Origin of the sequence: Pseudogracilibacillus sp. ICA-222130 (assembly GCF_037892545.1) — a bacterium.
Lineage (GTDB): Bacteria > Bacillota > Bacilli > Bacillales > Amphibacillaceae > Pseudogracilibacillus.
In genome coordinates, this window is the sequence record NZ_JBBKBG010000011.1 from 1 (window position 1) to 57,671 (window position 57,671).

At 35.7% G+C, this 57,671-nt stretch carries 57 protein-coding genes and 2 other annotated features (1 of these 59 running past the window's edge); of the genes, 10 read left to right on the forward strand and 47 right to left on the reverse strand.

Annotation, left to right across the window (positions count from 1 at the left end; all coding sequences use genetic code 11):
- The coding region (locus tag WKT09_RS06475; protein ID WP_340415258.1) for a TrmH family RNA methyltransferase at positions 1 to 731 on the reverse strand (731 nt) is incomplete at its 3' end.
- Positions 732 to 1,024: 293 nt separating this feature from the next.
- Here WKT09_RS06475 and sspI point away from each other — a divergent pair.
- Both sspI and WKT09_RS06485 read left to right on the forward strand, forming a co-directional pair.
- Positions 1,025 to 1,240 carry a small acid-soluble spore protein SspI gene (sspI, locus tag WKT09_RS06480; RefSeq protein WP_340415259.1) on the forward strand — a complete coding sequence of 72 codons (216 nt, stop codon included), beginning with the start codon at positions 1,025 to 1,027 and terminating at the stop codon, positions 1,238 to 1,240.
- Positions 1,241 to 1,334: 94 nt separating this feature from the next.
- Positions 1,335 to 2,057: a lytic transglycosylase domain-containing protein gene (locus WKT09_RS06485; RefSeq protein ID WP_340415260.1), complete on the forward strand. Its 723-nt coding sequence runs from the start codon at positions 1,335 to 1,337 to the stop codon at positions 2,055 to 2,057.
- Between the two features lie 101 nt (positions 2,058 to 2,158).
- Here WKT09_RS06485 and WKT09_RS06490 read toward each other — a convergent pair whose 3' ends face one another.
- The 6 genes from WKT09_RS06490 to WKT09_RS06515 all read right to left on the reverse strand — a co-directional run bounded on the left by WKT09_RS06490 (position 2,159) and on the right by WKT09_RS06515 (position 8,872).
- Entirely contained in the window at positions 2,159 to 2,698 is a 540-nt protein-coding gene (locus tag WKT09_RS06490) for a glycerol-3-phosphate responsive antiterminator (protein WP_340415261.1), read from the reverse strand.
- Positions 2,699 to 2,815: 117 nt separating this feature from the next.
- Positions 2,816 to 4,315: a glycerol kinase GlpK gene (gene glpK / locus WKT09_RS06495; RefSeq protein ID WP_340415262.1), complete on the reverse strand. Its 1,500-nt coding sequence runs from the start codon at positions 4,313 to 4,315 to the stop codon at positions 2,816 to 2,818.
- A 13-nt stretch (positions 4,316 to 4,328) separates the two neighbouring features.
- A complete protein-coding gene (locus WKT09_RS06500; protein WP_340415263.1) occupies positions 4,329 to 5,180 on the reverse strand; it encodes an MIP/aquaporin family protein in 852 nt (283 codons plus the stop codon).
- Positions 5,181 to 5,401: 221 nt separating this feature from the next.
- A complete protein-coding gene (locus WKT09_RS06505; RefSeq protein WP_340415264.1) occupies positions 5,402 to 7,096 on the reverse strand; it encodes a methyl-accepting chemotaxis protein in 1,695 nt (564 codons plus the stop codon).
- A gap of 174 nt (positions 7,097 to 7,270) precedes the next feature.
- Complete coding sequence (locus WKT09_RS06510; RefSeq protein ID WP_340415265.1) at positions 7,271 to 8,356, reverse strand: M42 family metallopeptidase; 1,086 nt, start codon at positions 8,354 to 8,356, stop codon at positions 7,271 to 7,273.
- A 24-nt stretch (positions 8,357 to 8,380) separates the two neighbouring features.
- On the reverse strand, positions 8,381 to 8,872 hold the full coding sequence (locus WKT09_RS06515) for a dUTP diphosphatase (protein ID WP_340415266.1): 492 nt from the start codon (positions 8,870 to 8,872) through the stop codon (positions 8,381 to 8,383).
- Positions 8,873 to 8,987: 115 nt separating this feature from the next.
- Here WKT09_RS06515 and WKT09_RS06520 point away from each other — a divergent pair, with 115 nt between their 5' ends.
- Positions 8,988 to 10,415: an aldehyde dehydrogenase family protein gene (locus tag WKT09_RS06520; RefSeq protein ID WP_340415267.1), complete on the forward strand. Its 1,428-nt coding sequence runs from the start codon at positions 8,988 to 8,990 to the stop codon at positions 10,413 to 10,415.
- Between the two features lie 73 nt (positions 10,416 to 10,488).
- Here WKT09_RS06520 and WKT09_RS06525 read toward each other — a convergent pair whose 3' ends face one another.
- The 20 genes from WKT09_RS06525 to citZ form a co-directional block, all read right to left on the reverse strand.
- Positions 10,489 to 10,638: a hypothetical protein gene (locus tag WKT09_RS06525; protein ID WP_340415268.1), complete on the reverse strand. Its 150-nt coding sequence runs from the start codon at positions 10,636 to 10,638 to the stop codon at positions 10,489 to 10,491.
- Between the two features lie 145 nt (positions 10,639 to 10,783).
- Positions 10,784 to 11,215 carry a PH domain-containing protein gene (locus tag WKT09_RS06530; RefSeq protein ID WP_340415269.1) on the reverse strand — a complete coding sequence of 144 codons (432 nt, stop codon included), beginning with the start codon at positions 11,213 to 11,215 and terminating at the stop codon, positions 10,784 to 10,786.
- Entirely contained in the window at positions 11,212 to 11,853 is a 642-nt protein-coding gene (locus WKT09_RS06535; RefSeq protein WP_340415270.1) for an HD domain-containing protein, read from the reverse strand. Before WKT09_RS06535 ends, WKT09_RS06530 begins: the two co-directional genes overlap by 4 nt.
- Positions 11,854 to 11,889: 36 nt before the next feature.
- Positions 11,890 to 12,309, reverse strand: a complete 420-nt coding sequence (locus WKT09_RS06540; protein ID WP_340415271.1) for a hypothetical protein — start codon at positions 12,307 to 12,309, stop codon at positions 11,890 to 11,892.
- Between the two features lie 163 nt (positions 12,310 to 12,472).
- Complete coding sequence (gene rplT / locus WKT09_RS06545) at positions 12,473 to 12,829, reverse strand: 50S ribosomal protein L20 (protein ID WP_340415272.1); 357 nt, start codon at positions 12,827 to 12,829, stop codon at positions 12,473 to 12,475.
- A 50-nt stretch (positions 12,830 to 12,879) separates the two neighbouring features.
- Entirely contained in the window at positions 12,880 to 13,074 is a 195-nt protein-coding gene (gene rpmI, locus WKT09_RS06550; protein WP_340415273.1) for a 50S ribosomal protein L35, read from the reverse strand.
- Positions 13,075 to 13,107: 33 nt separating this feature from the next.
- Positions 13,108 to 13,611, reverse strand: a complete 504-nt coding sequence (gene infC / locus WKT09_RS06555; protein WP_340415315.1) for a translation initiation factor IF-3 — start codon at positions 13,609 to 13,611, stop codon at positions 13,108 to 13,110.
- Between the two features lie 64 nt (positions 13,612 to 13,675).
- Positions 13,676 to 13,799, reverse strand: a sequence feature (ribosomal protein L20 leader region).
- Positions 13,800 to 13,870: 71 nt separating this feature from the next.
- Positions 13,871 to 15,808 carry a threonine--tRNA ligase gene (gene thrS, locus WKT09_RS06560; RefSeq protein ID WP_340415274.1) on the reverse strand — a complete coding sequence of 646 codons (1,938 nt, stop codon included), beginning with the start codon at positions 15,806 to 15,808 and terminating at the stop codon, positions 13,871 to 13,873.
- A gap of 68 nt (positions 15,809 to 15,876) precedes the next feature.
- Positions 15,877 to 16,114: a binding site (T-box leader), on the reverse strand.
- Between the two features lie 50 nt (positions 16,115 to 16,164).
- Positions 16,165 to 16,998, reverse strand: coding sequence for a sporulation protein YtxC (ytxC, locus tag WKT09_RS06565; protein ID WP_340415275.1), 834 nt, complete (start codon positions 16,996 to 16,998; stop codon positions 16,165 to 16,167).
- A gap of 110 nt (positions 16,999 to 17,108) precedes the next feature.
- Entirely contained in the window at positions 17,109 to 18,038 is a 930-nt protein-coding gene (dnaI, locus tag WKT09_RS06570; RefSeq protein WP_340415276.1) for a primosomal protein DnaI, read from the reverse strand.
- Positions 18,039 to 18,059: 21 nt separating this feature from the next.
- The gene (locus WKT09_RS06575) at positions 18,060 to 19,403 is read right to left on the reverse strand and encodes a replication initiation and membrane attachment family protein (RefSeq protein ID WP_340415316.1); all 1,344 of its coding nucleotides are present in this window, start codon (positions 19,401 to 19,403) and stop codon (positions 18,060 to 18,062) included.
- Positions 19,404 to 19,415: 12 nt separating this feature from the next.
- Positions 19,416 to 19,886, reverse strand: a complete 471-nt coding sequence (nrdR, locus tag WKT09_RS06580; RefSeq protein ID WP_340415277.1) for a transcriptional regulator NrdR — start codon at positions 19,884 to 19,886, stop codon at positions 19,416 to 19,418.
- Positions 19,887 to 20,008: 122 nt separating this feature from the next.
- Positions 20,009 to 21,034 (reverse strand): glyceraldehyde-3-phosphate dehydrogenase, encoded by a 1,026-nt coding sequence (locus WKT09_RS06585; protein ID WP_340415278.1) that lies wholly within the window; start codon positions 21,032 to 21,034, stop codon positions 20,009 to 20,011.
- A 107-nt stretch (positions 21,035 to 21,141) separates the two neighbouring features.
- Positions 21,142 to 21,747, reverse strand: a complete 606-nt coding sequence (gene coaE, locus WKT09_RS06590; protein ID WP_340415279.1) for a dephospho-CoA kinase — start codon at positions 21,745 to 21,747, stop codon at positions 21,142 to 21,144.
- A 21-nt stretch (positions 21,748 to 21,768) separates the two neighbouring features.
- Entirely contained in the window at positions 21,769 to 22,608 is an 840-nt protein-coding gene (gene mutM, locus WKT09_RS06595; protein ID WP_340415280.1) for a DNA-formamidopyrimidine glycosylase, read from the reverse strand.
- A 19-nt stretch (positions 22,609 to 22,627) separates the two neighbouring features.
- Positions 22,628 to 25,258: a DNA polymerase I gene (polA, locus tag WKT09_RS06600; protein WP_340415281.1), complete on the reverse strand. Its 2,631-nt coding sequence runs from the start codon at positions 25,256 to 25,258 to the stop codon at positions 22,628 to 22,630.
- Positions 25,259 to 25,398: 140 nt separating this feature from the next.
- Positions 25,399 to 26,772 (reverse strand): two-component system histidine kinase PnpS, encoded by a 1,374-nt coding sequence (gene pnpS / locus WKT09_RS06605; protein WP_340415282.1) that lies wholly within the window; start codon positions 26,770 to 26,772, stop codon positions 25,399 to 25,401.
- Positions 26,769 to 27,461, reverse strand: a complete 693-nt coding sequence (locus WKT09_RS06610; protein WP_340415283.1) for a response regulator transcription factor — start codon at positions 27,459 to 27,461, stop codon at positions 26,769 to 26,771. The genes pnpS and WKT09_RS06610 overlap by 4 nt, the downstream gene beginning before the upstream one ends.
- Positions 27,462 to 27,916: 455 nt before the next feature.
- Positions 27,917 to 29,179, reverse strand: a complete 1,263-nt coding sequence (gene icd, locus WKT09_RS06615) for an NADP-dependent isocitrate dehydrogenase (RefSeq protein ID WP_340415284.1) — start codon at positions 29,177 to 29,179, stop codon at positions 27,917 to 27,919.
- A gap of 187 nt (positions 29,180 to 29,366) precedes the next feature.
- Positions 29,367 to 30,482: a citrate synthase gene (gene citZ / locus WKT09_RS06620; protein WP_340415285.1), complete on the reverse strand. Its 1,116-nt coding sequence runs from the start codon at positions 30,480 to 30,482 to the stop codon at positions 29,367 to 29,369.
- A 318-nt stretch (positions 30,483 to 30,800) separates the two neighbouring features.
- Here citZ and WKT09_RS06625 point away from each other — a divergent pair, with 318 nt between their 5' ends.
- Complete coding sequence (locus tag WKT09_RS06625) at positions 30,801 to 31,880, forward strand: AI-2E family transporter (protein WP_340415286.1); 1,080 nt, start codon at positions 30,801 to 30,803, stop codon at positions 31,878 to 31,880.
- Positions 31,881 to 31,986: 106 nt separating this feature from the next.
- On the opposite strand, the gene WKT09_RS06630 is transcribed toward WKT09_RS06625, so the two are convergent.
- The 7 genes from WKT09_RS06630 to dnaE form a co-directional block, all read right to left on the reverse strand.
- Positions 31,987 to 32,376: an FxsA family protein gene (locus WKT09_RS06630; protein ID WP_340415287.1), complete on the reverse strand. Its 390-nt coding sequence runs from the start codon at positions 32,374 to 32,376 to the stop codon at positions 31,987 to 31,989.
- A 31-nt stretch (positions 32,377 to 32,407) separates the two neighbouring features.
- Positions 32,408 to 34,168, reverse strand: coding sequence for a pyruvate kinase (gene pyk / locus WKT09_RS06635; protein WP_340415317.1), 1,761 nt, complete (start codon positions 34,166 to 34,168; stop codon positions 32,408 to 32,410).
- A 35-nt stretch (positions 34,169 to 34,203) separates the two neighbouring features.
- The gene (gene pfkA / locus WKT09_RS06640) at positions 34,204 to 35,163 is read right to left on the reverse strand and encodes a 6-phosphofructokinase (protein WP_340415288.1); all 960 of its coding nucleotides are present in this window, start codon (positions 35,161 to 35,163) and stop codon (positions 34,204 to 34,206) included.
- A 221-nt stretch (positions 35,164 to 35,384) separates the two neighbouring features.
- On the reverse strand, positions 35,385 to 36,341 hold the full coding sequence (accA, locus tag WKT09_RS06645; RefSeq protein ID WP_340415289.1) for an acetyl-CoA carboxylase carboxyl transferase subunit alpha: 957 nt from the start codon (positions 36,339 to 36,341) through the stop codon (positions 35,385 to 35,387).
- Positions 36,338 to 37,249 carry an acetyl-CoA carboxylase, carboxyltransferase subunit beta gene (gene accD / locus WKT09_RS06650; protein ID WP_340415290.1) on the reverse strand — a complete coding sequence of 304 codons (912 nt, stop codon included), beginning with the start codon at positions 37,247 to 37,249 and terminating at the stop codon, positions 36,338 to 36,340. The genes accA and accD overlap by 4 nt, the downstream gene beginning before the upstream one ends.
- A 191-nt stretch (positions 37,250 to 37,440) precedes the next feature.
- Positions 37,441 to 38,679 (reverse strand): NAD(P)-dependent malic enzyme, encoded by a 1,239-nt coding sequence (locus WKT09_RS06655; protein WP_340415291.1) that lies wholly within the window; start codon positions 38,677 to 38,679, stop codon positions 37,441 to 37,443.
- A 135-nt stretch (positions 38,680 to 38,814) separates the two neighbouring features.
- The gene (gene dnaE, locus WKT09_RS06660) at positions 38,815 to 42,111 is read right to left on the reverse strand and encodes a DNA polymerase III subunit alpha (RefSeq protein WP_340415292.1); all 3,297 of its coding nucleotides are present in this window, start codon (positions 42,109 to 42,111) and stop codon (positions 38,815 to 38,817) included.
- Positions 42,112 to 42,211: 100 nt separating this feature from the next.
- Between dnaE and WKT09_RS06665 the strand changes: the two genes are divergently transcribed.
- The 3 genes from WKT09_RS06665 (at position 42,212) to WKT09_RS06675 (ending at position 43,353) form a co-directional block, all read left to right on the forward strand.
- A complete protein-coding gene (locus WKT09_RS06665; protein ID WP_336266830.1) occupies positions 42,212 to 42,544 on the forward strand; it encodes a YtrH family sporulation protein in 333 nt (110 codons plus the stop codon).
- Complete coding sequence (gene ytrI, locus WKT09_RS06670) at positions 42,544 to 43,041, forward strand: sporulation membrane protein YtrI (RefSeq protein WP_340415293.1); 498 nt, start codon at positions 42,544 to 42,546, stop codon at positions 43,039 to 43,041. The genes WKT09_RS06665 and ytrI overlap by 1 nt, the downstream gene beginning before the upstream one ends.
- Before the next feature lie 114 nt (positions 43,042 to 43,155).
- Positions 43,156 to 43,353 (forward strand): hypothetical protein, encoded by a 198-nt coding sequence (locus WKT09_RS06675; protein WP_340415294.1) that lies wholly within the window; start codon positions 43,156 to 43,158, stop codon positions 43,351 to 43,353.
- Positions 43,354 to 43,472: 119 nt separating this feature from the next.
- Here the strand turns inward: WKT09_RS06675 and WKT09_RS06680 are convergent, their stop codons facing one another.
- A complete protein-coding gene (locus tag WKT09_RS06680) occupies positions 43,473 to 44,417 on the reverse strand; it encodes a DHH family phosphoesterase (protein ID WP_340415295.1) in 945 nt (314 codons plus the stop codon).
- A gap of 106 nt (positions 44,418 to 44,523) precedes the next feature.
- On the opposite strand from WKT09_RS06680, the gene WKT09_RS06685 reads away from it, so the two are divergent.
- Positions 44,524 to 44,820 (forward strand): YtpI family protein, encoded by a 297-nt coding sequence (locus WKT09_RS06685; RefSeq protein WP_340415296.1) that lies wholly within the window; start codon positions 44,524 to 44,526, stop codon positions 44,818 to 44,820.
- An 89-nt stretch (positions 44,821 to 44,909) separates the two neighbouring features.
- Here the strand turns inward: WKT09_RS06685 and WKT09_RS06690 are convergent, their stop codons facing one another.
- The 7 genes from WKT09_RS06690 to ald all read right to left on the reverse strand — a co-directional run bounded on the left by WKT09_RS06690 (position 44,910) and on the right by ald (position 51,025).
- Entirely contained in the window at positions 44,910 to 46,217 is a 1,308-nt protein-coding gene (locus WKT09_RS06690) for a DRTGG domain-containing protein (protein ID WP_340415297.1), read from the reverse strand.
- Positions 46,218 to 46,315: 98 nt separating this feature from the next.
- A complete protein-coding gene (locus WKT09_RS06695) occupies positions 46,316 to 46,561 on the reverse strand; it encodes a hypothetical protein (RefSeq protein ID WP_340415298.1) in 246 nt (81 codons plus the stop codon).
- Between the two features lie 74 nt (positions 46,562 to 46,635).
- Positions 46,636 to 47,373, reverse strand: coding sequence for a prepilin peptidase (locus tag WKT09_RS06700; RefSeq protein ID WP_340415299.1), 738 nt, complete (start codon positions 47,371 to 47,373; stop codon positions 46,636 to 46,638).
- Between the two features lie 508 nt (positions 47,374 to 47,881).
- On the reverse strand, positions 47,882 to 48,562 hold the full coding sequence (locus WKT09_RS06705; RefSeq protein WP_340415300.1) for a metal-dependent hydrolase: 681 nt from the start codon (positions 48,560 to 48,562) through the stop codon (positions 47,882 to 47,884).
- 194 nt (positions 48,563 to 48,756) lie between these two features.
- Entirely contained in the window at positions 48,757 to 49,239 is a 483-nt protein-coding gene (locus tag WKT09_RS06710; protein ID WP_340415301.1) for a cupin domain-containing protein, read from the reverse strand.
- A 247-nt stretch (positions 49,240 to 49,486) separates the two neighbouring features.
- Positions 49,487 to 49,753: a hypothetical protein gene (locus tag WKT09_RS06715; RefSeq protein ID WP_340415302.1), complete on the reverse strand. Its 267-nt coding sequence runs from the start codon at positions 49,751 to 49,753 to the stop codon at positions 49,487 to 49,489.
- Between the two features lie 156 nt (positions 49,754 to 49,909).
- On the reverse strand, positions 49,910 to 51,025 hold the full coding sequence (ald, locus tag WKT09_RS06720; RefSeq protein WP_340415303.1) for an alanine dehydrogenase: 1,116 nt from the start codon (positions 51,023 to 51,025) through the stop codon (positions 49,910 to 49,912).
- A gap of 221 nt (positions 51,026 to 51,246) precedes the next feature.
- Here ald and WKT09_RS06725 point away from each other — a divergent pair, with 221 nt between their 5' ends.
- Positions 51,247 to 51,681: a universal stress protein gene (locus WKT09_RS06725; RefSeq protein WP_340415304.1), complete on the forward strand. Its 435-nt coding sequence runs from the start codon at positions 51,247 to 51,249 to the stop codon at positions 51,679 to 51,681.
- Positions 51,682 to 51,735: 54 nt separating this feature from the next.
- Here WKT09_RS06725 and WKT09_RS06730 read toward each other — a convergent pair whose 3' ends face one another.
- From WKT09_RS06730 to tpx, 5 genes are all read right to left on the reverse strand, one after another.
- Positions 51,736 to 52,233 carry a MogA/MoaB family molybdenum cofactor biosynthesis protein gene (locus WKT09_RS06730; RefSeq protein WP_340415318.1) on the reverse strand — a complete coding sequence of 166 codons (498 nt, stop codon included), beginning with the start codon at positions 52,231 to 52,233 and terminating at the stop codon, positions 51,736 to 51,738.
- Positions 52,234 to 52,244: 11 nt separating this feature from the next.
- The gene (locus tag WKT09_RS06735; protein WP_340415305.1) at positions 52,245 to 52,844 is read right to left on the reverse strand and encodes a TQO small subunit DoxD; all 600 of its coding nucleotides are present in this window, start codon (positions 52,842 to 52,844) and stop codon (positions 52,245 to 52,247) included.
- A gap of 245 nt (positions 52,845 to 53,089) precedes the next feature.
- The gene (locus tag WKT09_RS06740; protein WP_340415306.1) at positions 53,090 to 54,289 is read right to left on the reverse strand and encodes an acetate kinase; all 1,200 of its coding nucleotides are present in this window, start codon (positions 54,287 to 54,289) and stop codon (positions 53,090 to 53,092) included.
- Between the two features lie 56 nt (positions 54,290 to 54,345).
- Complete coding sequence (locus WKT09_RS06745) at positions 54,346 to 55,326, reverse strand: class I SAM-dependent methyltransferase (RefSeq protein WP_340415307.1); 981 nt, start codon at positions 55,324 to 55,326, stop codon at positions 54,346 to 54,348.
- A 269-nt stretch (positions 55,327 to 55,595) separates the two neighbouring features.
- Positions 55,596 to 56,093 (reverse strand): thiol peroxidase, encoded by a 498-nt coding sequence (gene tpx, locus WKT09_RS06750; protein WP_340415308.1) that lies wholly within the window; start codon positions 56,091 to 56,093, stop codon positions 55,596 to 55,598.
- 194 nt (positions 56,094 to 56,287) lie between these two features.
- On the opposite strand from tpx, the gene WKT09_RS06755 reads away from it, so the two are divergent.
- Positions 56,288 to 57,671: the 5' portion of a catalase gene (locus WKT09_RS06755; protein WP_445323995.1), read on the forward strand. The gene runs 620 nt beyond the window's last position; only the first 1,384 of its 2,004 coding nucleotides appear in the window; the start codon lies at positions 56,288 to 56,290; its stop codon lies beyond the right edge, outside the window.

Here is a 57,671-nt window from a genome sequence, read left to right on the forward strand (position 1 = left end):
CTAATATGATACATTAATATACCTGCTGCTATCCCAACATTTAATGATTCAGCCTTTCCATACATCGGAATCTTCACCAGTTCATCTGCCATATCGAGCCATTTTTGTTGTACGCCACGGCCCTCATTCCCTAAAATAATCGCCGTTTTATTTGTCGGCTCTACTTCTGCATAATTTTGTGCACGTCGCAATGTGGTCGCCCATACCGAAAAACCATCTGCTTGAAGGCTTGTAATTGCTTCGTTCAAGTCACGCTGTTCAATGGCAAGGTGAAAAATGGATCCTTGTGTTGCACGAATAACTTTATCATTGTACACATCAACTGTCCCTTCCCCTAATACTACTTTAGAAAAGCCAGCCGCATCTGCTGTTCGAATGATCGTTCCTAAATTACCAGGATCTTGGATCGCATCGATTAAAAGGACATAGTTATTATGTTCTTGTTCCATCCTTCCCATATGCACAATTGCCGCAATCCCTTGTGGTGCTTCCGTTTGGGATATTTCCTTAAATACATTTTCCGTGACGATATATACATGTTCTTCGTCCATCCATGCAGGAACTTCTTTTCCTTCTTGGACAATTAATGTGGTAATTAATTGGTCTGTCTCATATGCTTCTTCTATCAAATGTTCTCCTTCAATTAAAAATGTGCCTGTTTCTTGGCGATATTTTTTCTTATGTAGTTTTTTCCATTCTTTGACGAATTTATTTTGTGTCGATGTAATCATCTTATTCATCCTTTTCTTTATGCACCGTTCCTATCATGCTATCATTATACGCTTATTTTTAGTCGTTGCCAATTTTCGTATTAAGAGGCCTTCATGCCCGATTGCCTCATTATAATTTGGATACTGATGAATTAAGCTAAGATAGCACGTTCAAAAGTCTCTCCCCGATACTTTATTTATATTTTACTTTTATCAGGATGCGAATGATTTTTCATTACGTGTGGAAATGACATACATACTTTTTACAACGTACGGTCATAATAGAGAAAACGAATCATAAAGGAGTTTTATATATGGACATTAATATTCGCGAAGCAATATATCAAAACGTGAAAGATAATTCATTGGATCAATTTGAAGAAACCATTGTTGATGCATTAGAAGATGGAGAGGAAAAAATATTGCCAGGCCTCGGCGTGCTGTTTGAGTATATTTGGAACGGTTCTACAAACGAAGAAAAATCATCGATGTTATTCGCTTTAGAAAGAGGACTACAAAAACACGGTTAGATGTAAAAACATAGTCTTTTATACTCATTTCTCTTGCTATTTCCCCCGTTGAATCATATGATATGGATAGTGATAAAAAAGGACGGATGAATAGATGAACGAAATGATTCAAAGTTATATGCTCCCAACGAACGACCCATACCAACGACAAATAACTAATACGATCCAACGAACAAACGGACTTGATTTCCAACAATTACTTTTGGAAAAAATTGCGCTCGCTCAATCATTTAATTTACACGGAGGATTGACAGATCATGTTTCTTCCTTACAGCCTTTTTCTATCATGAATCCTATCGGAATGGACAGGCAATTACCTACGATGACACAGCCACAAACGACTAGTGTCATGCAACAGCCAGTACAAATGAATGATGCTATTGCGTCTTATACAGCTACACAATCCAATCATACAGGGGCTGCTTTAGCGAAAGCCCCAACGACAAAATATAATGAGCTAATTGCGAGTGCGGCGAAAAAATACGGAGTGGATGAAAAACTAATCCATGCAATCATTAAAATGGAATCTAACTATGATCCAACTGTCCGTAGTCATACAGGGGCTGTTGGGTTAATGCAATTAATGCCAGCTACAGCAAAAGAAGTTGGTGTCACAGATCGGACAAATGTCGCCCAAAATATTGATGGAGGGACACATTATTTTAGTAAGATGCTAAAGCGTCATAATGGGGATGTACGTTTGGCGTTAGCTGCTTATAATGCCGGTCCGGGTAACGTACAAAAATATGGTGGAATCCCACCGTTTAAGGAAACACAAAACTATGTACAAAAAGTAATGAATCAATACTTATCGTAAAAGAAGTACCCCCTAAAGTTGATTTTATATACAACTTTAGGGGGTATTTCATGTCTCATTCCGTACAATAATGATGAACAAGAAATAATAAAAGGTACATCTTACCATAATGATGTACTTGATGTGGTGACGGCGATAGAACCTGCCTCAAACGCTTCATTAATATCCTCTTGCGTCGTTAACAATCCACCTGCAATAATAGGTATATCTGTGACTTTTTGTATCTTCTTAATTAATTCTGGCATGGTCCCTGGTAAAACTTCAATATAATCTGCTTTTGTTCGACCAGATATTCGTACATTGCTATCAATGGATAAACTATCTAACAAAAATAACCGTTGGATTGCGATTAAATCATATTTTTTCACACTATCTATTACACTTCCCCGAGTAGAAATAATCCCTTCTGGTTTTATTTCCCGTGCAATAAATTCAACCCCATACTCATCAGCTTTTAATCCTTGAATAAGATCAATATGGATCAACACTTTTTTGTTTTCCTTTTTAGCATAGGTTACTAATTGTTTCAGTTGGGATAATCGTGTTTCTAACAGCACAATCCAAGTATGCTCAGAGGACAATGCTTTTTCAAAATCTTTTAATTGTCGAACTGCTGGCATAATACCTTTAGGCATAGTCATGTTATCCCTCTCTTCCTTTCCGTTTATTTCTTTAGTATAACAAAGGATGGAACAAAAAATAAGTAGGGATTCCATTTTTAAAACAGAACCCCTACTCCAATATCGTTTTTACTATGTTTAAGGTCGTTTAAATACGCGTGTTGCTTCCACCGCTTTATGCCATCCCTCATATAATTCATCTCGTACATCTTTATCTAAGTTAGGAGAAAATGTTCGTTCATTTTTCCACTGTGTTGCAATTTCTTCTTTACTTTCCCAATAACCAACAGCTAAACCAGCTAAATATGCTGCACCTAATGCAGTCGTTTCCTGAATGACAGGACGTTCTACTGGTACTTGTAACATATCACTTTGGAATTGCATTAAAAATGTATTTTCGACTGCTCCTCCATCTACTCGTAAAGAGGTTAAATCAATACCCGCATCTTGAATCATCGCATCTAACACATCTTTCGTTTGGTATGCTAATGACTCTAATGTCGCACGTATAAAATGTTCTTTACTCGTACCTCTCGTTAAACCGAACACAGCACCTCTCGCATTACTATCCCAATAAGGTGTTCCTAGTCCAACAAATGCTGGAACGACATATACTCCTTCTGTTGAATCGACTCTTTCTGCATATATTTCACTGTCTGGTGCTTGTTGAATCATACGCATTCCATCACGTAACCATTGGATGGCAGAACCAGCAATGAAAATACTTCCTTCTAGTGCATATTCCACTTTTCCGTCTATGCCCCATGCTAATGTAGTTAATAATCCATTGTCAGATTGGACCCCTTTTTCTCCTGTGTTCATTAACATGAAACATCCAGTACCATACGTGTTTTTTGCCATACCTGTTTCAAAACAAGCTTGCCCAAAAAGTGCTGCCTGTTGATCCCCAGCCATTCCTGCAATCGGTACTTCTTGGCCAAAAAAGTGATAATCTACTGTATTCGCATACACTTCTGAAGATGGACGTACTTCCGGTAACATGGATGATGGAATCGTTAAAAGATTTAACAGTTCTTCATCCCACTCTAAATCATAAATATTAAACATTAACGTACGAGAAGCATTTGAGTAATCTGTGACATGTGCTTTTCCGCCAGATAATTTATACACAAGCCACGAATCAATCGTTCCAAATAATAAATCACCATTTTCTGCTTTCTCTCGTGCACCTTCCACATTATCTAAAATCCATTTCACTTTTGTTCCAGAAAAATATGGGTCTAATAATAAACCTGTTTTCTTACGGAATGTTTCTTCATGTCCCGCTTCTTTTAATGCAGCACAAATATTTTCTGTCTGTCTTGACTGCCATACAATTGCTTTATAAATCGGTTTACCTGTATGACGATCCCATACAACCGTCGTTTCTCTTTGGTTGGTAATTCCGATTCCTTTTACTTGTTCTGGACGAACTTCTGCTTTACGAAATGTTTCCGCAACACAAGCTAAAACAGATGTCCAAATTTCATTTGCATCATGTTCTACCCATCCTGGATGTAGAAAAAATTGTTCAAATTCTTGTTGAGCAATAGATACTATTTCCCCATCATGGTTAAATAAAATTGCTCGCGAACTGGTTGTTCCTTGATCAATGGATAAAATATAAGTTTCTGTCATTCTTTATTCCCCTTTACATTACATTTTCAGAATCACTTACAGTTTTGTTTACGCTTTCTTTATCGTTCAACTCATTTCTAAGTGCACCTATTAAAACGATAGCGACAATAACGGTCATAATCCAAAAGAGAGGAGTCGTGACGCCTTCAAAAACGGATTGATAAAATAAAGCACCGTACACTCCGCCAATAATTGGGCCAACAACAGGTACCCAAGCATATCCCCAATCAGAATGTCCTTTTCCAGGGATAGGTAGTATCGCATGTGCGATACGAGGTCCCAAATCACGTGCAGGGTTAATCGCATATCCTGTAGCCCCTCCAAGAGACATTCCGATAGCAACAATTAACAAACCAACAACGAGGGGAGATAAGCCTTCTGCAAGTTCATTTGGTCCAACAATAAATAATAATGCAAAAAGTAAAACAAACGTACCAATTATTTCACTTGCTAAGTTTTGTAAGGGTTTTCTTACACGGTCAGAAGAACCCGGCGCTGTACAAAATATACCTAATTTTGCTGAGGCATCCTTTGTTTCTCGCCAATGTGGTAAGTAATTAATAAACACGATTACTGCACCTAATATCGCTCCTATAAATTGTCCTAAAATATAGGTAGGTACCTTTTCCCATGGGAAATCTCCAATCGCGGCAAATCCTAATGTAACTGCTGGGTTTAAATGTGCATCAGATGCGATACCAGATACGAAAATTCCCATCGTCACTGCTAGTCCCCATCCTAATGTAATAACTACCCAACCAGCTTCTTGTGCCTTCGACCACTTTAGTAACACACCAGCAACAACCCCAGCACCAAACGTAATTAAAACCATTGTTCCTAACAATTCACCCATAAACTCAGACATGTACTCACACCCTTTATCATGTATTTTGGTTAATATATTGTATGCATAAAAGGAATAAAAAAGCCCACATTTCATAGGTATATACTTCTACGCGAGAGTATATACCTATGAAATGTGGGCTCCTAATCACCGATACATTACAATCTTATTAACTTATTCATAATATATAAAATAAAAATGTATTTGTCAACGATTTCATTTAAATTTTTTCTTTGTTGTAATTATAATGTAAAACAGCGGACTAATTCGTTCAGCTGTTCTGCTTGTGTTGCTAAATGTTTCGAGCTATTTGAAATTTCTTCCATAATACTGCTCGTCTCCTCAGAGGAAGCGGTAGTTTCTTGTACTCCAGCTGCTGATTGTTCTGAGATAGCTGCCACTTCTTCAATGGAATTACCCATTAATGCCGTATTATTGGAAATTTCATCAATGTTTTTAGAAATCGTATGAATGTTTTGGACCATGCTTGACACAGAATGGCTAATTTCTTCAAACATTTCTCCCGTTTTTACAATTTGTTCCGTTCCTTCTGCAACATCTTTATAGCTCTGCTGTAAGGAATTTACGACAGAGGTAGATTCATTTTGGATATTCATTACGATATTCGTAATTTCTGTCACAGAATTTGATGATTCCTCCGCTAATTTTCGTACTTCATCCGCTACAACAGCAAATCCTTTTCCATGTTCTCCTGCACGTGCCGCCTCAATGGCTGCGTTTAATGCAAGTAAGTTTGTTTGATCTGCAATGTCTTTGATCATCGACACTAATTCAGAAATATGTTGTGCATGTCGATCTAATCCTTCGACCTTTTCTACCGCTTCATGTACGACCCCATCAATGATATTCATTTGGGAGGTAGAGCGCTCCATAAATTGTTCACCATCATTTGTCATCTGTAACACTTCTTCAGATACTTCCATCATTTCCGTACTATTTTCATTTGTTTCCGTAACTTTTTCCTGGAATGTCATCATTACGTTGGATAAATCCGTCGCTGTTACTGCTTGTTCAGATGCACCTCTTGCTAATTCCTCCATCGTAAGAGAAATCTGTTCCGAACTAGCTCGAACTTCTTCAGCTGATTGATGTAATTGTTCACTTTGACTGGAAACAGATTCGGAAACTGCACTAATTTCTTCCAGTAAATTACGATTGCTCGCTGACATGTCATTTGTCGTATGAATTAATGCACCTATTTCATCTTGTAAATTCGTCTCCAAAGGCGGTTGACTTAAATCACCATTTGCAATTTCTGATAAGCGTGTTTTCACAGCACTTAATGGTTTAGCAATGGTGTTTGCATTAACAATTGCCACGATCATACCAAACACAATTGCGAGCGCTCCAATAACAAGTCCAAAAATTAATGTTCGATTTCCTTCCGTTAACACTTTTTCTTCTAGTTCGATAATATGTGCTTCCCGACCATCTGCTAATTCATCAAAACGATCCACTAAGTCACCAACATATGTATCTGCTTGAACTAAATTCTCTAATGCCTGTTTTTCATTTCCTTTATCATATTCCGCAAAAACGTCTGAAACGATATAATCATGCCATTCTTGTGCATCTGCCATTAATTGTTTAAACTTTTCTGTTCCTTCAATGTTTAAAATTGTTTCTTCGTGTTGTTTCATCCGCTCCATGTCTTCTTCAAAAATTTCTTTATACGTTGGATCCCCACTTAATATGTATCCTCTTGCAGCTCCAACTTTACTGTACATCGTCATTCCTAATTGTTCATCTGCTATTAAAATTGGTAATTCCCTATTTGCGACATTATCCGTATCTTTGTTGATATTTTTCATCACGATATAATTATATCCAACGAGCATAACGACTAATAATACTACTAGTGAAAAACCGAAAAGCATTTTCGTACGTATGCTTTTAAACGTAAATAAACCTTTCATCTTGCCACCCCATTCTCCTATTTTACATTTTTCCACTGGATTATGATAATACTTTTTTACCATGACTATTATATCATTAATGATTTGTTTTTCCTAATTTTTTATTATTATTCATCCAACAAAAAATAAAAAAAGTTCATCATTTCTAAATAATAGAAACGATGAACTTTTTATTTATGCAAGTCGAATTTCTTTTACTTTTTCATTGTCTAATTTTTTAATCACTTCAACGATTAATTTTACTGCATTGTCAAAATCATCACGATGTAACATTGCTGCATGAGAATGGATATATCGTGTTGCTATTGTAATGGATAATGCTGGAATCCCATCTTGTGAAATATGGATTGCACCAGAGTCTGTTCCACCACCCGCCATGGATGAATATTGAAATGGAATATTTTTTTCTTCCGCTGTTTCCACAACAAGATTACGTACACCTTTATGAGAAACCATGGAAGCATCATATAAAATAATTTGTGGGCCTTCCCCTAATTTACTATCCGCTTCTTGATCAGAAATACCAGGCGTATCTCCTGCTATTCCCACATCCACACCAAATGCAATATCTGGATTGATGAGATGTGCAGAAGTTTTTGCCCCACGTAATCCTACTTCTTCTTGAATGGTCCCAACACCATATACGATATTTGGATGTTGTTCATTTTCTAATTGTTTTAATACTTCAATCGCAATGGCACATCCGATACGATTATCCCACGCTTTGGCAAGTAACATTTTTTCATTGTTCATTTGAGTAAATTCAAAATAAGGGATAACGGAATCTCCTGGGCGTACCCCGAATTCTTCTGCTTCCTCTTTACTTGAAGCGCCGATATCAATAAACATATCTTTTATTTCTACAGGCTTTTTACGTGCCTCTGGTGATAAAATATGTGGAGGTTTTGATCCAATGACACCTGTTAAGTTACCTTGTTTCGTTTTAATCGTTACTCGTTGTGCCAACATTACTTGACTCCACCAACCACCGATTGTTTGGAAATATAAAAATCCATTTTTGTCGATACGAGTAACCATAAAGCCAACTTCATCTAAATGTCCTGCCACCATAATTTTTGGACCGTTTTCTTCGCCCGTCTTTTTCGCAATTAAACTACCTAAATTATCTGTATACACTTCATCTGCATATGGTGCAATATATTTTTCCATCACATCACGTGCTTCTTTTTCATCTCCAGAAATCGCATTTGCGTCTGTTAAATCTTTTAGCATCATTAATGTTTCATCTAATTTTGCCATAATTTCTTCTTCCTCCTTTAATGATTAATATCCCTCATCTTGTCGTTGAAAATTCACTTCATTTTTTTCATAGTATGCTTCCATAATATCTTGTTCGGAAAAACCAAGCATACTCGCCAATTGGATATACATTTGGAACATCGCTTTATATCGTTCTTCCGTCTGTTCCTTATAAAATTGCATACATACTGCAAACAACTCGTTAAAGGTAATCGTCATATTTTTTTGTTCCGCTTTTGGTGTAGTTTCTAATGTAGAAAATGTATACCCTTTATGTAGACCTAATGACAATAAAAAGTGGATATTATCAACATATTCTTCCAACATTACTTCTTTCGTGGATGCTTCCTTTTTACTCCAAAATTTAAAACAGCGTGTTTCATTTGCTAGCTCCCCTGTTTCAACGAGCAAGGCTAAAAAACGCTCTTCTAATAAATCTGCTCCATCTAATTGATGGTTTTTACTTATGTAATCATCTAATTTTTGTTGCATATCAAATAATGTATCCCAGTTCACTGTACAACCTCCCCAAAAATTATTGTATCATATTTTTTATGGAATCGTATACAAGTGCTTTGTTTCTTTTTCTAAAAAAGTTTATACTGTACGATAAAGGAAGGAGTCGATCATCATGGTTCAACAACTTATTCAGCAATATATAAATGGAGAATGGATGGATTCTACAAATAAAAGTACTATCGATGTGATCAATCCTGCTACAGAGGAAGTGTTCGCGCAAGTGGCAGACGGGTCAGCAGAAGATGTGGATAAGGCAGTACAAGCAGCAAAAACCGCTTTTCGATCTTTTTCTAACACAACCGTGAAAGAAAGAATGGATTTATTGCAACGTATTATCGATGTATATGAATCAAGAAAAGATGATTTTATTACAACCATCTCAAATGAACTAGGGGCTACCTTATTTTTAAGTGAAAAAGTCCACTATGTATCAGGCTTAGAACATTTTAAACAGGCAAAACGACAATTGGAAACATATTCGTTTGAAGAAAAACAAGGTGACACCATTATTCGTAAAGAAGCAATTGGGGTAAGTGGATTAATTACGCCGTGGAACTTCCCGACAAATCAAACCGCTATAAAGATTGCAGGAGCTTTAGCTGCTGGTAGTACCGTTGTATTAAAACCATCCGAATTAACCCCTATTTCAGCCGTTATTTTAGCAGAAGTATTACATGAAGCTGGCGTACCAAAAGGGGTATTTAACTTAGTAAACGGATATGGTCATTCGGTTGGACATGCGATAAGTGGACATCCGGGTATTGATTTTGTATCCTTTACAGGTTCCAATGAAACAGGCAAAAAGATTTCCATACGTGCTGCAGAAACAGTGAAAAAAGTAGCATTAGAACTCGGTGGGAAATCTCCGATGATTATTTTAGACGACTTTGACATGGAGCAAGCAGCAAAAATCGCACTGTCGAATGTAACGTTTAACTGTGGTCAAGTATGTACGTTAGCATCTCGGACATTCGTTCCAGCCCATAAAGAAACGGAATTTTTACAAGCATTAAAAGAAATTTATGATAGTTATGTCGTCGGGCTACCAACTGATAAAACGACTCGTATTGGCCCTGTCATTTCTGCTAAACAGTTTGACCGGGTGCAATATTATATGAAAAAAGGGATCGAAGAAGGTGCAACATTATTTTTAGGCGGAACAGGAAAACCAGCCGGATTAGAAACAGGCTATTTCGTAAAACCTACTATTTTTACCAATGTGACAAATGATATGACGATTGCTCAGGAGGAAATTTTTGGTCCAGTCATGTCTGTTATAACGTATGACACCATTGAGGAAGCATTAGAAATGGCAAATGATACAATATACGGACTAGCTGGTTACGTATTAGGAAATAATCGTGACACGGTAAAATATGTCGCAAATGAAATTCGTGCAGGTGAGATTTCCATTAATGGCGGTGCAACAGATTATGGTGCACCATTTGGAGGATACAAACAATCTGGCATTGGCCGTGAATGTGGTGTGTACGGGATGGAGGAATATTTAGAAGTAAAAGCCGTCTTAGGCTTTACATGAGTTATAAATTAAAACTACCAGTGTGAACTGTAGTTTGTTCTGTGGCCTAAATGCCTTTGTGATCAGCTACAGCTTAAAAGGCCCACAGAACAACCTCCTTTTGCACTTCATTATTCACTTTTGGGTTGCATTCTTGCAACTTCGGCATGTATTCTTGCAACTTTGGAGTGTATTCTTGCAACTTTGGGTTGCATTCTTGCAACTTCGGTATGTATTCTTGCAACTTCCTGTTCCCATTTTAGCTTAACAAGATAATATGCATTTTCAATAACATCCTAAAAGCTACCGCCCCCATCAGTAAAACTAGGCGTTTTCAAATGTATAATAAAAGGTATGGTACGAAACGCCTCGTACTTTGCCTTTTCATGTTACTTTTTCTCAACTTCTATACTTTTATTTTTCGATTGTAGGTTACGAATAAAGGCATCTTTTTCTTTAGGGGAGACAATGACCATATCATATGTATTATAATGAATTTCCATTCGATCGACTGATAATGCGGGGGCTGATAGAAGCGATTTTGTCGCCTTTATTTTTCTAATATTTGCGATATGTATAGTTGTTCGAAAAGGTCCTGACACGATATATAGTTGTTCTTCCGTTACTTTATAATTCGTCCCAAACCAAATCCATAAAAGGAACATATTCATCAATAGACCGAAAATATATACTATCATGCTTCTGTCTATAATCATGAGGAAACACATGAATATAATGGTTCCCCAAATAAACAAGGCAAACCAACCATCTTTTTTTGAAGTGAAATTCACGTCATTGTTTGTATCAGGAGTTTGTTTCACTCTTGTTTCATCCCCCATTCTTCAAAAAATTGCGCTAAAAATTGTTCCATAAAATGATGACGTTGTGTCGCAATTCGTTTCCCTTCTACTGTATTCATCGTCTCTTTTAATAGGAGCAATTTTTCATAAAAATGGTTAATAGCAGAAGATTTTTCGTTACGATATTGTGCAAGTGTCATATTTGTGCGTGGTTGGATAGTCGGATCATATATCGCTTGCCCTTTTGCTCCACTATATTGGAATGTTCGTGCAATCCCAATCGCTCCAAGTGCATCAAGACGATCTGCATCTTGCACGACTTGTGCTTCTAATGTCTGTACCTTTTTACCCGTACCCCCTTTAAAGGATATCGTTTGAATGATTTCCATGATGTGATGGATGGCTTCTTCTGAGACTTCTATTGTATGAAGCCAATCGACGATTTCTTGTAATGCAGCTGTTTCATCGTCAACGATTTTATCGTCTGCTACATCATGCAATAATGCTGCCATTGTTACGATAAATAAGTTTGCACCTTCTTGTTCTGCTATCTCTTTTGCTATATTTGTTACCCTCACTATATGATACCAATCATGTCCAGTCGTTTCATTTACTAATTTATCCTTTACCCATCGTTCCGTTTGTTCTATTTTGTCCATCACATTGTCCCCTACCATTATCATTATCTAGTAAAATTATGACACCTTTTCGTCCGAATTACTACCTTTTATACAATCTAGAAGTACATATCCAAAAACTAATCCAACTACTGTCGGTAAAATATATTCTCCAACGATGAACACATCCATAACAGGGAATAAGTTGACATAAGAGAGAACAAATATAATTAATACGAATAAATTCGGTAATGCAACAACAAAAAATTTCATCCAATCATATGACCACTTGTTATATTGCTTCCATTCTAGGATCAATTTTGGTAGACGAAGCAACATTCCTAAAATGATAGGAAAAACAACGGTAAAAATCATTAAAGGACGAAAGAGAAATTCTTCTTTCATTAAAATCACAAGAGACATTCGCCACTGTATTGCACCATAAAATAAAAAACCTATGACAAGCATCCAACAAAACATATACAAAAAGCGTTTCATCATCTACCTACTTTCTAATCGTGTTCCTTCTATCTTAACATGCTTTTTGTATTGTAACAGTAATTTTTTCGTATCATTCCATTATATTAGGGTTTCTTTCATATGCGAAAATAAAAAAACACAAAACCTTCTATAGAAAGTTTTGTGTTTTATTTATAGTGTCTTATTTTGTTGCTGCTTTAGCTTGTTCTACTAATTTAGCGAATGCGTCTGCATCATTCACTGCTAATTCTGCTAACATTTTACGGTTAATATCTACTCCAGCAACTTTTAAACCGTGCATTAATTTGCTGTAAGAAATATCGTTTAAACGTGCTGCAGCGTTAATACGTGCGATCCATAATTTACGGAAATCACGTTTTCTTTGTTTACGGTCGCGGTAAGCGTAGTTACCTGACTTCATCACCTGTTGTTTTGCGTTTTTGAATAATTTATGTTTTGCACCATAATAACCTTTTGATAATTTTAGAACACGTTTACGACGAGCGCGCGTAACTGTTCCACCTTTAACTCGTGCCATTGTTTCTACCTCCTAAGATTGTTCCTCTAATATATTGTGTAATTTTCCTATTATCTAGGTAACATTTGATCGATACGTTTTAAATCACTTTCAGAAACCATTGCATTTTTACGTAATTTACGTTTCTGCTTCTGTGATTTGTTCGCGAATAAGTGACTTGTATATCCTTGTGCGCGTTTTAACTTTCCAGATGCAGTTCTTTTGAAACGTTTTGCAGATCCTCTATGTGTTTTCATTTTTGGCATGTCAATTTCCTCCTTAAATAATCCAGTAACAAATTACTTTTCAGTGATTGGTGCAAGCATCATAAACATTTGACGCCCTTCCATTTTAGCTTTCGATTCAACAGTAGCGATGTCTTTTACCTCTTCTGCTAAACGATCCAGGACTTCTTGCCCTAATTCTTTGTGCGTAATAGCACGCCCTCTAAAACGGACAGATGCTTTCACTTTGTCCCCATTTTCGATGAATTTACGTGCGTTTCTTAGTTTCGTATTAAAGTCGTGATCACCAATTCCTGGAGATAAACGAACTTCTTTTATGTTGATAACACGTTGTTTCTTACGTGCCTCTTTTTCCTTTTTCTGTTGTTCATAACGATACTTACCGTAGTCCATAATACGACATACTGGCGGTTTTGCACCAGGAGCTACTAAAACTAAATCTAAGTTTCTTGTTGCAGCAATCTCTAATGCTTCATCACGAGATTTTACTCCTAGTTGATCACCATTTGCATCAATTAGACGTACTTCTCTTGCACGAATCGACTGATTCACATTCATCTCTTTGCTAATATCTAGCCACCTCCGAAAATTTTTGATCCAGAATGACAAGATGATGAGCTTATCCAATTAAAAAATGTGGGCACACGAGTGCACCCACATTTATCTTCATCATTTTGAAAGATATTTAACCAGCCAACGACATTATGTGTTAGTCAGGTGAGAAGCGGGTGCTCCTACTTGTCTTTTAGATCGTGTCGAATGATTACATTCAACTTTTATATCATAACATGGTACATTTTATTTGTCAAACAGACTTTTACTTTTTACTTACCTTTTCTGCAACTTCCTGTTGGATGAACGCAACAAACTCATCAAGGGACATCGTTTCTGTCTCTTTTTGTCCGTAACGACGAACATTTACTTCATCCGATTCCATTTCCTTATCCCCTAATACTAATGCGTAAGGAATTTTCTTTGTCTGTGCTTCACGGATTTTATAGCCTAATTTTTCTTCCCGAACATCTACTTCTACACGAATACCTGCCATTCGTAACGTATCTTCGACTTTTTTCGCATAATCAGCATGAACAGCTAATGATACTGGAATGATGTGTACTTGTACAGGAGCAAGCCATGTTGGAAATGCGCCTTTATATTCTTCGATTAAATACGCTACAAAACGTTCCATCGTCGACACGACGCCACGGTGAATGACGACAGGACGATGATGTTTTCCATCTTCTCCAATATAAGATAAATCAAATCTTTCCGCAACTTGATAGTCAAGCTGAACAGTTGATAATGTTTCATCATGTCCTAATGCAGTTTTTACTTGAACATCTAGTTTCGGTCCATAAAACGCTGCTTCCCCAATTGCTTCCACATACGGTAATTCGAGTTCATCCATCGTTTCTTTCAATGCTGTTTGTGCCATTTCCCACATGTAATCATCATCAATATATTTCTCTTTATCTTCAGGATCTCTATAAGATAAACGGAAATAATAATCCGTAATGCCGAAATCTTTATAAACATGTTTAATTAATTCGACGACGCGAATAAATTCATCTTTAATTTGGTCTGGACGAGCAAAAATATGGGCATCGTTTAACGTCATTCCTCTTACACGTTGTAACCCTGCTAACGCTCCTGACATTTCATAACGGTGCATCATACCAAGTTCAGCAATTCGAACAGGTAAATTACGATAACTATATAAATTGTTTTTATATACCATCATATGGTGTGGACAGTTCATTGGACGTAGAAAAAGTTCCTCATTATCCATATCCATCACTGGGAACATGTCATCCTGATAATGGTCATAATGTCCACTTGTTTTATACAGTTCTGCACTTCCTAATACAGGTGTATAGACGTGGTCATATCCTAATTTTTCTTCTAAATCTACAATATAACGTTCGATAATACGACGAATGGTTGCTCCTTTTGGTAACCATAATGGTAAACCTTGTCCTACTTTTTGAGAAATAGTAAAGATCTCTAATTCTTTTCCTAATTTACGGTGATCGCGTTCTTTACGTTCTTCTAAAAGTTGTAAATAATCTTTTACTTCTTTTTCTTTTTCAAATGCTGTTCCGTAAATACGTTGCAACATTTGGTTGTCACTATCTCCTCGCCAGTAAGCTCCAGAAATACTTAATAATTTAAATGCTTTAATTTTCGAAGTTTGAGGTACGTGAACTCCTCGACAAAGGTCAAAAAATTCGCCTTGTTTATAAATCGTAACTTGTTCATCTTCAGGAATGGCATCGATTAATTCTAATTTTAAATCGTCCCCGATTTCTGCGAACATTTTTTTCGCTTCTTCACGTGATACTTCGATTCGTTCAATTTCTAAATTTTCGTCAATAATACGTTGCATTTCTTTTTCAATTTTTGGTAAATCTTCTGGTGTAATAACATGTTCTAAATCCATATCATAGTAAAATCCTTCATCGATTACCGGACCAACACCAAATTTCACCTCACCAAATAAACGTTTGACAGCTTGAGCTAGTAAGTGTGCTGTCGAGTGGCGCATAATATCAATACCTTCTTCATCACGGTATGTAATGATCTCAATTGCGGCATCTTTTTCAATAGGACGACGTAAATCATAATGTTCCCCATCTAATTTAATTGCTACTGCTTGTTTTCTTAAACCAGGAGAAATCGATTGGGCAATTTCTTCCCCTGTTACACCTTGTTCAAATTCTTTTGTATTTCCATCTGGAAACGTCATAGTAATCATGCTAAAACACTCCTTCTTATATAGTTGACCATTATTTCTTTAAAAATAAAAATACTCCTCCCTTAAACAAAAGGGACGAGTATATATTCGTGGTTCCACCCTCATTTTCGAAACGTAACTTATACGTAAAAATGATTCGACTTCATTCTTTCGTTAACGGTGAAATCCGCTACAATATACTATTATTTCCATTGTAGAGTTCAAAGGTGGTAATTATTTCGAATCGATAGCAGAAGCTTTCAGTCAATGGCTTCCTTTTCTGTCTATGATTACTTGAAACAATCGTGTCCTTCTCATAACTTCTCATATCAACTTTTTCTATTAAAAAGTATACCAAGAATATAACTATTTTTCAATTAATTTTCCTTCACATGAAACGGAAAATGTTTTTTTTGCAATGGGGTCACTTTTTCTTCAAAAATATTACGTAAAGCTGTAACCTTTGTATCTGCTAAATCGTCGGTATACACATATATTTGTTTGGGCAAAAATGTAATGACTGGTGTGACATCATATTCTAATGTATCCATTCCAAATAAGTACAATGGTTCTTTTTTTAAATGATGCTCAATTCGTTCTTGTACAATTTTTTCTCCACGATATGTAAAAAATTGAAACGTATCTTCATGTAAAATATGTATTTCATCTATTTTGCTCGGCCGGCTTTGAATATATACACGAATTGCATGAATAAAATGTTGGTATCGTTCTTCTTCTTTCCATTCATCAATCGCATAGCCGACAATTTGGGTCATTTTTCGTTTTATTTCTTGGCGCGAAAATACACACATCTCATCGAAATGAATAAATGTTCGATCAAAAATATAACGCGAAAATAATGGACGTAAAAATTTTTGAAATGTTTCATGATGCTTGTACAATCTCTCATGGTGCATATTCGCAGTAATGAGCCAATCTGTCCAATGCATAATCGCTTCCACTTCTTCATCTTTCTCATAATGAAATGTATCTTGAATGATTTCTTTGATCATTCGGTGAAATCGAAATTGCATAAAAAGTTGGATCATACATGCTTTTATACTATCATCCGGCACATGTTGTAAAATGGTCAGTTCATTTTTATGGCGGCTTTGATTTTCCCAATGTAAGTGGATTTTCTTTTCTTTTTGAAATAGAAGTTCACAAAAATACATGAGTTCGTCTTCGCAATGAAAATAAATTTTTCGCAAATAAACACCGTCCTTCATCCATATATGTATTATCACTATATGGGTGTATGAACGGTTTCATGAATAATTTATATAAAAATATAATAAGAAGTATAACATTCGAGTTTAGGTTATCTTCTACGATTTTTTCCATTTACAGGTACTTCGATACTAACTTGTTTAATTCGTTCCATAATACGTCCTGCTTTAACCTTTTCGACATCTCCTCTTGTCGTTGTTGCTAAAATTTCTTCTAATTGATCCATGGTGTAATTCGATGTGAAAAATACGGGCAATTTTTCCATCATACGATATTGCAAAATTGCTCCTAGCACTTCATCACGGAACCATGCAGATAATGTTTCAGCTCCAATATCATCTAACATAAGCACATCGGCTTTTTTAAAAGCATCAACTTTTTGTTGTACGGTATTGTCTTTAATGGATGCATTCATTTCCCGTACGAATTCTGGCATATAAATAAGCATCGATGAAATATTAAATTGTTTCAATCGATTTGCGATGACACCGAGTAAATACGTCTTTCCAACACCGAACGGACCTGAGAAGTAAATCCCACGTTCCGGCAGTTTTTCTTCTGCCGCATTTAAAAACTGTGTCATACTTTTAATGGCATTCGTACGTTCTTGGTCAACATGCACCTTATCAATACGTGCTTCCAAAATCTCTTTCGGTATATGAACACTTTTTATTAAATCACTCTGTTCTGTTTGTGCTTCTTCCGCTAATCGATTCCGGCATTTTTCATACGAAATATGAATTTCCTCATTTTTATATTCCAAAATAGGCGAATATCCTTGCAACATATTTTTACACGTTTCAACACTCGTACAACGATCACATTGATGCGATTGTGTAATATATTCATACAATTTATTTAAATTACGATCTATTTGTTCATCGGTTATCTCTTCATGTGCTTGTAAAAATGAACGGACAAGCGGATGGGATGTAATTTCACGCTTCATCGCATTGTGGCGTTCTTGAAATGATTCATTATTTTGAATCCATTTTTGCAGTGAATGTTGAATTGGTTTCATCTTCATCAGTCCTTTACAACCTTAGTTGTTCTCAGAAGCATGTCTACGTAAGGCTTCAAGCAATGCTTCTTGCTCTTTTAAATCTGCTTCTGATATTGCTGGCTTTTCTTTCTCTTCCTTTTTATTCCGTTCATTAAACCACTCTGGAATAACTTCTTCTTTTCCAGCAGTTCGTCGTTGGTAATTTTTTTGTACGGATCGTTTTTTCGGTTGGTTCATCTGCTCTCTGGCAAACTCCACTGCTTCTCTAGCCGTTTTCAATTTTTTTCGTGACCAATGGGCAGCAATCGATTCGATATAATTTCGTGTAAGTTTATCATCCGACTGCAAGAGCACATAATGAATCAGTACATTCATCACTGGAATAGGTAGTGCTTGTTGAAGCATGATATCACTTACTAATTTTAAATCTTGACTTGTCGCATTATGCCCCATAGATTGATCTTCTAAAATATCTTTCGGGGAAGCTGTTTCAAACCATTCGATCAGTCGATCTAATTTAGTGGAAGAACGCTTTTTATTACTATCAACCTTTACTTGTGAGGGACTTTTTTCCACCAGTTGGACCTGAACGACATTATGTTTTGCTCGGAACAAATCATGACATGCTTGTTTCAATTGAGCAATGTCGATTTTATTGTCATCTGTCAATGCCCAATTGACAGCTTGTTCCATTTCATACATTTCCAAATCATATAAATGCAACAACTGTGTCATGATTTGACGATGTTCGTCTGTCATCACTTCTTTTACAGGAATATTTTTTCGCTGTAACATAAAATAAATCGAATCAAAAGAAACTTCTGCCAATGGGACCTTTGGTGTTTCGTCTTGTTTCTCCTCTACAGAAACGGGCGGTGTTTTCGGTGTAAATGTTTGAAAAACATCGTTAAATGATGCCGTCACTTCTTCGCCACGCTCGATTTGGTTGGATGTTGTATAAAACTTGCGGAGTGTCTCGAATTTTATTTTTCCAATATGTCGATACAGTAATTCAGATAGCATCATATCTTGAAAAAAATACGCCGGACGAAAAGGAGCTTGAAGTACATAGGTGAAAACAGTTTTGTTTTCCTGCACGGTTTCAAATGTTTTTAATAAACCGATTCCTTCTAGTTTTCGTCTAGCGACATAAATTTTATCTAATGGCATCGATAAATAATTCATTAAAGTGTGATGTGTTTGAATTTGTTCGTCGGTTTGCAATGGTTCTTCTTTCAACAATAATGTATATAAACTAATCGGTTCTATCCCAATTAATGGTTGATACAAATGGATGAGTGACGCGTCATAATCAACAGGAAGACTGTCGATCAATTGTACGCGATATCCGTCTACTGGCAAAATCTTCCCTATATGTTGCATCTTCTTCACCCTTTACTTCTCCTCGTTTACGTTCGATTGTAAAATATCTTTTAACTCATCTAAAAATAAAGTAATATTATCAAATTGACGATATACAGAAGCGAAGCGAACGTATGCTACACCGTCCACCTTTGCTAATCTTGACAGCACCATTTCACCAATTTGTTCACTACTAATTTCCGCTTCATCCCATTGACGAATTTCTTGTTCGACATTTAATGCGATTTCTTCTATTTCCTCAATTGTTACAGGACGCTTTTCACATGCCCGCATTAATCCACGTATTAATTTTTCGCGTTCAAATTCTTGACGAGTCCCATCTTTTTTCACGATAATAATCGCCGTTTCTTCTTTACGTTCATATGTACGAAAACGATAGCCACAACTTTCACATTGCCGGCGACGACGAATTGCGTCCCCATCTTCAAATGGTCTTGAATCTAAGACTCGTGAGTGTTTATGGTAACATTTTGGACACTTCATCCTTTTCAACCCCATTCAATTTCCTTCATCTATTACTATACATTTTAACATGTTTCGATCAATTTACATAACATAAAAGAGATTAGCGGATAAGGTCCCTTATCCACTAATCTCTTCGTTCATTATGCATTTACTTTTTCATCGATTTTTTTACCAATAAAGTTCGCTAAGTCAACAACTCGTGCAGAGTAACCCCATTCGTTGTCATACCAAGCTAACACTTTTACTTTTTTATCTCCCATTACGATCGTAGATAATCCGTCGATTGTTGCAGAACTTTCAGTTGTTGCATAATCAATGGATACTAATGGTAATTCGTTATAATCTAAAATACCGTTTAATTTTCCTTCTGCTGCTTTTTGGAATGCTTCATTCACCTGTTCTGCTGTAACATCTTTTTCAACGTCTACCACTAAGTCAACTAAGGAAACATTAGGAGTAGGGACACGTAATGCCGTTCCATGTAATTTACCATTTAAATGTGGTAATACTTCTCCTAAAGCTTTTGCAGCTCCTGTTGATGTCGGAACAATAGATTGGCCGCAAGCACGTGCACGGCGTAAATCTTTATGTGGGTTATCTAAACTAACTTGGTCACTCGTATATGCGTGAACAGTTGTCATTAATCCATTTACAATTCCAAACTCTTCGTCTAACACTTTCGCAACTGGTGCTAAACAGTTTGTCGTACAAGATGCGTTTGAAACGATATGTTCTGTTTCTGGATTGTACGTTTCTTCATTTACACCTAAAACAATTGTGTTATCCACATTTTTTCCAGGTGCAGTAATAATTACTTTTTTCGCTCCGGCTTGTAAATGACGACTCGCGCCTTCTTTTGAGTTGAACTTACCTGTCGCTTCAATAACAATATCAATATCTAAATCTTTCCAAGGTAATTTTTCTGGTTCACGAGAGTTTGTATGAATAATCTTCTCACCATTAATTTCAAATCCGTCTTCAAAAATATTAATGTCACACTCAAAGATTCCATGTACACTATCATATTTGATTAAGTGTGCTAAAGTTTCTTCTGGATAGCTTGCATTTATAGCAACAACATCAATATCCTTGTTTAAAATCGCTTGACGGAAAACCATACGTCCAATTCTTCCAAATCCATTAATGGCAATTCTTGTTCTTCTCATTTAGAGTCCTCCCAATATATGTGCTACACTGTTTCTTTTTTCTCACAAATTAGTATAACACATTGGTCCTTAAATGTGCTACTAAATATGTTATGTTTTACGTAAAATTATTTAATTGGGATATTCCAAGCAGTTAAAATATCTTCTAATTGCTTATAAGACGCTTCTTTCGTACCATTATTATCAATGACAGCATCTGCCATTTTCTCCTTTTCTTTGACAGGAATTTGCGATTGAATTCGTTGTAAAGCGGCTTCCTTTGTGCTACCATCACGCTCCATGACTCTTTTCATTTGTGTTTGTTCGGAAACAGATACAACAATTACTTTGTCCACATAATCAATTAGGTTACTTTCATATAGTAATGGAATATCTAATACGACACAAGGAACTTCTTGAGCGACATATGCTTCCCGTTGACGGATGATTTCTTTTCGAATTTCTGGATGTGTTATGGCATTTAATGCTTTCCGCTTTGCTTCATCTGAGAAGACTATTTTCCCTAATGCAGGACGATTTATTGTGCCATCCTCATATAACACTTCCTTGCCAAATGTTTCTACAATATCATTGTATGCTTTCTTACCTGGCTCGACAATTTCTCTGGCAACAACATCTGCATCCACAATGGGAATATGTAAGGATTTCATATGATTAGCAATCGTACTTTTTCCTGTTCCAATACTCCCAGTTAATCCGATAATTAATGTCACCTTTTTCCTCTCCCTTCCTTTTTATTTATTTTCGTCGGCTTTTTGACATGTCGGGCAATAATGCGTGCCACGTCCAGCGACTTTTATTTTTACCATGACATCATTGCAATGTTTACACGGTTTATCTTCTTGCCCATAGGCAAATAATTGTTGTTGAAACATCCCCATTTCCCCTTGTCCATCCACATAAGAACGAATAGTCGTTCCACCTTGTATCACTGCTTTCTCTAATACTTCATGTGCATAATGAAAAATGGCATCCAATTCTTTTTCCGTTAATGTATTGGAACGACGTGCAGGATGCACTTTTGCTAAAAATAGCACTTCATCCACATAAATATTCCCTAATCCGGCAATAATGGTTTGATCCAGCAGCGCCGCTTTTATAACCCTTGTCGTCTTCAGTAATTTTTCTTTCACATATGTTTTTGTATACGTAGGTTGAAAAGGGTCAGGCCCCAATGTTTGTAAGGGGGCGACCGTTAATTCTGTTCCAATTGGAAATACGTGCATCGTACCGAATTTACGTACATCGTTATAACGTAATTCCGTGCCATCTGTAAAATGAAAAATGACATGTGTATGTTTATCCATCGGTTCACTTTTACCGACCACACGATATTTCCCTTCCATACGTAAATGGGAAACAAGGACAACATCATCAAAGTAAAAAAGTAAAAACTTCCCATATCGTCCCATTTTTCGAATTGTTTCTCCGACTAATAACTGTTCAAAATGAACGATATCATCAGGATGTTTAATTATTTTCGGCCATTGAACCGTTATAGCATCTACGGTTTTGCCAAGTACAAATTGTTCTAATGTTCGTTTGATCGTTTCAACCTCTGGTAATTCAGGCATCTCTCTTTCCTACTTTCTCTTATGCATCAAACCAATTTTTCCCGTATGAAGCATCTACCTTTAGTGGAACATGTAAGGATACGGTTTTTTCCATTACTTCTGGAACAATTTTATTTAACATTTCCATTTCCTCTTCAGGTGCTTCTAAGATTAATTCGTCATGCACTTGTAATAATAAGCGTGCACGTAAGTTTTCTTTTTCTAATCTCGCTTCTAAATCGATCATCGCTTTTTTAATAATATCTGCTGCACTACCTTGAATCGGCGTGTTCATCGCCGTTCTTTCTGCAAAGCTACGAATATTAAAATTACTACTCGTAATTTCTGGTAAATAGCGACGACGGTTCATAATCGTCGTGACATATCCTTCATGTTTCGCATCTTGCACAATTTCTTTCATATAATTTTGGACGTCAGGATAAATGTCAAAATATTTATCTATGAACTCTTTTGCCTCTTTTCGAGTAATTTGTAAGTTTTGTGATAAACCATAATCACTAATCCCATAGACAATCCCAAAGTTTACTGCTTTTGCTTGACGTCGCATGTCTGGTGTAACATCTGCCTCATCTACATGAAATACGTCTGCAGCGGTTCTCGTGTGAATATCTTTATCTTCTTTAAACGCAGCAACAAGTCGTTCATCTTTCGATATATGGGCAAGTACTCGTAATTCAATTTGTGAATAGTCAAAAGCAAAAATAAGCCAATCTTTTTCAGAAGGAATAAATGCTTCACGGATTTTTCTTCCTTCTTCTAAACGTATCGGGATATTTTGTAAGTTCGGCTCTGTAGAACTTAAACGACCAGTCTGTGTTAATGCTTGGTTAAATCGTGTATGAATTTTATGAGAATCAGGGTGAACGACTTTTAATAAACCTTCTACATAGGTCGATTGTAGTTTTTTCAATTGACGATACAATAAAATATGTTCGATGATTTCGTGTTCACCTTCTAGTTTTTCTAATACATCCGCAGCGGTCGAATAACCCGTTTTCGTTTTCTTAATGACTGGTAGACCTAGATCTTCGAATAAGACGACCCCTAATTGTTTTGGTGAATTGATATTAAAAGTTGAACCAGCAAGCTCATGGATTTTCTTTTCTATTTCATCTAATCGTGTAAGTAAGCCTTCTCCCATCTCTTTTAAACGGTCTACATCCACTTGAATTCCTGTATGTTCCATTTTTGCCAAAATTTTTGCTAACGGAATTTCGAGGTTTTCAAAAAGATCCATTTGCTCATTCTCTTCTAATAAAGTTAAAAATGTATCACGTAAAATGGAGATATTTGCTGCCTTTCTAGCTACATAATCATGAAATACTTCCTCGTTTGGAACCGCTTGTTTTTTTCCTTTTCCATATATTTCTTCATGGAATGGTAATTGGCTTGTTCTATTACGACGTGCGATCGCAGCTACATCTTCATTATTGTCTGCCGGATTGATAATATAGGCAGCTAAGAGAAGGTCAAAATCAATTCCTTTTATGTGGATCCCTTCATGTAGTAAGGACACGATTACTTGCTTTGCATCAAAAACCGTTTTCTTTTTCGTTTCATCCTCTAACCATCGTTTAAATGCATCATCTTTTAGCGCATCTTCCGTACGAATAATGTACGTTGTTTCTTCATTTGCAATCGCAAAAACTTCAATCGGTGCTTCATGATAGTTTTCTGTCATCATTTCAACCACGATGGTGTCATTTCCTGTTAAGGTTGCATTTTCTACAGTTGAAATAACTTCAAATGAAAAGTGATCTTCCACTACTTCTTCGTCTTCAGAGGGTCCTCCATTTATTCGCTCTACCAATGTACGAAAACCTAAATCCATAAAAATTTCATACAGTTCATTTGCTTTGTATCCTTCATATTGTAACTCCTCTATGGATACATCGATTGGCGAATCCACATTAATCGTTGCCAGTTGTTTACTCATGAACGCATCTTCTTTATAAGTAATCAAATTTTCTTTTAACTTTTTCCCAGAAATGTCATCAATATGGGCATAGATATTTTCTAATGTACCATATTCTTTTAATAATTTCGTTGCTGTTTTCACACCGACCCCAGGGACACCAGGGATATTATCAGACTTATCGCCCATTAATGCTTTTAATTCAATTATTTGTGCTGGGGTTAATTCCATTTCATCCAATAATGCTTCTTTTGTATATGATGCAACTTCACTTACCCCTTTTTTCGTTAGATCGACAGTTACGTGATCGGAGATAAGCTGTAACATATCCTGGTCACCAGAAATTACCTTTACTTCAAATCCATCTTCTTCCCCTTGTTTTGCTAATGTCCCGATAATATCGTCTGCTTCATACATGTCTAATTCATAACGAGCGATATGGAATTTATCTAATAATTCACGTGCAATAGGAAATTGCTCACTTAATTCAGGCGGAGTTTTTTGTCTGCCACCTTTATATTCTTTATAAGTTGAGTGACGAAAAGTAGTCTTCCCCGCATCAAATGCAACGAGCATATGGGTCGGTTTTTCTTCTTCTAAAATTCTAAGTAAAATATTCGTAAATCCGTATACTGCATTCGTATATACTCCACGGTCATTGTTTAGTAATGGTAATGCATAAAATGCACGGAATAATAAACTATTGCCATCAATCATGACTAATTTGTTTGTCATTTATTTTCCTCCTATTTAAACGCTATTTCTCTCTTTAGTATAATGTAAAAACGTCCTCGTTCCTAGTAATGATGTTTTCATGATCTACAACAAAAAAACTTCCATAACGGTAGTATTTCGTTCTGGAAGTTTTTTATTGGTTATCGTTGTTCTTTTGGAAAATAGATGGAAAAAGTTGTTCCTTTTCCTAGTTCACTATCTACTTTAATTTCCCCATCATGCAATTCAACGATATGTTTCACAATCGCTAAACCTAAACCTGTACCACCCGTATTTCGACTACGCGCTTTATCTACACGATAAAATCGTTCGAAAATACGTGGGATGGCATCTTGAGATATGCCAATTCCAGTATCTGATACGTGGAAACAAATACGATCCCCTTCATCTGAAATAGCTAAGGAAACTTTCCCTTGTTCAGGTGTGTAACTAATCGCATTCGATAACAAGTTTATTAACACTTGTTTCACTTTTTCTTCATCTGCTGAAAATGTTAAGGCCATATCTTCTGGGAACTCTACTTCAATTTCTTTACGTTTTGCATGCTGTTCAATTAACGGGCGAATATCTGCAACGATTGCATCCGAATGAATCTCTTCTACGTGGATCTTCGATTCATCTTTTTCTAAATTAGATAAAATGAGTAAATCATTAATTAATAATTGAATTCGTTTACTCTCATCAAAAATAATTTTCAAAAATTGATTACGAGTTTCAGGATCTTCTTGTGCTCCATCTAATAAGGTTTCCGAGAAGCCACGAATCGATGTAATCGGCGTTTTTAATTCGTGTGACACATTTGCAACGAAATCTTTACGCATTACTTCTAATAATTTAAACTCTGTAATATCATAAACGACTAACACCGCACCTTTTAACATATTACGTTCATTAAAAATTGGTGCCCCAACAATTTCTAAATATATTTTTTCCCCATTTTTATCCACTGAAAACAAATGCTTGACATGTTTTTCATATAAAAATGTTTCTTGTACAGTATGATGAATTTGTTCACTATCCAGTACATCGTAATAAATATGTCCGACATAATCATGTGGTGTTTTACCGAACATAGATAAAAACTTTCTGTTTACAAAATGAATATATCCCTTTTCATCAATTAAAACAAGGCCACTCTCCGTGTTTTCAATGACCGTCGTTAACTGTTCTGCTTGAATTTGTTCAGAAATAGTTAATTCACTTAAATTTCGTGCCAATGCATTCACTTTGGAACTAACTTCCCCAATGGTGCCCGTCATCGATTGGTTGACTCGTGCATTATAATTCCCTTCTAATAATTTATCCATTGTCTTTGCTACTTTTTCGACTGGCTTAATATATTTATCATAAAAATAAGAAATAACGAGTAATAAAACAATACATTCAATAACGAGGACAGCTAGTAGCACGTAGTAATTCGTGACAACCGGGAATAAAACGACGCCACTAATGAGCAAAATCGCAAGAACGAGGAATGTATATCCCCTTAACTTTTTTGACAACAGCTTTTTCATTTAGGCTCCTCCAATTTATAACCAAAGCCCCGTACAGTCTTAATATATCGTGGTTTTCGCGTATCTTCTTCAATTTTTTCCCGTATATTACTTACTTGTACGTCGACTATTCTAGTATCACCAACAAAATCATACCCCCATACAGCACTTAATAACTGTTCACGGGATAAAATTTGTCCTTTATGTTGAATTAAATAAACGAGTAATTCAAATTCTTTACGTGTTAATTCTAAATATTCTCCTTTGAAATCTGCTTCAAATTTCTTTGGTGCAATAACTAAATCACCAACTTTTAATGTTTCATCTTCATATACTTGATGACGTTCCGTACGACGTAATATTGCTTGAATTCTAGCAAGTAACTCTTTCGGACTGAATGGTTTCGTCAAATAATCATCTGCTCCCATTTCCAGGCCATGTACTTTATCGTACTCATTATCTTTTGCTGTTAACATTAAAATCGGTGTGAAATTTTCTTCCTGACGTACTCTTTTGCAAACATCAATCCCATTTACTTTCGGTAACATTAAATCTAAAACGACTAAATCATATGTATGTTCACTTAATTTTTCAATACCTTCTTCTCCATCGTATGCAACATCTGTTTTATATCCTTCTTTTTCTAAATTAAATTTAATTAATGTTACAATAGCTGGTTCATCTTCTATAATTAAAATTGAACGATCCACAGCGCTACCTCTTTTCTTATCAAAAATATCAATATACATTTATTTTACATTATTGTTACGATAGATTGGGAGATTTATCGGAAAATTAATATAAAATTTACAATCAATTGATGAAATATGCCCTATAGATGCTCGTTACATGTTACATTTCCATTCGTAATATGGTTATTCGTGTTTGTTGCCATCATACTTAACACGTATGTTTCTCGTTAATAGTGATGAAGTATGTATGCTAGTTCCCTTTCAACATGTACATGTCATTTAATAGCCTTTTACACATTGATCTAAAAAAATCCTTTTTCGAGCAAAACGAAAAAAGGATAGATAAAAAAACAAAAACGTTTGATCAAAATATGATATATAGAAAGAAACTTCGTCTTCGTTCGGAAACAAAGTGGAAGTTTCTTTCATTTACTGTTCACATTTTAAGTTCACATTTTTGTTTTTGTGTAAAATTATAAGTTTTTGATTAATTCATCCGCGAATTCAGAACATTTTACTTCTGTAGCACCGTCCATTAAACGAGCAAAGTCGTATGTTACAACTTTAGAAGCAATTGTTTTGTTCATTGATTCTGAGATTAAGTTAGCAGCTTCTGTCCATCCTAGGTGCTCTAACATTAATACGCCTGATAATAATACAGATGATGGGTTCACTTTATCTAAACCTGCATATTTAGGAGCTGTTCCGTGTGTAGCTTCGAAAATAGCATGTCCAGTAACGTAGTTAATGTTTGCTCCAGGAGCGATTCCGATTCCACCAACTTGTGCAGCTAATGCATCAGAAATATAATCTCCATTTAAGTTCATCGTTACAACTACTTCATGTTCTTTCGGACGAGTTAAAATTAACTGTAAGAAAATATCAGCAATAGCATCTTTTACGATGATTTTTCCAGCAGCTTCTGCATCAGCTTGCGCTTTGTTTGCTGCTTCTTTCCCTTCAGCTTCTACGATACGATCATATTCAGCCCAAGTGAATACTTTATCACCATATTCAGCTTCTGCAACTTCGTAACCCCAATCTTTGAACGCACCTTCCGTAAACTTCATAATGTTTCCTTTGTGTACTAAAGTAACACTCTTACGGCCATGCTCGATTGCATAGTCAATAGCAGAACGTACTAAACGCTTCGTACCTTCAGCTGAAACTGGCTTAATTCCGATTCCTGAAGTTTCAGGGAAACGAATGTTTTTCACGCCCATTTCATCTTGTAAGAAGTTAATGACTTTTTCAACTTCTGGTGTTCCTTGTTTCCACTCAATACCAGCATAAATATCTTCTGTGTTTTCACGGAAAATAACCATGTTCACATCTTCAGGGCTTTTTACCGGAGAAGGTACACCTTCGAAATACTCTACTGGACGTAAGCATGTATATAAATCTAATTCTTGACGTAGTGCTACGTTTAATGAACGGAATCCTCCACCAATTGGAGTTGTAAGAGGTCCTTTAATCGCAATTTTGTATTCATCAATTGTATCTAAAGTTTCTTGTGGTAACCATTCACCTGTTTCGTTGAATGCTTTTTCACCAGCTAGAACTTCTTTCCATTCAATTTTTTTCTCACCGTTGTATGCTTTTTCAACTGCTGCATCTAACACACGGCTTGCTGCGTTCCAAATATCTGGTCCAGTTCCATCTCCAATAATGAAAGGAATTACTGGATTATTTGGTACTTGTAAAACTCCATCCTCAATTGTGATCTTATTAGTCATCTTCAAAAAACCTCCTAAAAATTTTAATTCTTTTGAACCATTTCATTATTTACTAAGGCAAAAATGGTTTCTTTTTCTCTCTTTCTAGAATATACCATTTTTAAATAGAAATAGTAATTATTTTGTTTCAGACATACGTAGTAGTAGCCAGATGACCGGCTACTACTTAGTGTGTATTCAAAATATATTAACGATTTTCAATTGCTACGAAGCTACGTAAAGCTGGTCCAGTGTACTCTGCACGTGGACGAATTAAACGGTTGTTATCATATTGTTCTAAAATATGTGCTAACCATCCAGACATACGGCTTACAGCAAAAATTGGTGTAAATAAGTCATGGTCAATCCCTAAACTATGATATACACTTGCAGAATAAAAGTCAACGTTTGCAGGTAGACCTTTATGTTCTTTAATGTATTTTTCAATCTTTACAGACATACGGTATAATTCTTCTTTATTGTGTAATTTCGTTAATTTCTCTGACATTAATTGTAAATGTTTTGCACGTGGATCTCCTGTACGATAAACACGGTGTCCCATACCCATAATTTTTTCTTTGTTCGCTAATTTTTCTTCAATGTATGGAATGGCATTTTCTTCTGAACCAATTTCCGTTAACATATGCATTACTTGCTCGTTCGCTCCACCATGTAAAGGTCCTTTTAATGCACCGATTGCAGCAGTTACACCAGAATAAACATCTGATAATGTTGCTACACAAACACGTGCTGTAAACGTGGAAGCGTTTAACTCGTGATCCGCATGTAAAATTAATGCTTTATCAATTGCTTCAATTTCGATATCTTCGCCTTCTTTATCATTTAACATGTATACGAAGTTTTCAGCGAATGTTAAGTCTGTTTTTGGTGTTACAGGCTCTAACCCTTTACGAATACGTGAGAAAGCCGTTACAATTGTTGCAACCTGTGCTTGTAGACGAATTGCTTTACGACGGTTTGCTTCTGGATCCATCACATCTGCCTCTTCATCATATAAACCTAATAATGAAATAGCTGTACGTAATGCTGCCATTGGATGTACGGTAGATAAGTCATATGATTTTAAATGGTCAATAACTCCTTGAGGTACTGCCATATTTTCTGCTAATTCTTTTCTTAATGCTTCATATTGTTCCTGTGTTGGTAATTCACGGTTCCATAATAAGTAAATAACTTCTTCAAAAGTTGCATTTTCTGTTAATTCATCGATAGAATAACCTGCATACGTTAATTTATCGTCAATAATAGAACAAATCGACGATTCCGTTACAACAATTCCTTCTAAACCTTTAGATACTGACATTCTAAAATCTCTCCTTTTAATTTATTATCTTTTATTTCATAGAAATCAAAAGTTTTAAGTAAATGAAATTTTGTACATTCATTTTTCTATTACCCGTATTATAATGGATTTTTTCCTCAATGTGAATTGAAAGCTATTACATTTTGAATTCAAATTCAGTATTTTGGATAAGTATTTGTTTTATTCAAGTTTATATTTCGACAGCTCAACCATTTTTAAACGCAAATAAAGTCTATTTTCAAACGATTCAACATATAGTGTAAAAATAGATGTTTTCGCTTACATTTTTCTAATATTTGTTTTGAAAAGGTGACTTATATGACCCATTTTAGCTTACGTTTTATATTTTTAGCGATCATTTTAGGATGTTTATATTATTTTATCCAGCTATTTTCATTTCTTTTTATCCCAATAATTGTCGCATTCATCATCACCATATTTGTGCGACCTATCGTGCGTACACTAGAACATTGGACAAACTTACCTAAATGGATAGTCATTATATTCGTACTTTTTTCTTTTTTTATTAGTATAACAGGATTAACGGTTGTAACCTTCTACTTCATTAGCAAAGAATTAGAAGCAATTATTCAAGCGAACAATTGGAGTCTTACGGGAGTAACTGCTTATATAAAATATATATGTGAAAAAATTGCATCCATTTTACCAATCGATTTACACTCACTTATCGAGGATAGCATCCCACATTTCTTTCAACAACTAGAAAAAAATAGCATGGATATGCTAAAAGGGTTGTTTGAAATTATGTCTAATGTTGTTCAATCATTAACAAATGTCATTACGTTTTTGTTCATCGTATTATTTATCGTTTTCTTTTTATTAAAAGATGAATCTGACATAAGGCATTTTTTCAAAAAAATAACTCCTTCCACATGGTTGATGTATGTGAAAGAAGTGCAAAGGACATTACATACGTCTATTTTCCGTTTCATTAAAGCACAATTTTTGCTCGTATTACTTACAACCGTAATCATTTTTATTTGTTTACATATTTTCCAGTTTACCCATGTTACATTCATTACGATTATGACGTTTATTATTGATTTCATTCCGTATATAGGTATTGGCTTATTGTTTATTCCGATGATTATATTTCATTTTCTAACAGAACAATATGTTGCAACGATTCAACTTAGTAGCCTATATATATTTCTCGTTTTACTACGCCAAGTGTTAGAACCGAAATGGTATGCTGCATCCATCGGTTTACATCCACTCGTCGTGTTCTTTATATTAATATGTATGATTCACCATTTCGGTATGATTGGTATTGTTTTTACACCAGTTGTGATCATTCTTATTAGTGTGCTTTATTATACCCGAGTGTTTCAATTAATATGGTATTATGTAAAAACTGGGTCATTTCATCCAAAATAAAAAGAAGTTAGAACATAGTGGATAATCAGTGTAAAAACGATGATGTTTTATATTGCACCTGAAAATCCTTTTCACACTGTCTTTTCATATGTCCTAACTTCTATCTTTAAAATTTTCGATAAATAATCTTCCGTTTCGCTACTTTACGCATAAAAAAGGCATATATGGCATATTTAAATGGTTTTCTCGTAAAAGGTATAACGAGTAAAAATCCAATTAAATCTGTTACGAAACCTGGAATAACAAGCATTATTCCTCCTAAAATAATACAAAGACCGTCTAATAATTCATTTTTAGGTACTTGTCGATCTTGCAGAGTCGACTGGAAATTCCGCATCGTTTCTATCCCTTGTTGACGCACTAACCAAATACCGATAATCCCACTCAACAATATACCTAACACAACATATCCTGCACCGATTTTACTTCCTGTCCAAACAAATACCCCTATTTCAATTGCTGGAACGAGTAAAAACAATAGTATATATACGTACATTTCATTCTTCCTTTCTTACATACGAGGAATCTTACAGTACGCTTGCATGACCTTGGTGAATATTTCCTGTTCCACCATCAATCGTAATATCTTCACCATCTTTAATGGACGTAAACGCATCCTCTACCCCAATAATTACAGGTATACCTGCACTTAAACCAACGACAGCTGCATGGGAAGTTAATCCAGCTTCCACCGTAATAATACCACCTGCTTTTTTAATTGCCGGCATCATATCACGATCTGTTGCATGTGTCACTATAATATCACCAGGTTTTGTTCGTGCATTGGCATCTTCTGCATCATTTGTTACGACTGCTTTTCCATATGCATAATGACGACCTACACCTTGACCTTTTGTAATGACATTCCCAATTACGTGTACTTTCATTAAATTCGTTGTACCTGTCACACCTACTGGTACACCAGCGGTAATAATTACTTTACTTCCTCGTTTAAATAAATTCGTCTCAAGTCCTTTATTAATTGCCGTATCTAAAATTTCATCCGTCGTATGTGCCTGTTCACTTATAACGGGATAAACTCCCCAAGTTAATGAAAGGCGACGTAATACGGTTTCCGAAAATGTCACCGCGATAATCGGTGCTTCTGGACGATATTTCGAAATCATACGAGCAGAATGCCCTGATTGTGTTGGAGTTAAAATAGCACTTACCCCTAAATTTGCGGCTGTATGTGAAACAGACTGGCTAATTGCATCGGTAATGGTCATTTCAATTTTACGCGAACGATTTTTAAGTAATTGAGCATGGTCTAATCCAGTTTCTGTTTTATATGCAATGGTATGCATCATTTCAACAGATTCTACTGGGAATTCCCCTGCTGCGGTTTCACCAGACAACATAATCGCATCGGTTCCATCTAGAATAGCATTCGCAACATCTGAAGCTTCCGCACGTGTTGGACGTGGGTCCCATTGCATGGAATCTAACATTTGTGTTGCGGTAATAACTGGTTTTCCAATTAAGTTACAACGATGAATTAAATCTTTTTGTACAAGTGGTACCTCTTCAGCAGGAATTTCAACCCCTAAATCTCCACGAGCAACCATAATACCGTAACTTGCTTCTAAAATTTTATCAAAATTGTCGACCCCTTCACGATTTTCAATTTTTGAAATAACTTGAATATCGTGCCCGCCATGTTTTTCTAACCATTCTTTAATTTGCAACACATCTTCTGCTTGACGTACAAATGAAGCAGCAATAAAATCAACATTTTCTTCAATTCCGAAAAGAATATCTGAACGATCCTTTTCGGTCATCGAAGGTAAGTTGACACGAACGTTTGGAATGTTCACACCTTTTCGGTTCTTCACCATACCGCTATTCACAACTTCCGTCACAATTTCTTTTGCATCGTAATCAATTGCGGTTACTTTTAATGCAATTAATCCATCATCTAATGTGATGACGGTGCCAGTTTCTACGTCATGAATTAATTTATCATACGTGACCGAAAAACGTTCTTCCGTTCCTTCGACGTCATTCATACTAATGATCACTTGTTCACCACGTTTTAAAAATGCTTCTCCTCCTTTAAATGTTTTCGTACGAATTTCTGGTCCTTGTGTATCTAATAATATAGCTACTGTTTTATCTAATTCTTTCGCTACTTCACGAATATTTTTAATTCGTTCACGATGTTCGTCATAATCTCCATGTGAGAAATTTAGGCGTGCGACATCCATGCCACCAATCATTAGTTTTCGTAGTTTTTCTTTTGATTCGGACGCCGGACCAATCGTACAAACTATTTTCGTTTTACGCATTCGCATATTCATAACTCCCATCCTTCTGTCTAATTTTATATTGATAATTGTTTTGATAAATGATATAAATATTCGTCAACTTCATGTTTTTCTTGTAACACTACCTCATAATCTTGTGGAATTAATTCGTTTTTCCACATGGTGACAATTTTACTTTTTTCACCTTCTAATAATAAATCGACTGCCTTTCCACCTAATATACTTGCGAGGACTCTGTCAGTGGCAGTTGGTGTGCCACCACGCTGGATGTACCCTAATACTGTTACTCTTGTTTCAAGACCAGATAATTCTTCTATTTTACGGCCATATTTAAACCCTTCGGCAACTCCTTCAGCAAGAACGATAATACTATGTTTCTTGCCACGTTCTTGTCCATTTTTCAAACGGCATACGACTTCTTCCATCGTCGTTTCAATTTCTGGAATAATTATACTTTCCGCACCACCTGCTAACCCAGCATAAAGGGCAATATCTCCAGCATTTCTTCCCATTACTTCAATCACATATGTGCGCTCATGAGATGTGGCAGTATCACGGATTTTGTCAATTGCTTCAATCACTGTATTTAATGACGTATCAAAGCCAATGGTTCGATCTACACGAGCAAGATCATTATCAATTGTCGCCGGAATGCCGATAGTTGGAATGCCAAGTTCCACTAAAGATTGCGCCCCTTTTAAACTTCCATCACCACCGATAACGACCAATCCATCGATTTCATGTTTACGCAATTGATTGACAGCCAAAAGTTTCCCCTCTTTTGTCATAAATTCCTTACTTCGAGCGGAATAAAGAATTGTTCCACCTCGATGAATAATATCTCCAACAGAACCAAGTTCCATTCGTTTCATATTCCCTTTTATTAGACCATCAAACCCATTATAAATACCAATTGGAACGATATGATGATAAAAACATTTGCGTACGACCGCACGAATAGCTGCATTCATTCCAGGTGCATCTCCACCACTCGTTAACAGACCAATTTTTTTCATTTTGTACCTCCTACATTGAAGCATTGAAACATGAATTAGTATAACTTTTTTTGTTTAAATATTGATTTGGCATAACGTTTTTCTACATTTAATACATACTATTCCCTTACATGGAGAAAGGATGGCCATTATAAACGTATCATAAGTAGTTCGTAATAGAAAATAATTCTATTACCTCTATCTTATCACATTTATAAGACCATCCTTTTCATTATCCATTATTATACTTCGCCAAATTCGCCCATCTGTTTAAATTTTTCCCAACGTTGGGTTAATAAGGCCTCTTCTGTTTCTTTCGTTAATATATTGATGGATTGTTGCAATACTTTATCAATATTGGCAGCTTGTAATTCCACATTTCGATGTGCTCCACCTTGAGGTTCAGGAATAATTTCATCAATAATATGGAATTTCTTTAAATCATACGACGTAATTTTCATAGACTCAGCCGCTTTTTGCGCTTGAGTGGCATCTTTCCAAAGGATAGATGCAGCACCTTCTGGAGAAATAACCGAGTAAGTAGAGTTCTCTAACATATGCACGTGGTTTCCAACGCCTAATGCTAATGCTCCACCACTTCCACCTTCACCGATTACGATACAAATAATTGGCACCTTTAATCCTGCCATCTCTTTTAAATTGTATGCAATCGCTTCACTTTGTCCACGTTCTTCAGCCGCTTTTCCAGGTTCTGCCCCTTTCGTATCGATAAACGTAACAATTGGACGATGAAATTTCTCTGCTTGTTGCATATGACGAATTGCTTTTCGATATCCTTCAGGGTGTGGCATCCCAAAATTCCGACGAATATTTTCTTTCGTTTTCTTTCCACGTTGATGACCAATAATCGTTATTGGTTTGCCATGATAAAAAGCAATCCCTGAAACAATCGCTTCATCGTCACCAAAATAGCGATCTCCATGAAATTCGATAAAATCCGTAAATAAATGCTGTACATAATCTAATGTCGTTGGACGCATTTGATGACGTGCAATTTGCACACGATCCCACGGTTTTAAGTTCGAATAAATATCGTCTGATAATTTTTTTAAACGTTTTTCTAACGTATCGATTTCCTCCGCTAAATCAATTTCACTCGTTTGTGATAGAGCTTTTAATTCATTTATTTTATCTTGTAAATGAACGATTGGTTTTTCAAATTCTAGCACTTGATTCATCGAGTTTGTCCTCCTTCAACTGAAACGACCTTTGTTTCAGGAGTTTTTTCTTCTGCTACTTGCTCTACTGCATGTAATGCTAAAATGGTCGTTAGCAATTCTTTCATTTCATGACGATGAACGATACGGTCCAGTTGTCCATGTTTAAATAAAAACTCAGACGTTTGGAAGTCTTTCGGTAACTTTTCACGTGTCGTCTGTTCAATTACGCGTCTTCCAGCAAACCCGATTAAAGCACCTGGTTCGGCAAAGTTGTAATCACCTAACGATGCAAAACTTGCCGTCACTCCACCTGTTGTCGGGTGTGTCATGACGGAAATCATTAGGCCGCCCGCTGCAGATAAACGTTCAATAGCAACAGATGTTTTTGCCATTTGCATTAAACTTAAGACACCTTCTTGCATTCGTGCTCCACCTGATGCGGTAAAAATGATAAACGGTATCGAAAGTTCTCTTGCGCGTTCAACTGCTCGAGCAATTTTTTCACCGACCACCGAGCCCATACTTCCCATACGGAAGTTTGCATCCATTACAGCAAAAGCCGTCGGATATCCTCCAATTAGTCCTTTACCCGTGACAACCGCTTCATTTAACCCTGTTTTCTCACGGTCTTTGTTCACTTTTTCCATATATTCTGGAAAGTCCATTGGGTTTTCTGAGACTAATTCTTTATCCCATTCTTCAAATGTTCCTTCATCAAACAGACTATTAATTCTTTCCCAAGCATTTTGCTGGTGGTGAAAATCACAATTAGGACAAACGTGATTGTTTTTTTCTAATTCTTTTCTGTAATATATTTGTGAGCAATGATCACATTTCATCATGATGCCTGCTGGTACTTCTGATTTGGCTTTTTCGTCTGGTATGACGACGTTATTTTTATTTCTTGTAAAGATTTTTTTCAGCAATGAATTCCCTCCTTATTCACATTGCTTCTGAACATGTTATGTATAAAAAATAAGATGTATAAGTTCCAATAATATATAACTATAGAGATACATTATCATGTTCATTTTTACTATACTTTAAAAAATTATACATTTCTAGTATTTTTATCATCTTTTCTATTTTAATGTATAAGGAGGCAATGTATCAAATATTAATTGCTGTCTAACGCACTTAATCGTCTCGTTTTTTCAGCAATTTCCTCAGGATCTACCTCGATTCTCGCTACGCCACTTTCCATCGCAGCCTTTGCAACCGCTTTAGCAACAGCTGGTGCAACACGTGCATCAAACGGATTTGGAATGACATAATCTTCGTTCAATTCTGATTCATCAATTAATCCTGCAATTGCTTCTACTGCTGCAATTTTCATTTTTTCATTTATTCTTGTCGCATGAACGTCTAATGCACCACGGAAAATTCCTGGGAATGCTAACACGTTATTCACCTGGTTCGGAAAATCTGATCGTCCCGTACCGATTACTTTCGCTCCAGCTATTTTCGCGTCGTTTGGTAAAATTTCTGGATCAGGGTTGGCCATTGCAAAAATAATTGGGTCTTTGTTCATTTTTCTCACCATTGATTCTGTTAATGCGCCACCAACAGACACTCCGATAAATACATCTGCACCTTCAATAACATCTTCTAATGATCCTTCTAATTTTTTCGGGTTCGTTTTTTTCGCCACAATTTCTTTGACTTTATTCATTCTTCTAGGGCGTCCATCGTAAATGGCTCCTTGTGAATCACACATAATAATTTCGCCCACACCGAATTGATTTAATAAGTTTATAATTGCAATTCCTGCCGCTCCAGCACCATTTGCAACCACTTTAATTTCTTTAAATGATTTTTTTACTAATTTTAATGCATTTAATAATCCTGCAGCCGTCACAATTGCCGTACCGTGTTGGTCATCATGAAAAATAGGAATATTTGTTTCCTTTTTTAAACGATCTTCAATAATAAAACAATTTGGGGCTGCAATATCCTCTAGATTTACTCCACCGAATGTTGGCTCAATTAATTTCACTGTATTGACGATATCGTCAATATCATTTGATCCAATACAAATTGGGAATGCGTCTACTCCAGCAAAGGATTTAAACAGGACAGCCTTCCCCTCCATAACTGGCATGGAAGCCTCTGCACCAATATCCCCTAAACCTAATACCGCTGTACCATCACTAACAACTGCAACCATATTGCCTTTCATTGTATAATCATACACAGTTTGTTTGTTTTTATGGATTTCTTTACAAGGTTCTGCGACACCTGGTGAATAAGCTAAACTTAAGTCTTCCGAATTTTTTACTTCTACTTTTGTCTGTACTTCTAACTTTCCCTGGTTCACTTTGTGCATATGTAAAGCTTCATCTCTTAATTTTGACATTGTATACATTCGCCCTTTCATTCCTTCATTTCTCTTTCCGCATGTCTGTTTCGCAAAGTTGCATGTGTATAATATTTATTATTATAGCAAAAGATTTTTAAAAAGATAGGTTTTTTTCTTATCATAAGTGATTATTTATTTTAATACAACGTAATCAGCCCCGAAAAATGTATATAATTGTTGCATTATTTCATCGTTTACATTTAGTTTATATTGCTTTTCTAACATATATGCTTTATTCTCTCGTTCATCAAAAATGACGATGTGTCCATCTCCTTTTTTCGTTTGTGCCATACGACGTAAAAAAGATAGCGCTTCTTCACGAGAACGATCTTTCGTTAATTTAATATATACCGTTTTTGGAGCAGTTTTTTTCCATGCTTCTAAATCAAATACAGTAATTTCGTTTGCAATAAGTTGCTTTTTCTCTCGGAAACTATCTATTTTTCCTTGAATCATCACAATACTTTCTTCTTTAAACCAATGACTAATTTGTCTAAACACAGATGGAAATACTACGATATCTATTTCCGAAAATTCATCCGATATTGTAGCAAATGCCATCGTTTCAGCTCGTTTCGTATGTGTTTTACGAAAACTTTCTATAATGCCGACTGTACGTATTTGGGTATTCTTTGCTAACTCCTTTATTTGTGCAATCGATTGGACCTTTTCTAAAGATAATTTCATTCGAATACTTTCAAAAGGATGGCTCGATACATACATATTTAAAATATTTTTTTCATCTTGCAATTTTTCCATTAAAGAAAAGTCTTCCATTTCCACATAGGCGGTTGACATATCCATCTTGGAAAATAATGTGCTACCAAATAACTCTGTTCGTTCATAGGCTTGATCAATCGAAGCGAGTAAACTAGCTCGATTATCATATAAATCATCCAATGCCCCGGCTAAAATAAAGGTTTCCAATGCATTTCGCTTTAAGCCTTTGCAACGAAATGTAAAATCAAATAAATCTTTAAAGGCTCCATCTTTACGTGCCTGAATGATTAATTTAGCTGTTTCATAGCCAATTCCTTTCATAGCAAGAAGACCTGTTCGAATATTCCCTTCCTCCACAGAAAAATAAGCAAAGCTTTTATTGACAGAAGGAGGTAATAGTTGAATCCCGAATTGTTTCGCCTCACTTATATACGAAATCATTTTCTCTGGTTCATTTGCGACGGAACTTAATATATGTGCAAAAAAATGTGTCGGATAATTCGCTTTTAAATAACTTAATTGATAGGAAATTTTACTATATGCAACAGAATGGCTTTTATTAAACCCATAATCTGCAAATTTTATAATCCAAGAAAATACTTCTTCTGCGATCGCTGCATCATAGCCTTTTTTGGCACATCCTTGTAAAAACTTTTCTTTTATATGCGCCATTTCCCTGTGGTCTTTTTTACTTACCGCACGTCGTAAAATATCCGCCTCTCCTAAAGTAAGCCCTGCAAAAGTATGGGCGATTTGCATAATTTGTTCTTGATAAATTAAAACACCGTATGTTTTTTCTAAAATTGGAGCTAAATCAGGATGCAGATAGGAAAATTTTGTCGTTCCATGTTTTCTTTCAATATAAGTGGAAATATAGTCCATCGGTCCAGGACGGTACAAAGCGTTTACGGCGACAATATCATCCAAAGATGTCGGTTTTAATCGACGTAACACACTTTTCATTCCATCAGATTCTAATTGGAAAACACCATTTGTTTGTCCTTTTTGGAGTAATGCAAATGTTTTAGGATCGTTTTCCGGTAAGTGATGCAAATGATCCAACTTTACTTTCTCGGTCCGTTCAATGGATGTGACAATTCGCTCTAATAAAGTTAAATTACGTAATCCTAATAAATCCATTTTTAAAAGACCGATTTTTTCGAGTTCATTCATTGCATACTGTGTTAAGTACGTCTCATGAATACCATGTGTTAATGGAACATGTTGGATTAATTTCTCTTTCCCGATGACAATTCCTGCCGCATGTGTCGATATATGGCGTGGCAGTCCTTCCAATTTCATCGCAATAGAAAATAGACGGCGCAACTTTTCGGAAGCTTTAATATAATTTTTTAAATCAGGAGAATCTTGCACCACTTCTAAAATCGTTGATTGCCGCTGTTGTGGAAGTTTCCTTAAAATATATTGTTGGTCTTCGTCGTGCACTTGCATCGTCTTCATTAATTCACGTAACAAAGAGCGAGCTGCAAAGGTGCCGAATGTAATAATTTGTGCCACATAATCTTCTCCATATTTTTGTTTCACATATTGGATCACTTCATCTCGACGATTATCTGAAAAGTCAATATCGATATCTGGCATCGATACTCGATTCGGATTTAGAAACCGCTCAAAAAGCAAATCATATTTTAATGGATCGACATCTGTGATATGCAATAAATAACTAACGATAGATCCTGCTGCGGATCCACGACCAGGACCGACAACAATCCCATTGTCTTTTGCATATTGTACAAAATCTTGCACAATTAAAAAGTAATCATCAAATTGTAAATCATGAATGACTTGGAGTTCCATGTCTAGACGTTTTTTCGCTGCATCTTGTTGTTCTGGATATCGTTCCCGTATATTTTTTTCACATAATGTTCGCAAATACGATGCTGCCGTTTCTCCTTCTGGTACTGGAAATGCCGGTAGTTGAACTCGATTGAAATCAAAATGTATGTGGCATTTGTCTACAATTTCTTCTGTGCGATCTATTAGCTCTGGCCAATAATGAAACGCTCGTTTCATCTCATCTTCTGATTTCATATATCGCACTTGTTTTTCTTGTACGTTTTTCTCATCCCATTTTCTTCCATCATGCATCGCTTGCAAACAGTCATATGCGATAGAATCTTTTTGTTCTGCATAACGAACATCATGAATGGCGACAGCTTTTATACGAAATGTTTGTTCGACTGTACGTATTTTATCTATATATGTATCTACCAACATACTATCGGAGACACCAATATATAGGTCTTCTATATTCATGTTCGATGAAACAGATTGAAAGAATCCATTTAGTTGGTCTTCCGTCCATGTTTTTTGTACATACTCATTATCTGCTGGAATAATCGCAATAAGTTCATTCCTTGCTAATTCCTCTATCGTAGGCGATTCTTCCGTTTCTAATACCGTTGACATTTTGATTAGCTGTTCATATCCTGTATTATTTTTCGCGTAAAAAATAATTGGAATGGATACTTCTTCATATACATAAGGAACAACTAGTCCTAAAATAGGTTGAATGCCACGACCAATACAAGCCTCATAAAATGCCACTGCTCCATATAAAACGCGTTCATCTGTCAAGGCTATTGCACGATAATTTAACATTTCAGCATGTTCGACAATTTTATCAATCGTCATAGTACTTTGAAATAAACTATAGCCACTTCGTACTTGTAAATGTGTAAATGACATTATCTTCCCTACCTTTAATTGTTAGTATATCTATTATATCGATTTGTCTCATAGAATACATAAACGATGCATATATTGAATGTGAAACGGAGGTTGTACAATGGAAGAACGTTTTTTTACTTCATTTATACATTGTTACTTTATTGCCCTCGGTGTCATCATCGGTGGAGCAATTATCGGTAGTATCGGTTCTTTCCTCACTGGTGAAGCCCCATTAAATGCCATGTTACGTATTGCGCAATCCTTAAAAATTTGGGCCATCGTCGCGGCAATCGGAGGGACATTTGATGTCATTGAAAATTTTCAACGTGGCTTTTTAGATGGCTCTACATTAGATTTATTTAAACAATTATTATTTATTATTTCTGCTATGTTCGGTGTGAAAACAGCATTTTTAATTTTATCATGGTTCATTATTAAGGATGTTACGTAATGCATTTTTCACCTTACCATCAAAAACCGACATGGCAAAAATTTCTCGCCGGGATGTTTTTCGGCGCTGTCATAGCTTACACCGTATTTACATTTATGTACGGAAAAATGTATGAAAGTCTTCTAGCTAAAAACATTCAATTACATGCAGATATGGCTACATTAACGAAACAATATGATGCCCTTATTGAACAAAAAGAAAAGTTAGAACAAACGATGCCATATACGATCGGTTCAACAGAAGTACGCTTTACGAACGAAAAACAGTTTCAACAAGATGCACTCATCCAACACCAATTAACAAATATGATTAAGAAAGAATTGGAAACGTTTATCGGAAAACCTGTACAAAGTGTTGCAGAAAACGATACCCTCCTTATTAAATTAATTGAAAATAATGTCTATACAATAGATGACTTAACTTTTGAACTCCAAGTAAAAAAATTATTCATTTATGAAAAGCTTACATTATTTATTCAATTAAAAAAGGTCAATTAGTGAACATTTTTTGAATTTTACAAAAATTTTATAGTATAAGCAGATAATTTCCGATAAAATGATAGTAAGATCATTATTTGTAGAAATAGAAAAAATGGAAAGGAAGGATGACCGATGACTGTTTTAGATCGTAGAGAAATGCGGGATGAGAAAATTGCTTTGTTAAAAGAGGGACGAGCAGTGTATGCGGAATCGCCTGAATTTATCCGACTTATTAAGCGTGGGATTCATAAAGAAGATTTGTGTGTAACATTGGAAGAAATTAATGGTGGTTGCTGGTTTATCCCTGAAAACCTTCAATCCAATGAATAAACAGACAAAAAAAGAGCGTAGAACCGTTTAATGAACATTACATCCAACATAAAAAGTAAGTTCCACTCTTCCTCCTTTTATGTTTTCTCTGTACTCCTTAACGGTCTAGCTCTTTTTTATTATGCTTTGTATGCTGCACAAAGTGCCTCTAAGTCTTCCATAAAACGGTCTGCTTCTTCCCAAGAGGATACAGTGGCCCCTGAAGCTAATGGATGTCCCCCACCATTATATTTTCGTGCAAGCTCATTAATGATTGGCCCTTTTGAGCGTAAACGAACACGAATAACATCTTTTTCCTCCACAAAAAAGATCCATGCTTTAATTCCTTTCACTTCCCCTAACGTTCCAACTAAATTTCCTGTTTCTAACGGAAGTACATCAAATTTCTCCAAAATTTCTTTCGATAATACGATTTTACTAACACCTGATTTGGTTAATGTAAAATTTTGTAAAATGTATCCACGTAAACGAGCGATTTTTGCCTCCACATCGTACAATCCATCGTACAATGCTTGACGATCAAATGGATATTCAATTAAATCTGCCGCATAACGGAATGTTTTATTATTCGTACTAGGAAATAAGAAACGCCCTGTGTCCCCAACGATTCCACCGTAAATAAGCTTTGCTCCTTGTTCACTTAATTTCCATTCATCTTTTCCAAATAAAAATAGTTCATAAATCATTTCAGAAGTAGAACTAGCCGTCGTATCCACCCACATGATATCTCCGTAAGGATCTACATTTGGATGGTGATCAATTTTAATTATTTTTTTCCCTAATGTATATCGCTCATCACTAATACGACCGGTATTAGCCGTATCACATACTATGACAAGTGCATCTGTAAACACATCATCAGCAATGTCGTCCATTACCGCAAGAAATGATAGGGCAGGGTCTTCCTCCCCTACAACAAATACGTTTTTCTCCGGAAAAGTTGTGCGAATCATTTCCTTCAAACCACATTGTGACCCTACTGCATCCGCATCTGGACGGACATGGCGGTGTATAATAATCGTATCATTTTCTTTTATCGCATCTAATATTTGTTGTTTCGGCATTGTTATTCCTCCCATGAGTTTCGTTATATCATGAATATCTCTAGCATTTATTTAATTTTGTCGCTACAATAGTAATAGAATCTTGAATATAGGAGTCGTGTTACTTATGTTTATTTTTGCAGCACTAATTGTTATTTCTATCGTGCTCTACATTTATTATAAAGTAGCTATCTTAAAAACGAAAGATGGACTTACACAAAGGTATTTCAATGCGAAAGCACGAATTTTTTTAGGTTTATTTTTATTTTCATTCGGTATAAACCAGTATATTGCCTACCAAACGAAATTAGTCTTATTTATCAGTGTCGTCTTCCTCTTCCTTGGTGGACTACAAATGTTTGATGGCTTTAAAGAAGCAAAACATTATCGTAACGAATATAAAAGACTACATCCAAATGAATAAATAGAAAGTAGGATGAGGTTCGGTCAAATAGAAAGTAGGGACAATTTGTTTCCACACACTTTCATAGTGTCCAACCTCATCCTATTTTTTTACCTATCTAAAAGTTGTGCCATGAGCATTCCTTGTGCAACTAAATGTTTTCCGTTATATACTTCGACATTAATTTTTGCATATAAACGCCCTGCATCAAGCAATCTTGGTTTTATCGTTAATTTACTATCCATCTGTACTGGTTCAATGAAATAGACATTTAAACTTTCCACTGCCATATTTCCTTTTTTCAAATGGATGAGTAAACGTGCACTCGCTTCTGTAATTAATGTTGTTAGGACCCCGTTTGCTAATGTACCGAGTTGGTTCGTCATTTGTGGCGTCACTTCTGTATGAAGCACCGTCGGGTCGGCCTCTTCTCCATTTAATCCACGAGAAATGACATCATGAATTGTTTCCCCTACTTGTGGCTGTCGCTGCATTTCGTTTAATGCTTTTAATACATCTTGCCGGGAAACAAGTCCTTCTAATTCATGAACCGGACCAACGATTGGCACTACTTCAATCCCTTCCCATACCATCAGGTGAGCAACATATGCTAAAGATGTTTTCGGCTGTACGGTAAATGGATTTTTCGTCATCACTTTTTCAATTTTTGTTTGATGATTAATGCCAACAACGTCTTTTGATGTCACCATCCCACATACTTTTCCATCATCATCAATAACTGGAAAACGTGTATGTTTTGTCATATCGTTTAAATTGTACCAATCACGAACCGTATCGGTATTGTATAAATGGTGTACTTCATCATATGGAGTATAAATATCATCTACAAAGACAATTTCTTTTTTGATCATTTGGTCATAAATTGCACGGTTAATCATTTCTGCAACCGTAAATGTATCATAACTCGTCGACATAATTGGTAAGTTTTTTTCATCGGCTAATTTTTTAATATGTTCTTTCGTATCAAAGCCTCCGGTAATTAGAACAGCTGCTCCAGCTTTTAATGCTAGTTCATGTGCTTTTACACGGTTACCAACAATTAATAACGAATCTGCCTCTGTATAACGCATCATCGCTTCTAACTGCATGGCACCAATGACAAATTTATTTAATGTCTTATGTAAACCACCACGGCCACCTAACACTTGTCCGTCCACCACATTAATTACTTCTGCAAATGTGAGTCGTTTGAAATGTTCTTTTTCTTTTCGTTCAATTCGAATGGTTCCGACACGTTCAATCGTACTTACTAACCCTTGATTTTCTGCTTCCTTAATGGCACGATAAGCCGTCCCATCACTTACATCCAGTTCCTTTGCAATTTGGCGCACAGAAATTTTATGTCCGACTTCCAATGACATAATATGTCGAATAATTTGTTCGTGTTTTGTAGCCATTAAAATCACCAAGCTTTCATCTGTACTAGTCTGTTACATTAAAATTATTATACAGATGTTTTTCAAATAGCTCAATCAAAACACGCCATTTTGCGTAATTATCTCTGTCGTGCTCTTTTATATGGGCGTTGTTCCATATTTTCAGACATTTGCTGTTCCATTACAGGTACAGGTGTTACGTGTAGTAAAATTGCTAAATTTCCTCCAATGATGGAAAAGAAAAACAATGCCCATACTGTCCAAAAAATCGCTTGTAGTGTCGTTTCTATTTGTAAAATATACGGAAATGCAAGCACCATTAAAAAAAACGCAAAAATGATTCGAACAACAGAATATATTTTCATAAAAAATTTCCCTCCTACATCTATCTATCACATACTATATGCACGCGTTTTATAAATATGAAGGACATTTACCTTTATGAAACAAAAAATTGTAAATAAAAATTTAAAAATACATCCCCTTTAAAAAAGGTCATTAATGCACCAACGACAATAAAAGGCCCAAATGGAATAGCTTCATTACTTTTTATTTTCTTTCGGAGAAGATAGATCACACTTAATATGCCTCCGATAAATACAGCGATAAAAAATGTAATTAGGACGTATTTCCACCCTAATATAAACCCTAAAACACCGAATAGTTTCATATCGCCTGCCCCCATTCCACCTTGACTGAATAAAATAATGACGGCAATGAAACTATACCCAACGAAAGCACCGAAAACAGCCATCAAAAACGAATCAGGTAACATCCATAGACGGATAGACATAAATAATAGAAGGAAAAATAGCAAAATTTTATTCGGGATGACCATATAGGTCATATCAGAGACAAAAATAATCATCAACATACTAATGAGTAGCAATGCATTGATCAGTTCCACCGAATAGCCGAACATGATAAAACTATAACTAAATAAAGCTGCCGTCATACATTCTGTCACCACATAAATAATCGGGATCGTCATTTTACAATAAGGACATTTTCGTCTTTGTAATAAGTAGGATACAATCGGCATTAAATGTAGCCATTTTAATGTAACATTACAATGTGGGCAAGCGGAACGCCCTTGTACAAATGACCTTTTCAACGGTACTCGTAAACCAACTACATTAAAAAATGAACCAAACACGGCACCTATAATGAAAAACAATATTATTTCCACCCATGTTACACCACCTATCATGATAATATTACGTAATATTATAAATATAATTTTACGGATGTATAGGAAATAATACGTAACTAAACAAATTTGATTTTCTCGAAATAAATAGTGTATATAATGCTGTTTTCGCAAGGTATTTCGAATCATACGTCCATAAAAAAAGTTAGGAACAAAACATGTGTATATTGAGCAGTACGGAGAAGAAATATGTTTGAGGATCAGTTTGAAAACTTGTTATTGGAAACACAAAAAAACTGGCACGCTATCAGCATACCAGTTTAACGCAAAAACACTTAATTAGTAATACATAAAATAATAAAATTGATTTCTATCCATTTTGAAGCATGAGCGTACTAATGACAGAAAAAAGTACTAATATAACAAATATGATTAAAATTATATATATTATTTTTTCACGATAATCTAACATACCCCTACTATTAAAATTTTCTTCAAGGTAATACTACTTTCCTATTTTGGAACTTTGTGAAACTTATAATGTAATACTTTCCCCCGCTTTTAATGCGAAGCCTTCACTATTCGTTAGTTTGGCAACAAACGCATCCGGATCTTGCTCAATTACTGGAAATGTATTGTAATGAACAGGAACCACTTTTTTCGCATTGATCCACTCCGCCGCAAGAAGTGCATCTTCCGGTCCCATCGTAAAATTATCCCCAATCGGAATAAATGCGACATCAATATCATTTCTTTCACCAATTAATTTTAAATCAGAAAACAATGCCGTATCACCGACATGATAAATAGTTTTATCACCTATCGTTAAAATAATTCCCGCTGGCATACCTGTATAAATAAATGTGCCATCTTCTTCCTCGTATGAAGAGCTATGAAAGGCTTGTGTATATTTCACACGCCCAAAATCAAATTCAAATGCACCACCAATATTCATGCCATGTGCTTGTAATCCTTTTTGCGTGGCATAAACAGCGAGCTCATTTATCGCAACGATTTGTGCTCCTGTACGCTCTGCAATGGCAAATGCATCCCCTACATGATCATTATGTCCATGGGTTAATAAAATAACGTCCGCTTCGACAGTGTTTGGATCTAAATCACTTAAACTATTACCCGTAATGAAAGGATCCATTAAAATACGATGTGAGTCTGTTTCAATACTTACTGCTGAATGTCCATGATACGTAATTTTCATTGATTATCTCTCCTTACATCCTTTTACTTCTTAGTGTATCATAAATAAAGCGATTACAAAAAGAAGAAAGACATTTAGTTTCAAGATATATCATCCATTTAAAAGTGCTTTGGACGAAGGTAAAAAAACGGCCATATTTATCTTATCCCGATAAACATGACCATACTTTTCAATAATAGTTATCCTTTACTTTTTTAATGTATATCATCTTCTTTTGTTCGATGAATCGTTCCAAATGGATGTTCAGGAGGAGCATAAATAGAATATAACTTTAAGGGAGTATTCCCAGTATTAGTAATATTATGCCACATACCTGCTGGCACCATAATGGCTGAATCTGATTCTACCTTGTGTTCTACATGAAGTTCGTTGGGATTGTTTCCCATTTGAACAAGTCCTTTTCCTTTTTCCACTCTCAAAAACTGATCTGTTTCATCATGACGTTCAAGCCCTACATCCTCCCCTACCTTTATACTCATAAGGGTTACTTGTAAGTATTTCCCAGTCCATAAAGCCCGACGGAAATAATGATTACGTTTCGTTTCAGCCTCTATGTCAGTTACAAATGGCTCATTACCATAATCCACCGTCACTTCCTCAGGCGTCAAACAACTACCTGGTACAAATTTTCTTCCACAGCTCGAACATTCAACCGTTGAATTTCTAGTTTCATTCATAGGCCCTTCTCCTTTACATACATTCTATAATGACATCTTATGTATGGTATATCAGAGTGTGCTATTTTTATATGACAAAACAACCTGTTATTTCTCTTTTAAAAATTCAAAACTACCTGTGGGAACTAGTGGTTTGTTCTCTGGGGTATTCTTGCAACTAGGGGTTGTATTCTTGCAACTTTGATCGATATTCTTGCAACTCCGGCTTGCATTCTTGCAACTTTGGCATGGATTCTTGCAACTTCGATTAATATTCTTGCAACTTTGAATGGTATTCTTGCAACTTCGATCGATATTCTTGCAACTTTGACTGGTATTCTTGCAACTTCGGCAGGGATTCTTGCAACTTCCACCGATATTCTTGCAACTTTGAATGGTATTCTTGCAACTTCGGCAGGGATTCTTGCAACTTCCACCGGTATTCTTGCAACTTCGGCTTGTATTCTTGCAACTTCGGCAGGGATTCTTGCAACTTCCACCGATATTCTTGCAACTTTGACGGGTATTCTTGCAACTTTAAATATCGGATAATCAACTTGAGCCAGGGGTTTTCAAATGCATAAAAAAGCAATTACTAATGAAGCAACATAAACATTCATTAGTAATTGCACTTATTTTCTATATTTGTCATTCAATAATAGATAAACGATCGGCACTCATTCAATTTCCATTAAACAAGTAATGATTTAGGATCCACAAAGTTATAGTCTAATGCGGATGCTACTCCTTCATTTGTCACTTTTCCTTGAACTGTATTAATTCCTTTTAATAATGCTTCATTTTCTAACGCTGCTTTTTTATATCCTTTGTTTGCAATCTGTAAAATATATGGAACCGTTGCATTGGTTAAGCCGATGGTTGCTGTTTGTGGGACTGCTCCCGGCATATTTGGCACTGCATAATGAAGTACACCATGTTTTACAAAAATCGGTTCATCATGTGTCGTAGTACGTTCACTCGTCGCAAAATTTCCACCTTGGTCAATAGCAACATCTACAATTACAGATCCTTCTCCCATAGATTGTACCATCTCTTCTGTCACAAGTACTGGCGCTTTTGCACCTGGAATTAATACAGAACCGATGGCTAAATCAGATTCACGAATTGCCTCCGCAATTTCCATTGGATTTGACATAAGGACATTCACTGAATTTCCGAAATAATCATTTAATTCTTTCAATCTTGTAGGGTTTAAATCAAAAATAGTTACCGTTGCCCCTAGACCTACTGCTAATTTTGCTGCATTCGTTCCAACGACCCCACCACCGATGATCGTTACTTTTCCACGTTTTACACCAGAAATACCAGCTAATAATACACCTTTTCCGCCTTTTGTTTTCTCTAAATATTGCGCACCAATTTGTGTTGCCATATATCCTGCCACTTCACTCATCGGTGTTAAAAGTGGTAGAGAACGATTTGGTAATTGTACAGTCTCGTATGCGATACCTGTCACATTTTTCTCTACTAATTGTTTCGTCAATGCTGGTTGAGAGGCTAAATGTAAATATGTAAATATAATTTGATCTTCTTTTAAATAAGCAAACTCTTCTTCTAATGGTTCTTTTACTTTTAAAATTAATTCATGTGCCCAAGCTTCTTTTGCCGTTGCTACGATTGTCGCTCCTGCTTCTTTATAGGCCTCATCTGTAAAACTGGACCCTTCTCCTGCACCGGCTTGTACAAAGACTTCATGTCCTGCATTCGTTAATGTTACTACTCCACTTGGGGCTAAAGCTACACGATTTTCATTGTTTAATATTTCAGTAGGTATTCCAATTCTCACAATTCTGCACCTCTTTTTAATTTTTAAAGATGAAACAATATTAATTTTAACAAATATTATGTAAAAATGCATTATTTTTTCATTATATTTTGTTCATTCTTTCCTCTTCCTCTATTTTCTCATATTTCACAAAATTTTCATGTAAACCTTTTCCATTTTACCATTATTTCATGTTATAATAGGACTTAGATAGGAATTGACTATTTAGGGAGGAATTTGGAATGGCAGAGAATTATAAAAAAATTATCATCGCAGTAGACGGTTCAAAAGCATCTGAAAAAGCATTTAACAAAGCAGTAGACGTAGCAAAAGAAAACGGCGCAACTTTAATATTAGCACATGTGGTTGATTCACGTACATTCGCAACAGCTGAAGCATATGATCGTTCATTATCTGAGCGCGCTCAAAAATATGCAGAAGACTTACTAAATGAATATGTACAAAATGCTAAAGACGCAGGATTAGAAGATGTAGACTTAGTCATCAAATACGGTTCACCTAAAGTCGCAATTTCTAAAGAGATTGCAGTTGAAAACGAAGCTGATTTAATTGTCGTTGGTGCGACAGGATTAAACGCAGTAGAAAGATTCCTAATCGGAAGTGTATCAGAAGCAGTTGCTAGATATTCTAAGTGTGACGTATTAATTGTACGCTAAATGAAAATGAAAAAAAGAGGCAGAGACGATTCTTACATCGCTTCTGCCTCTTCTTTATTTATGTAATTCATGTACAATATGAGAAAGTTCTTGTAACACAATCTTTTCCATCGCCAATTTTACTGCACCTGATGAACCAGGCATAGCAAAAATAACTTTCTCCCCTACGGTACCTGCAATCGCTCGTGACATAATCGCCCTAGCCCCAATGTCCTCTAAATAACTAATCATTCTAAAAATCTCACCAAAACCTTGGATTTCTTTTTCAATGATCGATTGTACCACTTCAATCGTTACATCACGTTTACTAATACCAGTTCCACCAGTTAATAAAATGGCATCCACTGTGTTATTTTTTAACTGTGTTTCAATTGCTTCCTTAATTAAAGTTTCCTCATCTTTAATAATTTGATGGTCGACACAAACATGATGATTGTCTTCTAAATATTGACGAATTAATTTCCCGCTTTTATCCGTTTCTACCGTTCTAGTATCACTAATTGTCGCCACAAAACAGCGGACAGATTTTTCTTCTACTTCATGCACGATGATCACGCTCCTCTTTAATCAACATAATGAAAATATTTTAAAGAGTCAAGCCTTCCGTCATCCACGTTCGGATTCATAGGTGCCCACGGCGTCCCTAATTTTGGAAGTAAATATTGATCCACCCCATAATGGCCAGCAACTTTCCATCCTAACATAAGCAAAATAGAGATGATAAACATAAATGGATTGATACTAACGGTTCCGGCTAATAAAAAGGACATATTCATAAACGCACCAAAAAACGCAGCAATCCCAGTTAACATCCCAATGATTAAACCAACACCTACGAACACTTCTCCCCAAGCTACTATAAACGAGAAAAAGGCAGCGTTCGGTAACACCACTTTTTCCGAAAATAATACATACCAACTTGGCACTTCCCCTGTTGATGCTTTTTCTAATGTAGCACGAATAAAACCCGTTAATGCAGTACCCGCTTCCGCACCAACCCACCTCTCATTCGTCACTTTACTTATACCGGCATTTAACCATGTCACCCCTAAATACATTCGGAAAATTAGCCAAATCGGTGCAGATGCACTATTGGAAAATAACCAACTCGCAATAGGGTTATCGTCTATCATGACCGCTTTTCCATTAAAAATACGTTTCACACTTCTCTCCTCCAATACAAATTAGGTATTTAACACTATTTTATGTATAGGTATATTTTATCATATATAATGAAAAAGTGTAAACGTTTTCTAATTATGTAGAAACTGTCATCCATTCACTTGCTACAAGATTCGTGGCGAATAGTTTAATCATCTATCGTTTTTCATGAATACTGAAATTTTCCATCACATAAAAAACCTCTAGAATTAGATGGGATTCTAACTCTAGAGGTTTTTTTAAATGATTAATTTACTGCGATTCCAGATAGTTCATACGTATCTCTTGCAATCATGACTTCTTCATCTGTAGGAATAATAAAGACTTTGACAGGTGAGTGCGGGTAACTTAATTCAGCCTGCTGACGACAACCAGCATTTAATTTTGGATCCCAGTACACACCCATGAATTCTAAACCAGTTAAGATTTTCTCACGAACGATGTCACTGTTTTCTCCCACACCAGCTGTAAATATAATAGCGTCCACTCCAGCCATACGTGCAGCATATGAACCGATATATTGATGAATACGCGCCGCAAAAATCTCTAACGCTAAGATTGCACGCTCATTCCCACTTTCTGCTGCCGCTCTAATATCTCGTAAATCATTTGAAATACCAGACAATGCTAATAACCCACTCTTTTTATTTAAAACGTTTACAACTTCAGACGCGTCCATGCCTGTTTTTTCTTTAATATATGGAATAATAGCTGGATCGATATCTCCAGACCTCGTCCCCATCGTTACCCCAGCCAAAGGAGTGAATCCCATGGACGTATCAATCGATTTACCATATTCTACCGCTGTAATACTAGCTCCATTACCTAAATGACAAGTAATTAAACGTAAATCTTCCAATGGGCGTCCAATAAGTTCTGCTGCTTTTTCCGCAACATATTTATGGGATGTACCGTGGAAACCATATTTACGGATACCATATTTCTCATAATACTCATACGGTAAGCTATAAATATAAGATTTCTCTGGCATCGTTTGGTGGAATGCTGTATCAAATACTGCAACCATTGGAATATTTGGTAGCGCTTCCGAAAAAGCGCGAATACCAGTCAAGTTAGGCGGGTTGTGCAATGGCGCTAACTCTGATACTCCTTCAATAATCTCAATCACTTCATCTGTAATTTTAACTGATTTACTGAAATGTTCCCCACCATGTACGACACGATGTCCAACAGCAATAATTTCATCTAATGATTCAATGACACGAGAAGCTAGTAGTTCTTTTAATAATAAATCCACCGCTTCCCCATGGTCATGCATATCTTGTTTGAATACTTCTTCTGTTTCATTATATTCTAAAGTAAATTCAGAACCATCAAAACCAATACGTTCCATTAACCCTTTCGCTAAAACCGTTTCCTCTGGCATTTCAAATAATTGGAATTTCAAAGATGAGCTTCCTGCATTAATCGCTAACACTTTTCCCATAATAAGATTCCTCCTCATAATGATACCTAAATAAACGATATTACTTTGGCAAAACACTACATATTTTCTTCAAACCAATTGTTTATTTGCATAAGCATATTTTCCATCTTCGGTCCATCTTGGAAAGACGGTAACATCGCTAATAGTGGCTGTTTTACATCTTCGGTTTCTGGACCTTTTTTCTGTAATATAAAAATACTCTTCTTTTGTTCTTTCCCTTTAAATAATGTATCAGGCAATTGTAACAATCCGATAATATGTGCATGCTTTTTCATAAATGCATGCAACTTGTCTGCTTGTTCACTTTGGAACAGTGATTCCGGAATAATAAAAATTAAGTACCCTCCCTCTTTTGTATACATAAAACTTTGTTCCATAATTAAATGGTGTGCATAACTATGCCCTTCTTCAGCTTTCAATTCAAAATCATTTGCACGAATGTCGTCTGGATAATATCCTACAGGTAAATCAGCTACAACAAGATCAACTGGATCTAATAAAAACGGTTGCATACTATCTTGGTGGAAAAACTCAACCTCTTTTTGCTGTAAATTTGCATGTAATAAAGCCAACTTTAGTAATGTTGGATCAATTTCATTTCCATATGCTTTCGTACTACTTTTTAATTGCTCTAAAACGATGAGCAATAAATTCGCTGTCCCACTAACAGGATCAAATAGACGTATGTCATCTATATCCTTCGTTAATTTTTCAGCTAAATAGCCGATAAACATAGCAATTGTCTCAGGTGTCATTAAATGCTGAGGTTGTGTTGCTTCTTTCATGCCTTTTAAAATAGCTAACTGAATTGCTTTTCTAATCGTTGTTTTGTCCAATTGTTCCACATTTATATCTATTAACGACGTATCGACGATTTGTTGTCCTTTCTCCCCCAACGGTTCATCCGTTATTTCAAAAAACATCGCCTCAAGACTACGCGTTAAACTATCTAAATATGTTTCATTCTCCTCTTGTTGTATAACAGATGTTGTTTTATCAATAATATCAAATAATTGTACAACGTCTTTTTCTTCCATCTTACTGCCTCCCATAAATTAGGCGACACTCATCTTTTATATAACACATCTAAATTACTTTATATTTTAACAAAAATTAGCTAAAAAGTAATCGAAATCTGACAAATTGTATGAGTTGCCTATATTCTTGTGTCACGTGTATTATTTTCGTGTTTTCCCGTGTATTTCACACAATTAAAAACGAGCAATTGTATGCAAAAGAGAATGGATGAATCATTTTTGATTCCCTTTTACATATTGCTCGCTATTCTCGTGATCATTTTTTAAATTTAAGCGTTTCTTGCTGCTTCTAATGCCGCATCATAATTCGGATGATCGGTCACTTCTGGTACATATTCGACATAAACGACTTTATCATTTGCATCTACCACAAATATAGCCCTTGCTAAAAGTCTTAATTCCTTTATGAGTACCCCATACTTTTTCCCGAAACTAGCTTCTCGATGATCGGAAAGCACTTCTATATTTTTAATTCCTTCTGCACCACACCAACGTGCTTGTGCAAACGGTAAATCCATACTAATTGTTAACACTTGTACATCGTCTAATTTGTCTGCTTCTTCATTAAAACGTTTCGTTTGTAATTGACATACACCAGTATCTAATGAAGGAACCACACTAATGATTTTTACTTTTCCACTGTAATCGTCTAATACTTTTTCCTCTAAAGCATTATTTAAGACAGTGAAATTCGGTGCGTCATTGCCTACGATTACCTCTGTCCCTAATAGTGTGACAGGATTATCTTTAAACGTAATTGTTGTCAATTTAATACACCCTTTCATTTTATGTATATATTCATTATGAATAACGAATGGTAGATTGTCCACTATTTTATTTTAAAAAAAGGGAAATCATTTCTCCTACATTCACCTATTTAGGTTCTTATCATACAAATAGAGTGATGAATGTGAAAGGAGAATAGATATTGAAAGAGAAAAACAACCGAAAATATGAGCAAATGAAAAAGTTTACTCATCATAATACAGGAGATGAGAAAAAATTAACGAGTGATACTGGAACAAACATATCGAATAATCGCTGGTCCTTACGCGCAGGAAAGCGTGGTCCAACGTTATTACAAGATTTTCATTTTTACCGAAAACAATCTCATTTTAATAGGGAAAGAATCCCAGAAAAAGTAGTTCATGCACGTGGAGATGGTGTCTATGGTGAATTTACATGTTATCGTTCGTTATCCAATTTAACGACCGCACATTTTTTACAAGAAGCAGGTAGGAAAACACCTGTATTTGTCCGTTTTTCTAATTTTATCGGAAGTAAAGGGTCTAAAGATACAGCTATTGATATTCGAGGTTTTGCGACGAAATTTTATACCGAAGAAGGAAATTATGACATGTTAGCTTTATCTTTTGCTGTATTTTCGATTTTAGATGCAATGAAATTCGCCGATTTTGTGCATGCCGTAAAACCGAATCCACAAACAGATGTCCCACAAGCAACTGTTGCGCATGATAATGCTTGGGATTATATTAGTAAAAATGAAGAAATCGCTCATTTTGTCATGTGGTTAATGTCCGATCGTGGTCGTCCTAGGAGTTGGCGAATGATGGAAGGTTGGCCGATTAATACTTTTCGTTTGATCAATAGGGACGGTGTTTCTACTTTTGTCCGTTTCGTTTGGAAACCATTATTAGGGGTCCATTCTCTTTTATTAGATGAAGCAAATATTATTGGCGGGGTCGATCCGGATTATCATCGTCGTGATTTACATGAGGCAATCGAACGTGGAGCTTATCCTAAATATGAATTAGGCATTCAATGCATTGAGGAAGGGGATCAATTCAATTATGATTTTGACATATTAGATGATACGAAGTTTTGGCCAGAGGAAATTATTCCTGTTGAAATAATTGGAAAAATGACGTTAAACAGGCTCGTTGATAACCATTTTGCCGAAGAAGAACAAGTCTCGTTTGATCCTAGTACGCTTATACCTGGAATAGACGTCACGAATGATCCTGTCTTACAAGGTAGGACGTTTGCTTATCGCGATACCGATTATCATCGTTTAGGAACAGGGAATATTAATGATATTCCAATTAACCGGCCAATCAATGATGTCCATTACAATCAAAGGGATAGTTTTTCCCGATATCGTATTGATGCAGATTCAGTGAACTATAAAGAAAATATGTTAGCAAACAATACACCACTGGTGACACCTGTAGAAGAAGGTGGATATGGTACGTATCCAGAAAAAGTGACTGGTGAAGTAACACGTGAAATGCCGAGTGATTTATTTAATGATTTTTATTCACAAGCACGACTCTTTTGGAATAGTATGTCACCTATAGAAAAAAGCAATATCATTGATACCTTTA

What these genes read in the sequence shown, in the direction of transcription:
- sspI (WP_340415259.1), top strand. Translation starts at nt 1,025, where the DNA reads ATGGACATTAATATTCGCGAAGCAATATATCAAAACGTGAAAGATAAT.
- WKT09_RS06485 (WP_340415260.1), top strand. Translation starts at nt 1,335, where the DNA reads ATGAACGAAATGATTCAAAGTTATATGCTCCCAACGAACGACCCATAC.
- WKT09_RS06490 (WP_340415261.1), bottom strand. Translation starts at nt 2,698, where the DNA reads ATGACTATGCCTAAAGGTATTATGCCAGCAGTTCGACAATTAAAAGAT.
- glpK (WP_340415262.1), bottom strand. Translation starts at nt 4,315, where the DNA reads ATGACAGAAACTTATATTTTATCCATTGATCAAGGAACAACCAGTTCG.
- WKT09_RS06500 (WP_340415263.1), bottom strand. Translation starts at nt 5,180, where the DNA reads ATGTCTGAGTTTATGGGTGAATTGTTAGGAACAATGGTTTTAATTACG.
- WKT09_RS06505 (WP_340415264.1), bottom strand. Translation starts at nt 7,096, where the DNA reads ATGAAAGGTTTATTTACGTTTAAAAGCATACGTACGAAAATGCTTTTC.
- WKT09_RS06510 (WP_340415265.1), bottom strand. Translation starts at nt 8,356, where the DNA reads ATGGCAAAATTAGATGAAACATTAATGATGCTAAAAGATTTAACAGAC.
- WKT09_RS06520 (WP_340415267.1), top strand. Translation starts at nt 8,988, where the DNA reads ATGGTTCAACAACTTATTCAGCAATATATAAATGGAGAATGGATGGAT.
- WKT09_RS06535 (WP_340415270.1), bottom strand. Translation starts at nt 11,853, where the DNA reads ATGGACAAAATAGAACAAACGGAACGATGGGTAAAGGATAAATTAGTA.
- WKT09_RS06540 (WP_340415271.1), bottom strand. Translation starts at nt 12,309, where the DNA reads ATGAAACGCTTTTTGTATATGTTTTGTTGGATGCTTGTCATAGGTTTT.
- rplT (WP_340415272.1), bottom strand. Translation starts at nt 12,829, where the DNA reads ATGGCACGAGTTAAAGGTGGAACAGTTACGCGCGCTCGTCGTAAACGT.
- rpmI (WP_340415273.1), bottom strand. Translation starts at nt 13,074, where the DNA reads ATGCCAAAAATGAAAACACATAGAGGATCTGCAAAACGTTTCAAAAGA.
- infC (WP_340415315.1), bottom strand. Translation starts at nt 13,611, where the DNA reads ATGAATGTGAATCAGTCGATTCGTGCAAGAGAAGTACGTCTAATTGAT.
- thrS (WP_340415274.1), bottom strand. Translation starts at nt 15,808, where the DNA reads ATGATTACTATGACGTTTCCAGATGGAAATACAAAAGAATTTGAACAA.
- dnaI (WP_340415276.1), bottom strand. Translation starts at nt 18,038, where the DNA reads ATGAAACCAATTCAACATTCACTGCAAAAATGGATTCAAAATAATGAA.
- WKT09_RS06575 (WP_340415316.1), bottom strand. Translation starts at nt 19,403, where the DNA reads ATGCAACATATAGGGAAGATTTTGCCAGTAGACGGATATCGCGTACAA.
- nrdR (WP_340415277.1), bottom strand. Translation starts at nt 19,886, where the DNA reads ATGAAGTGTCCAAAATGTTACCATAAACACTCACGAGTCTTAGATTCA.
- WKT09_RS06585 (WP_340415278.1), bottom strand. Translation starts at nt 21,034, where the DNA reads ATGAGAAGAACAAGAATTGCCATTAATGGATTTGGAAGAATTGGACGT.
- mutM (WP_340415280.1), bottom strand. Translation starts at nt 22,608, where the DNA reads ATGCCTGAATTACCAGAGGTTGAAACGATCAAACGAACATTAGAACAA.
- polA (WP_340415281.1), bottom strand. Translation starts at nt 25,258, where the DNA reads ATGACAAACAAATTAGTCATGATTGATGGCAATAGTTTATTATTCCGT.
- pnpS (WP_340415282.1), bottom strand. Translation starts at nt 26,772, where the DNA reads ATGAAAAAGCTGTTGTCAAAAAAGTTAAGGGGATATACATTCCTCGTT.
- icd (WP_340415284.1), bottom strand. Translation starts at nt 29,179, where the DNA reads ATGACTAATAAGATCACAATTGAGGATGGAGTTTTACAAGTACCAAAT.
- citZ (WP_340415285.1), bottom strand. Translation starts at nt 30,482, where the DNA reads ATGTCAGTATCTAAAGGTTTAGAAGGAATTGTTGTAACGGAATCGTCG.
- WKT09_RS06625 (WP_340415286.1), top strand. Translation starts at nt 30,801, where the DNA reads ATGACCCATTTTAGCTTACGTTTTATATTTTTAGCGATCATTTTAGGA.
- WKT09_RS06630 (WP_340415287.1), bottom strand. Translation starts at nt 32,376, where the DNA reads ATGTACGTATATATACTATTGTTTTTACTCGTTCCAGCAATTGAAATA.
- pyk (WP_340415317.1), bottom strand. Translation starts at nt 34,168, where the DNA reads ATGCGTAAAACGAAAATAGTTTGTACGATTGGTCCGGCGTCCGAATCA.
- pfkA (WP_340415288.1), bottom strand. Translation starts at nt 35,163, where the DNA reads ATGAAAAAAATTGGTCTGTTAACGAGTGGTGGAGATGCACCTGGAATG.
- accA (WP_340415289.1), bottom strand. Translation starts at nt 36,341, where the DNA reads ATGAATCAAGTGCTAGAATTTGAAAAACCAATCGTTCATTTACAAGAT.
- WKT09_RS06655 (WP_340415291.1), bottom strand. Translation starts at nt 38,679, where the DNA reads ATGTCAAAATTAAGAGATGAAGCTTTACATATGCACAAAGTGAACCAG.
- dnaE (WP_340415292.1), bottom strand. Translation starts at nt 42,111, where the DNA reads ATGTCATTTACACATTTACAAGTACGAAGTGGCTATAGTTTATTTCAA.
- WKT09_RS06665 (WP_336266830.1), top strand. Translation starts at nt 42,212, where the DNA reads ATGGAAGAACGTTTTTTTACTTCATTTATACATTGTTACTTTATTGCC.
- ytrI (WP_340415293.1), top strand. Translation starts at nt 42,544, where the DNA reads ATGCATTTTTCACCTTACCATCAAAAACCGACATGGCAAAAATTTCTC.
- WKT09_RS06675 (WP_340415294.1), top strand. Translation starts at nt 43,156, where the DNA reads ATGACTGTTTTAGATCGTAGAGAAATGCGGGATGAGAAAATTGCTTTG.
- WKT09_RS06680 (WP_340415295.1), bottom strand. Translation starts at nt 44,417, where the DNA reads ATGCCGAAACAACAAATATTAGATGCGATAAAAGAAAATGATACGATT.
- WKT09_RS06685 (WP_340415296.1), top strand. Translation starts at nt 44,524, where the DNA reads ATGTTTATTTTTGCAGCACTAATTGTTATTTCTATCGTGCTCTACATT.
- WKT09_RS06690 (WP_340415297.1), bottom strand. Translation starts at nt 46,217, where the DNA reads ATGGCTACAAAACACGAACAAATTATTCGACATATTATGTCATTGGAA.
- WKT09_RS06695 (WP_340415298.1), bottom strand. Translation starts at nt 46,561, where the DNA reads ATGAAAATATATTCTGTTGTTCGAATCATTTTTGCGTTTTTTTTAATG.
- WKT09_RS06705 (WP_340415300.1), bottom strand. Translation starts at nt 48,562, where the DNA reads ATGAAAATTACGTATCATGGACATTCAGCAGTAAGTATTGAAACAGAC.
- WKT09_RS06710 (WP_340415301.1), bottom strand. Translation starts at nt 49,239, where the DNA reads ATGAATGAAACTAGAAATTCAACGGTTGAATGTTCGAGCTGTGGAAGA.
- WKT09_RS06725 (WP_340415304.1), top strand. Translation starts at nt 51,247, where the DNA reads ATGGCAGAGAATTATAAAAAAATTATCATCGCAGTAGACGGTTCAAAA.
- WKT09_RS06740 (WP_340415306.1), bottom strand. Translation starts at nt 54,289, where the DNA reads ATGGGAAAAGTGTTAGCGATTAATGCAGGAAGCTCATCTTTGAAATTC.
- WKT09_RS06745 (WP_340415307.1), bottom strand. Translation starts at nt 55,326, where the DNA reads ATGGAAGAAAAAGACGTTGTACAATTATTTGATATTATTGATAAAACA.